Origin of the sequence: Gordonia sihwensis (assembly GCF_029632925.1) — a bacterium.
GTDB classification, from domain to species: Bacteria; Actinomycetota; Actinomycetes; order Mycobacteriales; family Mycobacteriaceae; genus Gordonia; species Gordonia sihwensis.
Genome location: NZ_CP121248.1, coordinates 1,708,188 through 1,765,229, shown reverse-complemented (window position 1 = coordinate 1,765,229; position 57,042 = coordinate 1,708,188). Strand labels below are relative to the sequence as shown.

At 69.4% G+C, this 57,042-nt stretch carries 54 protein-coding genes and 2 pseudogenes (1 of these 56 cut by a window edge); 28 read left to right on the top strand and 28 right to left on the bottom strand.

Annotation, left to right across the window (positions count from 1 at the left end; genetic code table 11):
- Positions 1–3,204: the 3' portion of a DUF499 domain-containing protein gene (locus P5P27_RS08530; protein ID WP_278127257.1), read on the top strand. It extends 171 nt beyond the left edge of the window; the window shows 3,204 of its 3,375 coding nt (coding positions 172–3,375); its start codon lies off the left edge, out of view; its stop codon occupies positions 3,202–3,204.
- Positions 3,205–3,206: 2 nt separating this feature from the next.
- On the opposite strand, the gene P5P27_RS08525 is transcribed toward P5P27_RS08530, so the two are convergent.
- Positions 3,207–4,103 carry a DUF4261 domain-containing protein gene (locus P5P27_RS08525; RefSeq protein ID WP_278127256.1) on the bottom strand — a complete coding sequence of 299 codons (897 nt, stop codon included), beginning with the start codon at positions 4,101–4,103 and terminating at the stop codon, positions 3,207–3,209.
- Positions 4,104–4,220: 117 nt separating this feature from the next.
- On the opposite strand from P5P27_RS08525, the gene P5P27_RS08520 reads away from it, so the two are divergent.
- Positions 4,221–4,844: a GNAT family N-acetyltransferase gene (locus P5P27_RS08520; protein WP_082083906.1), complete on the top strand. Its 624-nt coding sequence runs from the start codon at positions 4,221–4,223 to the stop codon at positions 4,842–4,844.
- A gap of 4 nt (positions 4,845–4,848) precedes the next feature.
- Here the strand turns inward: P5P27_RS08520 and P5P27_RS08515 are convergent, their stop codons facing one another.
- On the bottom strand, positions 4,849–5,511 hold the full coding sequence (locus P5P27_RS08515) for a Type 1 glutamine amidotransferase-like domain-containing protein (protein WP_278127255.1): 663 nt from the start codon (positions 5,509–5,511) through the stop codon (positions 4,849–4,851).
- 7 nt (positions 5,512–5,518) lie between these two features.
- Positions 5,519–6,535 carry a cell division protein ZapE gene (gene zapE / locus P5P27_RS08510; protein ID WP_045537626.1) on the bottom strand — a complete coding sequence of 339 codons (1,017 nt, stop codon included), beginning with the start codon at positions 6,533–6,535 and terminating at the stop codon, positions 5,519–5,521.
- 35 nt (positions 6,536–6,570) lie between these two features.
- On the opposite strand from zapE, the gene P5P27_RS08505 reads away from it, so the two are divergent.
- The 4 genes from P5P27_RS08505 to msrB are packed head-to-tail and all read left to right on the top strand — an operon-like array spanning position 6,571 to position 10,627.
- Positions 6,571–7,323, top strand: coding sequence for a dihydrofolate reductase family protein (locus tag P5P27_RS08505; RefSeq protein ID WP_278127254.1), 753 nt, complete (start codon positions 6,571–6,573; stop codon positions 7,321–7,323).
- A gap of 10 nt (positions 7,324–7,333) precedes the next feature.
- A complete protein-coding gene (locus P5P27_RS08500; protein WP_278127253.1) occupies positions 7,334–8,920 on the top strand; it encodes an alpha/beta fold hydrolase in 1,587 nt (528 codons plus the stop codon).
- 25 nt (positions 8,921–8,945) lie between these two features.
- The gene (locus P5P27_RS08495; protein ID WP_278127252.1) at positions 8,946–10,196 is read left to right on the top strand and encodes a glycosyltransferase family 87 protein; all 1,251 of its coding nucleotides are present in this window, start codon (positions 8,946–8,948) and stop codon (positions 10,194–10,196) included.
- Between the two features lie 17 nt (positions 10,197–10,213).
- Positions 10,214–10,627 carry a peptide-methionine (R)-S-oxide reductase MsrB gene (gene msrB / locus P5P27_RS08490; RefSeq protein WP_006896356.1) on the top strand — a complete coding sequence of 138 codons (414 nt, stop codon included), beginning with the start codon at positions 10,214–10,216 and terminating at the stop codon, positions 10,625–10,627.
- A gap of 24 nt (positions 10,628–10,651) precedes the next feature.
- Here the strand turns inward: msrB and hemQ are convergent, their stop codons facing one another.
- From hemQ to hemE, 3 genes are read right to left on the bottom strand one after another with little or no spacing between them, the layout of a single operon-like run.
- On the bottom strand, positions 10,652–11,347 hold the full coding sequence (hemQ, locus tag P5P27_RS08485; protein WP_006896355.1) for a hydrogen peroxide-dependent heme synthase: 696 nt from the start codon (positions 11,345–11,347) through the stop codon (positions 10,652–10,654).
- 37 nt (positions 11,348–11,384) lie between these two features.
- Complete coding sequence (gene hemG, locus P5P27_RS08480) at positions 11,385–12,788, bottom strand: protoporphyrinogen oxidase (RefSeq protein ID WP_278127251.1); 1,404 nt, start codon at positions 12,786–12,788, stop codon at positions 11,385–11,387.
- Positions 12,785–13,813, bottom strand: coding sequence for a uroporphyrinogen decarboxylase (hemE, locus tag P5P27_RS08475; protein ID WP_039867371.1), 1,029 nt, complete (start codon positions 13,811–13,813; stop codon positions 12,785–12,787). The genes hemG and hemE overlap by 4 nt, the downstream gene beginning before the upstream one ends.
- A gap of 224 nt (positions 13,814–14,037) precedes the next feature.
- Here hemE and P5P27_RS08470 point away from each other — a divergent pair, with 224 nt between their 5' ends.
- On the top strand, positions 14,038–14,679 hold the full coding sequence (locus P5P27_RS08470) for a DUF3000 domain-containing protein (protein WP_081598103.1): 642 nt from the start codon (positions 14,038–14,040) through the stop codon (positions 14,677–14,679).
- The gene (locus P5P27_RS08465) at positions 14,676–15,953 is read left to right on the top strand and encodes a ribonuclease D (protein WP_411815851.1); all 1,278 of its coding nucleotides are present in this window, start codon (positions 14,676–14,678) and stop codon (positions 15,951–15,953) included. The genes P5P27_RS08470 and P5P27_RS08465 overlap by 4 nt, the downstream gene beginning before the upstream one ends.
- A gap of 13 nt (positions 15,954–15,966) precedes the next feature.
- On the opposite strand, the gene dxs is transcribed toward P5P27_RS08465, so the two are convergent.
- From dxs to P5P27_RS08450, 3 genes are all read right to left on the bottom strand, one after another.
- Entirely contained in the window at positions 15,967–17,913 is a 1,947-nt protein-coding gene (gene dxs, locus P5P27_RS08460; RefSeq protein ID WP_062366874.1) for a 1-deoxy-D-xylulose-5-phosphate synthase, read from the bottom strand.
- Positions 17,914–18,025: 112 nt separating this feature from the next.
- Positions 18,026–19,312 carry a class I SAM-dependent RNA methyltransferase gene (locus tag P5P27_RS08455; RefSeq protein WP_278127250.1) on the bottom strand — a complete coding sequence of 429 codons (1,287 nt, stop codon included), beginning with the start codon at positions 19,310–19,312 and terminating at the stop codon, positions 18,026–18,028.
- Positions 19,309–21,363 carry an APC family permease gene (locus tag P5P27_RS08450; protein WP_045540238.1) on the bottom strand — a complete coding sequence of 685 codons (2,055 nt, stop codon included), beginning with the start codon at positions 21,361–21,363 and terminating at the stop codon, positions 19,309–19,311. The genes P5P27_RS08455 and P5P27_RS08450 overlap by 4 nt, the downstream gene beginning before the upstream one ends.
- Positions 21,364–21,441: 78 nt before the next feature.
- Between P5P27_RS08450 and P5P27_RS08445 the strand changes: the two genes are divergently transcribed.
- The 5 genes from P5P27_RS08445 to P5P27_RS08425 all read left to right on the top strand — a co-directional run bounded on the left by P5P27_RS08445 (position 21,442) and on the right by P5P27_RS08425 (position 25,027).
- Complete coding sequence (locus P5P27_RS08445) at positions 21,442–22,104, top strand: potassium channel family protein (protein WP_039867369.1); 663 nt, start codon at positions 21,442–21,444, stop codon at positions 22,102–22,104.
- A 2-nt stretch (positions 22,105–22,106) separates the two neighbouring features.
- On the top strand, positions 22,107–22,769 hold the full coding sequence (locus P5P27_RS08440) for a potassium channel family protein (RefSeq protein ID WP_045540236.1): 663 nt from the start codon (positions 22,107–22,109) through the stop codon (positions 22,767–22,769).
- Positions 22,770–22,901: 132 nt separating this feature from the next.
- Complete coding sequence (locus tag P5P27_RS08435; RefSeq protein ID WP_006896345.1) at positions 22,902–23,405, top strand: RrF2 family transcriptional regulator; 504 nt, start codon at positions 22,902–22,904, stop codon at positions 23,403–23,405.
- A gap of 10 nt (positions 23,406–23,415) precedes the next feature.
- Positions 23,416–24,576: a globin domain-containing protein gene (locus P5P27_RS08430; RefSeq protein WP_006896344.1), complete on the top strand. Its 1,161-nt coding sequence runs from the start codon at positions 23,416–23,418 to the stop codon at positions 24,574–24,576.
- 10 nt (positions 24,577–24,586) lie between these two features.
- Positions 24,587–25,027 (top strand): hypothetical protein, encoded by a 441-nt coding sequence (locus P5P27_RS08425; RefSeq protein WP_006896343.1) that lies wholly within the window; start codon positions 24,587–24,589, stop codon positions 25,025–25,027.
- Positions 25,028–25,109: 82 nt separating this feature from the next.
- On the opposite strand, the gene P5P27_RS08420 is transcribed toward P5P27_RS08425, so the two are convergent.
- Positions 25,110–25,484 carry an OB-fold nucleic acid binding domain-containing protein gene (locus tag P5P27_RS08420; RefSeq protein ID WP_006896342.1) on the bottom strand — a complete coding sequence of 125 codons (375 nt, stop codon included), beginning with the start codon at positions 25,482–25,484 and terminating at the stop codon, positions 25,110–25,112.
- A gap of 71 nt (positions 25,485–25,555) precedes the next feature.
- On the opposite strand from P5P27_RS08420, the gene P5P27_RS08415 reads away from it, so the two are divergent.
- Positions 25,556–26,269, top strand: a complete 714-nt coding sequence (locus P5P27_RS08415; protein WP_278127249.1) for an alpha/beta hydrolase — start codon at positions 25,556–25,558, stop codon at positions 26,267–26,269.
- On the opposite strand, the gene P5P27_RS08410 is transcribed toward P5P27_RS08415, so the two are convergent.
- Positions 26,243–27,133, bottom strand: coding sequence for a DUF3710 domain-containing protein (locus tag P5P27_RS08410; protein ID WP_006896340.1), 891 nt, complete (start codon positions 27,131–27,133; stop codon positions 26,243–26,245). The genes P5P27_RS08415 and P5P27_RS08410 overlap by 27 nt on opposite strands.
- A 2-nt stretch (positions 27,134–27,135) precedes the next feature.
- Positions 27,136–27,618: a dUTP diphosphatase gene (gene dut, locus P5P27_RS08405; RefSeq protein WP_006896339.1), complete on the bottom strand. Its 483-nt coding sequence runs from the start codon at positions 27,616–27,618 to the stop codon at positions 27,136–27,138.
- A 42-nt stretch (positions 27,619–27,660) separates the two neighbouring features.
- Here dut and P5P27_RS08400 point away from each other — a divergent pair, with 42 nt between their 5' ends.
- Positions 27,661–28,239 carry a DUF3093 domain-containing protein gene (locus P5P27_RS08400; RefSeq protein WP_006896338.1) on the top strand — a complete coding sequence of 193 codons (579 nt, stop codon included), beginning with the start codon at positions 27,661–27,663 and terminating at the stop codon, positions 28,237–28,239.
- 86 nt (positions 28,240–28,325) lie between these two features.
- Here P5P27_RS08400 and P5P27_RS08395 read toward each other — a convergent pair whose 3' ends face one another.
- Complete coding sequence (locus tag P5P27_RS08395; RefSeq protein ID WP_006896337.1) at positions 28,326–28,625, bottom strand: DUF4193 domain-containing protein; 300 nt, start codon at positions 28,623–28,625, stop codon at positions 28,326–28,328.
- Between the two features lie 278 nt (positions 28,626–28,903).
- Between P5P27_RS08395 and cei the strand changes: the two genes are divergently transcribed.
- The gene (gene cei, locus P5P27_RS08390) at positions 28,904–29,593 is read left to right on the top strand and encodes an envelope integrity protein Cei (RefSeq protein WP_006896336.1); all 690 of its coding nucleotides are present in this window, start codon (positions 28,904–28,906) and stop codon (positions 29,591–29,593) included.
- 20 nt (positions 29,594–29,613) lie between these two features.
- Here the strand turns inward: cei and P5P27_RS08385 are convergent, their stop codons facing one another.
- Positions 29,614–30,159 carry a LysR substrate-binding domain-containing protein gene (locus P5P27_RS08385; protein WP_039867364.1) on the bottom strand — a complete coding sequence of 182 codons (546 nt, stop codon included), beginning with the start codon at positions 30,157–30,159 and terminating at the stop codon, positions 29,614–29,616.
- 42 nt (positions 30,160–30,201) lie between these two features.
- Between P5P27_RS08385 and P5P27_RS08380 the strand changes: the two genes are divergently transcribed.
- The 10 genes and pseudogenes from P5P27_RS08380 (at position 30,202) to P5P27_RS08335 (ending at position 37,835) form a co-directional block, all read left to right on the top strand.
- A complete protein-coding gene (locus P5P27_RS08380) occupies positions 30,202–30,441 on the top strand; it encodes an aliphatic sulfonate ABC transporter substrate-binding protein (protein ID WP_039867362.1) in 240 nt (79 codons plus the stop codon).
- Positions 30,438–31,304 carry an ABC transporter permease gene (locus P5P27_RS08375; protein ID WP_278127248.1) on the top strand — a complete coding sequence of 289 codons (867 nt, stop codon included), beginning with the start codon at positions 30,438–30,440 and terminating at the stop codon, positions 31,302–31,304. Before P5P27_RS08380 ends, P5P27_RS08375 begins: the two co-directional genes overlap by 4 nt.
- Positions 31,304–32,074 (top strand): ABC transporter permease, encoded by a 771-nt coding sequence (locus tag P5P27_RS08370; protein WP_278127247.1) that lies wholly within the window; start codon positions 31,304–31,306, stop codon positions 32,072–32,074. The genes P5P27_RS08375 and P5P27_RS08370 overlap by 1 nt, the downstream gene beginning before the upstream one ends.
- A gap of 2 nt (positions 32,075–32,076) precedes the next feature.
- Entirely contained in the window at positions 32,077–32,886 is an 810-nt protein-coding gene (locus tag P5P27_RS08365; protein ID WP_006896331.1) for an ABC transporter ATP-binding protein, read from the top strand.
- A 46-nt stretch (positions 32,887–32,932) separates the two neighbouring features.
- Complete coding sequence (locus P5P27_RS08360; RefSeq protein WP_278127245.1) at positions 32,933–34,003, top strand: MBL fold metallo-hydrolase; 1,071 nt, start codon at positions 32,933–32,935, stop codon at positions 34,001–34,003.
- Positions 34,004–34,068: 65 nt separating this feature from the next.
- A pseudogene (locus tag P5P27_RS20865) lies at positions 34,069–34,338 on the top strand (FAD-dependent monooxygenase); the annotation flags it as partial.
- 116 nt (positions 34,339–34,454) lie between these two features.
- Positions 34,455–35,152: pseudogene (locus P5P27_RS20860) on the top strand (FAD-dependent monooxygenase); the annotation flags it as partial.
- Positions 35,153–35,239: 87 nt separating this feature from the next.
- Positions 35,240–35,857, top strand: a complete 618-nt coding sequence (locus P5P27_RS20855; protein ID WP_428832044.1) for an aromatic-ring hydroxylase C-terminal domain-containing protein — start codon at positions 35,240–35,242, stop codon at positions 35,855–35,857.
- A gap of 2 nt (positions 35,858–35,859) precedes the next feature.
- The gene (locus P5P27_RS08340; protein WP_278127243.1) at positions 35,860–36,921 is read left to right on the top strand and encodes a maleylacetate reductase; all 1,062 of its coding nucleotides are present in this window, start codon (positions 35,860–35,862) and stop codon (positions 36,919–36,921) included.
- Positions 36,918–37,835 carry a dioxygenase family protein gene (locus tag P5P27_RS08335; RefSeq protein WP_045538170.1) on the top strand — a complete coding sequence of 306 codons (918 nt, stop codon included), beginning with the start codon at positions 36,918–36,920 and terminating at the stop codon, positions 37,833–37,835. Before P5P27_RS08340 ends, P5P27_RS08335 begins: the two co-directional genes overlap by 4 nt.
- 24 nt (positions 37,836–37,859) lie before the next feature.
- Here P5P27_RS08335 and P5P27_RS08330 read toward each other — a convergent pair whose 3' ends face one another.
- Positions 37,860–38,762: an inositol monophosphatase family protein gene (locus P5P27_RS08330; protein ID WP_045538171.1), complete on the bottom strand. Its 903-nt coding sequence runs from the start codon at positions 38,760–38,762 to the stop codon at positions 37,860–37,862.
- A gap of 117 nt (positions 38,763–38,879) precedes the next feature.
- Here P5P27_RS08330 and ppgK point away from each other — a divergent pair, with 117 nt between their 5' ends.
- Positions 38,880–39,686: a polyphosphate--glucose phosphotransferase gene (gene ppgK, locus P5P27_RS08325; protein WP_006896324.1), complete on the top strand. Its 807-nt coding sequence runs from the start codon at positions 38,880–38,882 to the stop codon at positions 39,684–39,686.
- Between the two features lie 179 nt (positions 39,687–39,865).
- A complete protein-coding gene (locus tag P5P27_RS08320) occupies positions 39,866–41,263 on the top strand; it encodes an RNA polymerase sigma factor (protein WP_006896323.1) in 1,398 nt (465 codons plus the stop codon).
- A 97-nt stretch (positions 41,264–41,360) separates the two neighbouring features.
- On the opposite strand, the gene P5P27_RS08315 is transcribed toward P5P27_RS08320, so the two are convergent.
- From P5P27_RS08315 to P5P27_RS08255, 13 genes are all read right to left on the bottom strand, one after another.
- Complete coding sequence (locus P5P27_RS08315; RefSeq protein ID WP_278127238.1) at positions 41,361–44,513, bottom strand: carboxyl transferase domain-containing protein; 3,153 nt, start codon at positions 44,511–44,513, stop codon at positions 41,361–41,363.
- Entirely contained in the window at positions 44,510–46,237 is a 1,728-nt protein-coding gene (locus P5P27_RS08310; RefSeq protein WP_197462916.1) for an AMP-binding protein, read from the bottom strand. Before P5P27_RS08310 ends, P5P27_RS08315 begins: the two co-directional genes overlap by 4 nt.
- Positions 46,238–46,268: 31 nt before the next feature.
- Positions 46,269–46,898, bottom strand: coding sequence for a TetR/AcrR family transcriptional regulator (locus P5P27_RS08305; protein ID WP_101841579.1), 630 nt, complete (start codon positions 46,896–46,898; stop codon positions 46,269–46,271).
- A gap of 51 nt (positions 46,899–46,949) precedes the next feature.
- The gene (locus tag P5P27_RS08300) at positions 46,950–48,335 is read right to left on the bottom strand and encodes an MFS transporter (RefSeq protein ID WP_006896318.1); all 1,386 of its coding nucleotides are present in this window, start codon (positions 48,333–48,335) and stop codon (positions 46,950–46,952) included.
- A gap of 186 nt (positions 48,336–48,521) precedes the next feature.
- Entirely contained in the window at positions 48,522–49,637 is a 1,116-nt protein-coding gene (locus P5P27_RS08295) for an acyl-CoA dehydrogenase family protein (protein ID WP_278127236.1), read from the bottom strand.
- Entirely contained in the window at positions 49,616–50,803 is a 1,188-nt protein-coding gene (locus P5P27_RS08290; RefSeq protein ID WP_278127234.1) for an acyl-CoA dehydrogenase family protein, read from the bottom strand. Before P5P27_RS08290 ends, P5P27_RS08295 begins: the two co-directional genes overlap by 22 nt.
- Positions 50,803–52,023: an acyl-CoA dehydrogenase family protein gene (locus P5P27_RS08285; protein WP_278127233.1), complete on the bottom strand. Its 1,221-nt coding sequence runs from the start codon at positions 52,021–52,023 to the stop codon at positions 50,803–50,805. Before P5P27_RS08285 ends, P5P27_RS08290 begins: the two co-directional genes overlap by 1 nt.
- A gap of 1 nt (position 52,024) precedes the next feature.
- Positions 52,025–53,050, bottom strand: a complete 1,026-nt coding sequence (locus tag P5P27_RS08280; RefSeq protein WP_062366848.1) for a phosphotransferase family protein — start codon at positions 53,048–53,050, stop codon at positions 52,025–52,027.
- On the bottom strand, positions 53,050–53,502 hold the full coding sequence (locus P5P27_RS08275; RefSeq protein WP_062366846.1) for a MaoC family dehydratase: 453 nt from the start codon (positions 53,500–53,502) through the stop codon (positions 53,050–53,052). The genes P5P27_RS08280 and P5P27_RS08275 overlap by 1 nt, the downstream gene beginning before the upstream one ends.
- A 2-nt stretch (positions 53,503–53,504) precedes the next feature.
- On the bottom strand, positions 53,505–54,260 hold the full coding sequence (gene fabG, locus P5P27_RS08270) for a 3-oxoacyl-ACP reductase FabG (protein WP_006896312.1): 756 nt from the start codon (positions 54,258–54,260) through the stop codon (positions 53,505–53,507).
- Positions 54,257–55,333 (bottom strand): NADPH:quinone oxidoreductase family protein, encoded by a 1,077-nt coding sequence (locus P5P27_RS08265; protein ID WP_278127230.1) that lies wholly within the window; start codon positions 55,331–55,333, stop codon positions 54,257–54,259. Before P5P27_RS08265 ends, fabG begins: the two co-directional genes overlap by 4 nt.
- On the bottom strand, positions 55,330–56,160 hold the full coding sequence (locus P5P27_RS08260; RefSeq protein WP_045538180.1) for an SDR family NAD(P)-dependent oxidoreductase: 831 nt from the start codon (positions 56,158–56,160) through the stop codon (positions 55,330–55,332). Before P5P27_RS08260 ends, P5P27_RS08265 begins: the two co-directional genes overlap by 4 nt.
- Entirely contained in the window at positions 56,160–56,927 is a 768-nt protein-coding gene (locus tag P5P27_RS08255; RefSeq protein WP_062366844.1) for an SDR family oxidoreductase, read from the bottom strand. Before P5P27_RS08255 ends, P5P27_RS08260 begins: the two co-directional genes overlap by 1 nt.
- Between the last annotated feature and the right edge of the window lie 115 nt (positions 56,928–57,042).

Sequence of the window (57,042 nt, the reverse complement as noted above, 5' to 3'; positions counted from 1 at the left end):
AACCCGCTCGACCCGTCGGACAGCCTTCGGATGTTCACCGACAACATTCCGTACAAGTTCCGGCGCGGCTGGGACCCGATCGGCAAGCGGCTCAGCCGCGCGCAGGTATCCCTGGCGACGCCGCTGGTTGACGCCCGGAACCGGCTCGCGCATCACGAGAACTTCACGAACGACGACGCGCAGTTCGACCTCGACATCTGTCACCGATTCCTGCTCGCCATCGACGCTCCGAAGGAGGCCGCCGACGTCGCGAAGCTGCGCGACGACGTCCGCGCCATCGGCACCCGGCAGGCCACCGAACGGGCCGCGCGCAACGTGCCCGCACTGCAGGTGGGCTCCGACAATCTGCCGGCGTGGCGGGACGTCCTGGCACCCCATCCCGACATCCAGAGCGACCAGTTCAACGCCGCGGAGTTCGCCGCCGACCTGTACACCGTCGCGATGCGCAGCGGCGGCCACAAGTCCGAGTACACCGACCCCGCCGAGTTCTTCGGCCGTACCTATCTCACCGAGGGGTTGCGCGATCTGATCACCCGGAACGTCGCGCGACTGACCGGCGATGAGAACGCGTCACCGGTCATCAACCTGCAGACCAACTTCGGCGGCGGCAAGACGCACTCGATGCTCGCGCTCTGGCATCTGGCATCGGGCGCGGAGAGCCACGTCTTCGGTGACGACGTCGCTCCGCTCGCCAAACCGCTCGACGCGGTGCGAGGACGCGTCGGACGCGTCGCTCTGGTCGGCAACCAGATGGTCCCGTCACGGGAGAACACCGACGACGGCCGGCCGAACATCCGCACCATGTGGGGCGAACTGGCCTGGCAGCTGGGCGGGCAGGAAGCCTACGACATCGTCGCCCATGCCGACCGCACCTCGACCAACCCGGGTGCCGACCTCCGCGAGCTCTTCACGCTGTACTCCCCCGCGGTGATCCTGATCGACGAATGGGTGGCGTACGCCAGACAGCTCGTGAACCCCCCGGAACCGCTTCCAGCCGGCGACTTCGACACCCAGTTCACCTTCGCCCAGGCCCTCACCGAAGCCGCCCGTGCGGTCAAGGGCATTCAGGTGGTCATCTCGATCCCCGCGTCGTCCAACGGAGACGGCGGCGACGAGGTGAACGACGAGGAGGTAGGCGGCGAGTACGGTCGCGAAGCGCTCCACGCACTGAAGAACGTGATCGGCCGGACCGCCGACCAGTGGCAGCCGGCCAACGCCGAGGAGAGCTTCGAGATCGTGCGGCGGCGCATCTTCTCCACACCGGACGCCGAGGCGTCGGCGAAGATCGCCAACATCGCCAAGAATGTCGTCGAGTTCTACCGCAAGTACCACGCCGAGTTCCCATCGGAGGTCCGCGACTCCCAGTACGAGGACCGGATCAAGCGCTGCTACCCGATTCATCCGGAACTGTTCGACCGGCTGTACCAGGACTGGTCGACCCTCGACCGGTTCCAGCGGACTCGCGGCGTCCTGCAGATGATGAACCGGGTGGTCGGGACCCTCTGGCGGTCGGACAACTCGTCGGCGCTGATCATGCCGGGAACCGTGCCACTCGACGACGCCGACGTGGTCTCCGAGGTGACCAAGTACCTCGAGGACCAGTTCAAACCGGTGATCCACACCGACGTCGCCGGCCCCGAATCGGTCCCGGCGCTGGTCGACAAGAACAACGAGCACTTCGGCAAGCGCAAGGTGGCACAGCGGCTGGCCCGTTCGGTGTTCATGGCCGCGACTCCGGGTCTGCACTCGGCGCACAAGGGCGCGGAGAAGCACCGCATCTTCCTCGGCACCGCTCTCCCGGGCGACGTACCGGGCAACTTCCACTCGGCGCTCGACGCCCTCACCGGTCAGTCGACGTACCTGTACACCGAGTCGTCGCGCTACTGGTACGACACCCAGGCCAACATCAGCCGCACCGCGCGCGACCACGCGGCCGGGCTGGCGCCCGCGGACGTCTGGGCCGAGGTGGAACGACGGCTCACCGAACTGCGCAAGATCTCCGCAGACAAGTCGTTCGCCGGGATCCACGTGTTCCCCGAATCGTCCGCCGACGTGCCGGACGAGACCGACACGCGTCTGGTCGTGGTGCCCATGCAGCACACCTACGCCGCGCGGTCCTCGGCCCCGACGGCCAAGTCGTGGGCCGCGAACGTCCTCGAACACCGCGGCAACGCGATCCGTTCGTTCAAGAACTCGCTGATCTTCCTCGCCGCCGACACCAACCGGGCCCGCGAACTGGACGAGGCGGTGCGCAACTACCTGGCGTGGAAGCACGTCGCGGAGAACGCCGACGACTACGGGCTCGGCGGTCAGCAGACCAGGCAGGCGACGGAACGGCGCGCGACGAACGACGACATCGTGCGCAACCGGCTCAACGAGACCTTCTGCTGGGCGCTCTGCCCCGAGCAGCAGACGGGCGAGGCGACCTACTCCATCGACGTGGTCAACGTCTCGGGCAGCAAGGACGACGTCTACGCGCGCACCGGCGCCAAGCTCAGCCTGGAACACATCGCGCTGGCCCGATCGTCGTCGCTGATCTATCTGGATCTGACGGGCCGGTTGTCGGCGGCATGGGATTCCGGACACCTCGACGTGGGCACGCTGCACCGGTACTACGCGACCTACCCATACCTGCCGCGGCTGCGCGACCGGGAGGTGCTGATCGACGGGCTGTACTCGGTCCTCGACGACCAGATCAGTTGGCGCCAGCAGGGATTCGCGTTCGCCGACGGATACGACGAGACCCAGAAGCGCTATCTCGGGCTGCATCTGCCCGGCGACGACGCCACCGTGCACATCTCCGACAGCACGCTGATCGTGAAGCCGGGACCGGCGGACGCTCAGCGCGACGAGGAGGTGCGCCAGCAGCGGGAGCGCGACGGCGAGCAGTCCTCGGCGGACGGCGGATCATCGGACGCGTCCACCGCCGGAGCGGGCTCGGCGGAGACGCAGTCCACCACTCAGAGCGCACTCAAGCGCCGCTACTTCGGCTCAGCGCAACTCGACTCGGACTTTCCGGCGCGCGACTTCAGCACCATCCAGCAGGAAGTGCTCAAGCACCTCTCCTCGGCCGCCGGACGGGTGGAGATCCGCATCGAGATCAGCGCCGTCGATCCCGACGGATTCTCCGATTCGGTGCGCCGCACCGTGTCGGAGAACGCGACGACCCTCGGCTTCGAAGCGTCCGGCTTCGAGAACGACTGAGGTCAGCGACGCTTCTTCTTCCGCGCCGCGGCGCGACGCTCGGCACGGTTGGCGGTCGCCGTCGGCGGCACGAGGTGCAGGACGATGTGGTCGGCGTCGTACTTCGACGGGGCGATCCGCGCGGTGAAGTCGCCGCTGTCGGTCCCGAGAACGTCACCGTCACCGATGACCGGACCGTCGTCGTACATCAGCACGGCGGTGTCGACGACGACCTTCACCACCTGCTCGGCCGGCAGTGTGCTGTCGGTGACCTCGATGTCGAGCAACCCCAGCTCCGACATGCCGATCGTCTCCGCCGACACCAGTCCGGCCTCGTCGGCGACCATGAAATCGACCCACAGCATCAGCGGCAGGTCGGGCGAGACCTCCAGCGCCGCGCGCCGGTACGCCGAGGGCTCGGCGATCTGCTCGGAGGTGTGCATGTACACTGCCCGCACCGAGTCGGTGCAGGCCAGCAGTGAGGTCACCACCCGCGAGATCAGCGTCGCCTCCTCGATGAGGTCACGGTCGTCACCGAGAACCGCGTCACCGAGAACCGCGTCGTCGAAGACCGGGCCGGCGAGCACCGCCTCCGAGGACGCCGCGACGACGAGGGAGGGCCCGTCCGGGTCGGGCAGCTCGGCCTCCGCACTCCACAGCGGACTGCTCTGGGCCGCGTCGGCGACGTCGAGTCCGTGCGGCGCGTCGACGCCCGCCACGAGCACCCGGACCTCGTCGAAGGAGATCACGAACACCGGCGCGGACTCCGGTCCCTCGCCTCGTTGGGTCTCGACGACAACCGAGTCGAACTCGGAGTCGAGCAACTCGACCCAGTCGGCACGGATCTGCTCGAGCAGTCTCGCAGCCGTCAGGCCGGGATCGATCCGAGTCTGGCACAGGGTGACGAACAGTGGATCCACGGGCGTCCTCACGGTCGTTGGCGGTACAACCTCCATACAGCTCCATACAGCCTCCATTGCACCAGGACGCGGGGTACCGTGTCGTGCCGCCGCACCGGAACAAGGCACAATCGGTATGTGACGCAATCTGCGACTTCAGCGCAATCGGCCGCCGGCGACGCCGGTCTGTTGATCGAGACGGTCACCGATCCCGGCCTCGCTCCCGCGATCGCCGACGTCGCCGCCGCGACCTTCCCGCTCGCCTGCCCGCCGCACTCGACACCGGAGAACATCGCCGCGCACATCGAGCAGGTGCTCTCCGCCGCACGGTTCGCCGAGTACCTTGCGGACCCGCGCAAGCAGGTACTCGTCGCGCGGACCGGTGCCGGCGGCCCCATCGTCGGCTACGCGCTGCTGGTCCACGATCTCCCGGCCGACCCCGACGTGCGCGCGGCGGTCGACGCGTTCCCGGCCGGTGCCGCCGCCGTCGCGAACGGGACGGTCACCGAGATCTCCAAGATGTACGTGCTGCCCGAGCATCATGCCGTCCACAGCGAGCTCCGGCCGTCTCACGCCCTGATGAACGCGGCTCTCGACGCCGCCCGCGACCGCGGTGCGACCCTGGTGTGGCTCGGCGTGCACTCGGGCAACGAACGCGCGAAGAGGTATTACGCGAAGATGGGCTTCCGCCAGATCGGCACCAAGAGCTTCAACATGAACGGCGCCATCGAGCACGACTTCGTGCTGGCCCGCGAGAGCTGAACCCTCACACGGCGGGTTCGGCCGACGGCACCACGCGCGATCCGGCGGCGTCGACGATCAACGCTTGATCGTCGTACAGCGGCAGCAGTGTGAACCGGTCGCCGTACTCATTCAGCGTCCGGTCGATCAGTTCGGTGGGATACGGCGGCAACTGTCCGTCCGCATGCGGGATCACGACGGTGTCGGTGAGTCCGAGTCCCCGGAAATCGGCCAGGTCGAGACCCAGACCCGGGTCGTCCATCAACGCTGCGGGCTCCACGTCCGGCCCGGCCGCCACCGCTCCCGCACTGAGGCCGACGTAGGGAGTCCCGGCGCGGACTCGTTCGGCGATCACCTTGTCGGCGCCGCTGCGGCGCAGCCCGGACATCAGCGCGAAGGTGTCGCCTCCCGAGACGTAGAAGGCGTCGACACAGGCCAGAGCCTCCTCGAAGCCGCTCTTGCGGAGGTCGACATCGACGACGTCGTACCCGAACCGGACGAGCCGCTCGCGTTCGGGTCCGGTGAACGGCGCGTCGAGCAGATGACGCTGAGCCTCGTCGATGTAGCCGATCCGCAGACGACGCGGTTCGGTGGCGTCGTGCGCCGCGCCGGCGACCGGCGGCAGGTACTCCAACAGAGCGCCCGCCCCGAGGGACAGCAGGATCAGTGGGCCTCGCACGTCAGTCATCGGCGCCTCAGTCATTCGCCTCCGCGAATCGGGAGAGGGCCAGCAGCCGCGAGGTGGCGCGCAGATACTTCTTGCGGTAGCCGCCGGCCAGCATCTCCGGGGTGAACAGTTCGTCGAGCTTGACCCCGGAGATGCTCACCGGGATCTCGGCGTCGTACAACCGGTCGGCCAGCGCCACCAGGCGCAGTGCCACCGCCTGGTCCGGCGCGGGACGCACGTCGGAGATGCATACCAGCGACACGCCGTCGACCAGCGACTTGTACTTCGACGGGTGCAGCTTCGCCAGATGCGCGATCAGGTCGTCGAAGGTGTCGAGGGTGGCCCCGACGGTGTTCTCGGCCTGACGCTCGAGCTCCTCGTCGGACATCGGCTCCGGTGCGGGCGGAAGGTCGCGGTGCCGGTAGTCGGGACCGTCGACGCGGATGGTCTCGAAGATCGACGACAGCTTCTGGATCTCGCGCAGGAAATCGCTCGCGGCGAACCGGCCTTCGCCGAGCTGTCCGGGCAGCGTGTTGGACGTGGCGACGATGGAGACGCCGCGGGCAGTGAGCTCGGTGAGCAGCCGCGAGACCACCATCGTGTCGCCCGGATCGTCGAGCTCGAACTCGTCGATGCAGAGGACGCTGTGCCCCGACAGCCGTTCCAGTGCGTCGATGTAACCGAGGGCGCCGACCACGTTGGTGACCTCGCCGAACGTCGCGAACGCCTTGGGCCCCGGCATCGCGTGGTAGATCGACGCCAGCAGGTGCGTCTTGCCGACGCCGAAGCCGCCGTCGAGATAGAGACCGATCCCCTGGGGTGCGGCGGACTTGCGGAAGAAGCTCTTCTTTCCGCCGCTGCGGACCTTGGATGCGCGGGCGACGAAGTCGCGGGCGGCGTTCACCGCCGCGGTCTGGCTGGGCTCATCGGGGTCGGGGATGTACGAGTCGAAGCTCACCTCGTCGAACATCGTCGGCGGAACCATCTCGCCGATGAGTTGGTCGGGAGCCAGGACCGGATTCCGATCGCTAAGTCGTGCCAGCATTAGGCAAGGGTAACGACCGGCACCATGATGGACTGATGTTCATCCTGCAGAAAGCGACTGATGTCACAGCAGACGGACTGGCGCAGGTCTATTCTTTTCCGCCGTCCGGCGGACCGGTGGTCCGCGCCAACATGATCGCCAGCATCGACGGCGCCGCCACCGCGCAGGGTCGGTCGGGCGCGTTGGGATCCGACGGCGACCACACCGTCTTCCACCTGCAGCGCGCACTGGCCGACGCGATCGTCGTGGGTGCGCAGACCGCGGTCACGGAGGGGTACGGACCACCGGTCGTCGAGCCCCGTCACGCACCGGGCCGCGCCGCCCGCGGCCAGTCGGCCGTGCCGCTGCTGGTCCTCGCGTCGCGATCCCTGAACCTGCCCGCCGACTTCACCACGGCGCGGCACCCCGACGTCCTCATCGCCACGTGCAGCGACGCCCCGCGAGACGCGCGGCGCCGACTGCTCGACGCCGGCGCCACCGTGGTCGACTGCGGTGAGTCGTCGGTGCAGCCGCGGGCGGTGATCGACGAGCTCGCCCGGCGTGGGTTGCGGCATGTGCTGTGCGAGGGCGGTCCCCGGTTCCTCGCCGATCTCGCGGCTGCCGGTCTGCTCGACGAACTGGCGTTGACGGTCAGCCCCGCGCTGGTCGGCGGCGACGCACCCCGCATCGCGCACGGCACCGCGGTCCCCGCTCGGACGGCCGGTTCCCTTCCCGGGCCGATGCGTCTGCGGCACATGCTCGGCGACGCCGAAGGGTATCTGTATCAACTATGGGAGCGCGCCGACTAGGCTCGCGGTCATGCATTCACCCGGACGCCCGCGGACCGCAGGAGCATCGGCGGTCTCCCGGTTCGCCGCGGTCCTGACCGCGCTCGTCCTGGCCGCGTTCGTCGGCGGCTGCGCGGTCGGTCCGGACACCGGTCCCGACATCGTGCGCGGGGACGACGAGGGCGGGCAGGCGACCGGCGCACCGGAGCAGCCCGCCCTGCAGGCGCCGAAGAAGGACTTGAACTGGCGCCAGTGCGCGGGGTCGATCGCACAGAGGTACGGCGTCACCGTTCCCGACGGTGTGAAGCTCGACTGCGCGCGGCTGGACGTCCCGGTGGACCCGGCGCAGCAGTCGGGCACCACGATCAAGGTCGGCGTCGTCCGCGCCCGCACCGACGCCACGCCGGCCGGCGCCGTGCCGCTCGTGTTGACGAGCGGAGAGGACATGCCGAGTTCGCGGACCCTGCTGTCGTTCGCGACGGGCGCCGACCACGGCATCCTGGATCGCCGTCCGGTGATCGCCGTCGACCATCGCGGGATCGGCACGTCCGGTCTGATCGACTGCATGACCACCACGCAGCGCAGCGTCTACGACGACAACGGTGCGGGTGACGGACGCGATGTCGCGGCACGCGCCGAGAAACTGTCGGAGGCGGCGCGCGCGGCCGCCGACCAGTGCAACGACACGCTGACACCGGACCAGCTCGACTACTCGGCCGCGGCGGCGGGCGAAGACCTCGAGCAACTGCGCCAGCGCTGGGACGTCGACCGGCTCGCGATCCTGTCGGTCGGAACCGGATCATCGGTGGCCCTCGCGTTCGCCGCCGCGCACCCGGACCACGTCGGCCGGCTGATCCTCGACTCCCCGGTCGGCTACAACGTGTCCGCGAAGGCCGCCGCCCAGAGCCGCGCCCGCGGCCTGCAGGCCACCCTCACCGCGTTCACGCAGCGCTGCGCCGGGGCGGGCTGTTCGCTCGGCGCGGGCGGGGCGGCGGTCCTCGGACGGCTGATGTCGTCGGGCGCGGGCGGACAGGTGGGCGCGCTGTCGGACACACAGGTCCTCGACGCACTCACCACCGCGCTCGCGGTCGGCGACACCTCCCCGGACGGACTGCGCGAACTGAGTACGGCGCTCACCGCCGCCGACCGCGGCGACACGGGTGCCCTGCGCAAGCTCGCGGACCGGGCTCGCTCGCTCCGCCTGGCCGACGGCCAGATCGTGGCCCGCTGCAACGACATGCGCGGGCGTCCGGGCACCGACGAGATCCCCGCTCTCGCGCGCGATTGGAACGCGCAGAATCCGCTGACCGCCGGCACCACGGCACTCGATCTCGTCCGGTGCGACGGCTGGGGCGTCGCCGACTCGCCCGCCGCGCCGGAGCGCTTCGCGGTCGACCCGCTGGTGCTCGTCGGCCAGAACGATCCGATCAACGGCGCCGCCGCGGCCGACGATCTGACGCCGCTGATGCTGGCGGCCGACACGGCTCAGACCACCGTCTCGTGGGACGGTCTCGGCTACTCGGTGGCCGCCAATTCCACGTGCGCGGGCGACCTGATCGGCGAATATCTCGGCCCGGCTCCGCTGGGCGCGCCGAGCGAGCGCGCCTGTCCGGCCTGACACCGTGGTGTAGTACGGTGCGCGGGTGAACGTTGTAGAGCGCTACCTGTATCCGCGCGTGGAGTCGCAGCGGATCATCTCGCTGATTCTGTGGCCGATCTCGGTGATGATGATCATTCAGCGGTCGCTGATCCTCGGAGTCAACGGACACCGGACCGACGACTTCACGCCCGTCTACAACGCCGCGTTCAACTTCCTCAACCGGCTGCCGGTCTACAACGAGAACTACAGCACGGTCGATCCGCACTACCTGTACCCGCCGTCGGGCACCATGCTGATGGCGCCGCTCGCGGTTCTGAACCCGGAATACTCCCGTTGGCTGTTCATCGCGGCGAGCGTGGTGGTGCTCATTCTCTGCGCCTACCTGTTGACCAGGATGTTCGGCTACTCCTACGACTCCTGGGTGTTCCCGGCGCTCCTGCTCTTCTTCTTCAGCACCGAGACCGTGGCGCACACGCTGATCTTCACCAACTTCAACGGTTTCGTCCTGCTCGGGATGCTGGCGTTCATGATGCTGATGATGCGCAGACACGACCTGTGGGCCGGCGTCGCGATCGGTCTCACGCTCGCCGTCAAGCCGGTACTCGCGCCGCTGCTCCTGCTGGTGCTGCTGAACCGCCAGTGGAAGATCCTGGTCACCGCGATCGGTGTGCCGCTGGTGCTGAACGTGCTGGCGTGGCCGTTGTCGAAGGACCCGATGGACTTCGTCCACCGCACCGTCCCGTACCTCGGCGAGTCGCGCGACTACTACAACAGCTCCATCACCGGCAACGCCGCCTACTTCGGCGTCGACTCCTGGCTGGCGTGGCTGCTGCGGATCGCGTTCGTGGTGATGGCCGTCTTCTCGCTGTGGTTCCTCTACCGCTACTACCGCCGGAGCGACGAGTTGCTCTGGCTCGCGACCTCGTCGGGCGTTCTGCTCGGCACCACGTTCCTCGTGGGATCGCTGGGCCAGGGCTACTACTCGATGCTGCTGTTCCCGCTGCTGATGACCGTCTTCCAGACCGGCTCGACCATGCGGAACTGGCCGGCCTGGCTGGGCGTGTACGGCTGCATGACCTTCGACGTCTTCGACTCGAAGAAATGGGAACCGTTCGGCCGGTACCTCGAATACAACAAGGTTCCGCTCGGCTGGTCGCTGCTGATGATCTCGGTGTTCTGCGTGCTGCTGTTCCGCTACCTCGACCTGCGTGAAGCGGATGCGACCGGCGGCTCCGTCGACGGGGGCTCGAGCGACGGCGGCTCGGTCCACGACGGGCCCGTCCCCGCCGCCTGAGCGCTACCCTGGACGGCATGACCGACCAGCCTGCCGACCTGTCCCAGCTCACCGACGAGCAGTGGCGTGAACGCCTCACTCCGCAGGAGTTCCACGTGCTGCGCGAAGCCGGCACCGAACGGCCCTTCGTCGGTGAGTACACCGACAAGACCGATGTCGGCGTCTACCGTTGCCGCGCCTGCGGCGCCGAACTGTTCCGGAGTACGACGAAGTTCGAGTCGCACTGCGGATGGCCGTCGTTCTTCTCCCCGCTCGCCGGCGACCGGATCATCGAGCGCGTCGACGACTCGCTGGGAATGACGCGGACCGAGGTGCTGTGCGCCAACTGCCACAGCCACCTCGGTCACGTCTTCGCCGGCGAGGGCTACGACACCCCGACCGATCTGCGCTATTGCATCAACTCCATCAGCCTCACCTTCGAGGCCGAGTGAACCCTGCCCGGCGCGCGGGCCCGATCAGGGCAGCGAGCGGGCCAGCTTGGCGGCGTCCACGCGCGGTCCGGTGAAGAACGGGATCTCCACGCGCACGTGGCGGCGCGCCTCGGTGGCGCGCAGGTCGCGCATCAGGTCGACGATCCGATGCAGTTCCGGCGCCTCGAAGGCCAGGATCCACTCGTAGTCGCCGAGCGCGAACGCCGGGACCGTGTTGGCCCGCACGTCCTTGTAGTCGCGCGCCTCCTTGCCGTGATCGGCGAGCATCTTGCGCCGGTCGGCGTCGGGCAGCAGGTACCAGTCGTACGACCGCACGAAGGGGTACACGCAGATGTACGCACCGGGCTCCTCGCCCGCGAGGAACGCCGGGATGTGGCTCTTGTTGAACTCCGCCGGACGGTGCAGCGCCGAGCCGCTCCAGAACGGGTCGGACGCCCGGCCCAGGACGGTGCTCCGGCGGAAGGTCGAGTAGGCGTCCTGCAACTGCTCGATGGTCTCCGCGTGCCACCAGAACATGAAGTCGGCGTCGCCGCGCATACCGGCGATGTCGTAGATGCCGCGCACCACCACGCCCTTGTCGGCGACCTCGGCGAGGAAACGCTCGAGATCGGCGGCGACCTCGTCACGGTCCGCCGGCAGCTCGCCCGCCCGGACTTTGAAGACCGAGAACATCAGGTATCGGATGGTTGCATTCAGTTCGGCGTAATCCAGGCGACTCATGCCTCCATCGTGCCACCGGCCCGACTCGGGCGGAACGTCAGGTCCGCAGGTCGGCGGTGATTTCTCCCACGGCCGCATCCGCGGTGCCGATGCAGGCGGGCACTCCGACTCCGGCGTAACCGGACCCGGCGACCCCGATCCGGGAGGGCAGTCCGGCCACCGCCTCGCGCACTCGGGCGAGATGCCCCGGTGCGTAGTGCGGCAGTCCGTGCGGCCAGCGCTGCACCGCCGCGTCGGCGACCTGGGGCGCGGGCAGTCCGGCAGCGGCGAAGACCGTGCCGAGGTCGGCGACCGCGGCGTCGACGAGTTCGGTGTCGCTCGCCGTCACCGGGTCGCCGAGCCGTCCGAACGAGGTCCGCAGCGTCCGCACGTCACCGTGTCGCAGATGCGGCCACTTCTGGCTGCTCAGCGTGATCGCCTTTAGCCGGAGGCCGGCGTCGGTCGCGACCAGCACGCCGGAATGCTCGGGCAGCGGGGTCGCGGCGGGCACCGCGAGAGCCACGACGGCCGAGCCCGCGGGTGCGACCTCGCCGAACACCGCGGCCGCGGCCGGAGCCGCCTCCGACAGGAGGCGGGCGGCCGTCCAGATCGGAACGGCGACGATCACCGCGTCGTACTCCACCGCCCGGGGCTCACCCGAACCGGCGACCAGCACCGCGGCGCCGTCGGCGATCGGCCGCAGCCCGACCACCTCGGTACCGAGTCTCAGGTCGGCGCCCGCGGCCTCGACGAGCGCGGACACCAGTTCCCGATATCCGCCGGCGAGCGCGCCGAACACCGGGCCCGTTCCCCCAGCGCCGGCGTCGAGCACGGTCCGAACGGCGGCGCTCAGCGACGCAGCGCCCGCGTCGAGGGCGCGAGCCAGTGCGGGCACGGCTTCGCGCAGTCCGAGCTGATCGGCGAGCGCCGAGTACACGCCGCCGAGCATCGGGTCCACCCCGCGCGCCACCACCGACCGTCCGTACCGCTCACCCACCAGCTCCCCCACCGACGGATCGGCTCCGGGAGTCCACTCCAGCGGGGTCCGCTCCTCGGCCGCCATCCTCTCCAGGTCGTCGGCGGCCGCGAGATCCGCGAACGGTGCCGGACCCGCCGGGATGCCCATCAGAGCCGGGGCCGGGAGGTCGTGCAGCGCTCCCCCGGACCAGATCGCCGGCCGCATCGGTCCCGGGGCCACCACGCGGTCGGCCAGACCGAGTTCGGTCACCAGCGCCAGTGCTTCGGGACGGCGCACGATGAACGCCTCGGCGCCGACGTCCACCGCGGTACCGCCGACGGTGCGGGTGCACAGCAGGCCGCCCGGCCGGTCAGCCGCGTCGTAGACGTCGATCCGCGCCTGTGCTCCGAGCTCGCGCCGCAGGCGGTGGGCGGCGGTCAGACCGGATACACCGGCCCCGATCACCGCGACCCGGTTCCGGTCCCCCGACCGCCCGCCGGTCACAGCGAGTGAATGAGCTCGACCGCGCGCGTCACCACGCCGGCGTCGGTGTTCGGCAAGACGCCGTGCCCGAGATTGAAGATGTGTCCCGGGGCGCCCGCGTCGACGGCTCGCCGTCCGGCCGCCACCACTCGATCGATCTCGCGCTCGAGGACCGCGTCGTCGCCGGCCAGCAGAACCGTCGGATCGAGGTTGCCCTGGACCGCGACGCGGTGCCCGACGCGGGCCGCGGCCTCGTCGAGCGGGATGCGCCAGTCGACGCCGATGACGTCGGCGCCCACGTCGGTCATCGAGCCGAGGATCTCTCCGGTGCCGACACCGAAGTGGATGCGCGGCACCCCGTACTCGGCGACCTCCGCCATCACTCGAGACGAGTGCGGCGCTACGAACTCCTCGTACGCTGCCTTCGACAGCGTTCCCGCCCAGGAGTCGAACAGCTGAACGGCGTCGACGCCGGCGTCGAGCTGGGCGCGCAGGAACGCGATGGTGATGTCGGTGAGCCGCCCCATCAGCGAATGCCACAGCTCCGGCTCAGCCAACATCATCGCCTTGGTGTGCTCGTAGGTGCGGCTGGGTCCGCCCTCGATCAGATACGAGGCGAGGGTGAACGGTGCACCCGCGAAGCCGATCAGGGACTTCTCGTCGGCCAGTTCACCGAGGATCATGCCGATGGCCGCGGTCACGGCGCCGACCGAAGCGGGGTCCAGGCGTGGGATCGACGCCACATCACGCGCGGTCCGGATCGGCGAGGCGATGACCGGGCCCGTCCCGGCCACGATGTCCAGGTCGATCCCCGCAGCGCGCAGCGGGACCACGATGTCGGAGAACAGGATCGCCGCGTCGGTGTCGTGCCTGCGCACCGGCTGCATGGTGATCTCGGCCACCAGTTCCGGATCGAAGCAGGATTCGAGCATCCCGCGCCCGGCACGGATCTCGCGATACTCCGGCAGTGAACGGCCCGCCTGGCGCATGAACCACACGGGTCGGCGAGAAGGGGTGCCGCCCGTGGCGGCAGCGATCAACGGCATCCGGCCCGGCGAACGTCGGCCTCGAATCGAAGTCATACGGACAACTCTGCCATCATTGCCCGCGCCCGCCACCATCCGCGCACCGCCCGCGGCCTCCCTGTGCTCCGTCCGGGTGATATGCCGCACCCGTACCGGCGCCGGCGCGTGAGGCCGCTCACTTATCGTCGTTTCAGCTTGCGGCGCGCCTCCGCCAACTGGCAGGAGCGGGGGCCTAACCTGACGCCGTGACCACTTCTGGAGCCCCGAGCGAGCCCGCCGAATTCCGTGATGCGGTGGCTTCGCTCCACGACGCCGCCGTGCGCCGCGAGATCGAGATCGGCTCGATCCGCCCGCCGCAGCGCCTGGCGCCGTACAGCTACGCCCTCGGCGTCGAGGTCAGCCCGCCCGAGTCCGGCGATCCCGCGCTGGTCGCCGACGATTCCTCCGGCAGCGCCTTCGGCAGACTCGTCTTGCTGTACGACCCCGCAGGCCAGGAGGCGTGGAACGGAACCTTCCGGCTCGTCGCCTTCATTCAGGCCGAGGTGGAGGCCGCCCTCGCAGCCGATCCGCTGCTGCCGCAGGTGGCGTGGACGTGGCTGTCGGAGGCGCTCGGCGTCCCCGACGGCGCCACCGAATCCGATCCCCCGCTCGGGTCCGACGTACCGATGGTTCGGGCCCTCGGCGGCACGGTCACCGCCACCACATCTGTGCGATACGGCGACATCGCCGGCCCCCCGCAGGCGCACCAGCTCGAACTCCGCGCGTCGTGGACGGCCACCAGTCCCCGGCTCGCCGCGCATCTCGAGGCGTTCTGCGAGGTCCTCGCCTCGGCTGCGGGGCTGCCGCCGGCCGGGGTGACCGCGCTCGGCCCGGTCCAGTCCTCGTGACCGAAGCCTCAACCGGTTCGACCGGCGAACAGCCGCGGGTGGAACCGCGGGCCCAGCCCGAGCCAGCCGTCGCGCCCGACGTCATGCCACTCACTTCGCCGCGCGAGGGAGTCCCGCCGGTGCTCGCCACCGCGGACGAGTTCGCCGAAGCCGCACGCCGGCTGCGCGACGGCTCGGGCCCCATCGCGGTCGACACCGAGCGCGCCAGCGGCTACCGCTATTCGCAGCGCGCTTATCTGATCCAGCTCAGACGCGCCGGATCGGGCAGCTTTCTGATCGATCCGATCGCGCACCCGGACGCACTGGAGCCGATCATCGACGCCCTCGACGGGCCCGAGTGGATCCTGCACGCCGCCGACCAGGACCTGCCCTGCCTGCGCGAGCTCGGCTTCCGGACCGAGTCGTTGTTCGACACGGAGCTGGCGGGTCGGCTCCTCGACTTCCCGAAGGTCAATCTTGCGGCGATGGTCGCCGAATTCCTGCACCTCGGTCTCGCGAAAGGTCACGGCGCGGCCGACTGGTCGCGCCGACCGCTGCCGGCGGACTGGCTCAATTACGCCGCCCTGGACGTCGAGGTCCTCATCGAACTGCGCAACGCCGTCGCCGGCGCGCTGGACGAACGCGGCCGCGGCGAGTGGGCGGCTCAGGAGTTCGCCCACGTCCTCCGGCGCCCGCCCGCGCCGCCGCGCACCGACCGCTGGCGGCGGACGTCGAACATCCACAACCTGCGCACTCAGCGTCAACTCGCGGTGGTGCGCGAACTCTGGACGGCGCGGGAGGAGATCGCGCAGCGCCGCGACATCGCGCCGGGCCGGGTGCTTCCCGACTCGGCCATCGTCACCGCGGCCACGGCGAATCCGACCGATACCGCGGCCCTGACCAGCCTCCCGGTGTTCGGCGGACCGCGCCAGCGGCGTCAGGCCGACCGCTGGATGCGCGCCATCCGGAAGGCCCAGCAACTGCCCGAGTCGGACCTGCCTGCCAAGAAGACTCCGCAGGTGGGACCGCCTCCCTACAACCGGTGGGAGCAGCGCAATCCGGAGGCCGCGGCCCGCGCCGGCGCCGTGCGTCCGGTGGTCCGGGCGATCGCCGAGGAGGTCGGCGTTCCGCAGGAGAACCTGATCTCCCCCGACCTGCTGCGCAACCTCTGCTGGGAGGGTCTGGGCCCGAGCGCCGGCGCCGACGAGTGGCTCGCCGAGCGCGGTGCCCGACCGTGGCAGCGGGCCCTGGTGGCCGCACCGATCGACGCGGCCCTGGACGCGATCCGGCCCTGAGCCGGCTCTGCGTCTACCCGCTCGCGGTGGTGACGGGCGCGTTCAGTTCCACCGGCTCCTCCGGTCCCACCAGGGACACGTACCCGGATCCGGTCGCGATCGAGTCGGCGATCACCGAGTCGGCGATCCCTGCGGGAGTGAGCCCGCAGTCGGCGAGGATCGCCTCGCGCGAAGCGTGTGCGATGAACTCCTGAGGCACTCCCCGACGATGGACGGGAACGTCGACGCCCGCCTGCTCCAGCGCCGACTCCACCGCACTTCCGACACCGCCGCGCACGCCGCCGTCCTCGATGGTCACCACCGAGGTGTGCGTGCGGGCCAGGTCGGCGATCGATGCGGGGACGGGCAGCGCCCAGCGCGGGTCGACCACGGTGGCGGGAATACCGCGGGCGGCCAGGAGTTCCGCCGCCCCGATGCCGATCTCCGCCATTCCGCCGACGGCGACGATGAGGACCCCGCCCGGCTCGGCGGCCTCCACGAGAACGTCGACGCCGTCGCCGAGCCGCCGTACCGCCGGAATGTCGTCGGGCACGCGGCCCTTGCCGAAGCGCACCGCCGAGGGACCGTCGCCGATATCGAGGGCCTCGGCGAGTTCCTCGCGCAGCCGGACGGCGTCGCGCGGAGCTGCCACGCGCATCCCCGGAACGATCGCCAGCAGCGACAGGTCCCACATCCCGTGGTGGCTCGGTCCGTCCGGACCGGTGATGCCGGACCTGTCGAGCACCACCGTGACCGGCAGATTGAGCAGCGCGACGTCCATCAGCAGTTGATCGAAGGCACGGTTCAGAAAGGTCGAGTAGATGGCGAGGACCGGATGCATGCCGCCGAGCGCCAACCCGGCCGCCGACGTCATGCCGTGCTGTTCGGCGATCCCGACGTCGAACATCCGCTCCGGGTACCGCTCACCGAACGCGGCGAGCCCGGTGGGACCGGGCATCGCGGCGGTGATCGCCACCACCTCGGGTCGGCGGGCGGCCTCGCGCACGAGCGTCTCCGAGAACACCGAGGTCCAGTCGACCGGCGATTCGGCGAGCGCCCGGCCGGTGAGCGGGTCGATCTTTCCGGTGGAGTGCATCTGCTCGGCCTCGTCGTTCTCGGCCGGGGCGTAGCCGTTTCCCTTCCGGGTCACGGCGTGAACGATCACCGGACCGCCGAAGGCCTTGGCCCGCCGCAGCGCGGCCTCCATCTCGGCCAGGTCGTGCCCGTCGACCGGGCCGACGTACTTGATCCCGAGGTCGGCGAACATCGCCTGCGGCGAGACCAGGTCCTTGACCCCGCTCTTCATCCCGTGCAGCACCGCGTACGCGGCGTCGCCGACCATCGGGACGCTCTTGAGGGTGCGCCGGCCCGTCTCCAGGAAGCGCTCGTAACCGGGCTGCAGCCGCAGCGCCGAGAGATTGCGTGCCAATCCGCCGATCGTGGGCGCGTACGACCGCCCGTTGTCGTTGACGACGATCACCACCGAGCGGTCGCTGTCGGCGATGTTGTTCAGCGCCTCCCAGCACATGCCGCCCGTGAGCGCGCCGTCACCGACCACCGCGACCACGGTGCGGTCCTCGCCGCGCAGGGCGAAGGCCTTGCTGAGACCGTCGGCGTTCGACAGCGCCGCCGAGGCGTGCGAGGACTCGATCCAGTCGTGCGGGCTCTCGGTGCGGTCCTGGTACCCGGTGAGCCCGCCCTGCTCCCGCAGGGTGTCGAATCGATCCTTGCGCCCGGTGACGATCTTGTGGACGTAGCACTGGTGCCCGGTGTCGAACAGGATCGGGTCGGTCGGCGAGTCGAAGACCCGGTGGATCGCGAGGGTCAGTTCCACCACGCCGAGGTTGGGGCCCAGGTGTCCCCCGGTGGCCGCGACCTTCTGAATCAGGAACTGCCGGATGTCGTCGGCCAGCTCCGCCAGTTCCTCTGGCGAGCACGCACGTACGTCTGCCGGTGAGTCCACCCGATCCAGCACGCCCATCCGTAGTCCTCCTTCGCAGCCGCGACCGCCCGAGCGGCGTCGCATCAGACCCAGTCTACGGACTCGGGGTCTGAGCCCGGGATCACAGGACGCCGCAGGGTCACCGAGCCCCTCACCGCGTGAGAACGGCGACCGCCTCGATGTGATGGGTCAGCGGGAAGGCGTCGAAGGCCCGCCAGCCGCGCACCCGGTATCCGTGGACCGCGTACCGGCCCAGGTCGCGCGCGAAGGAGGCCGCGTCGCATCCCACGTGCACCACCGCCTCCGGACCCGCGGCGGCGACGCCGTCCACCACCGAGAGTCCGGCCCCGGCACGCGGCGGGTCGCTGACCACCACCTGCGGTGACCGCAGGCCGGCGAGGGTCTCGGCGACGCCGCCTCGATGAGTGGTCACCGGATCGGCGCCGAAGACCGCATCTGCGGCGGCGAGCGCGCTCGGATCGGTGTCGACCAGGTCGACGGATGCGACGTCGAGTCCGCGGCTCGGCCCAGCGTCGATCAGCGCCGCGCTGAAGACGCCCGCCCCGCCGTACAGGTCCCACGCGTGAACTGTCCCCGCGACGCCCGCCTCGGCGAGCAGATCGACCACGGCGGCCGAGTACACCTCGGGAGCGTTGCGATGTGCCTGCCAGAAGCCGGTCACCGGTATCCGCCAACTCCGGTCGCCGACGCGGTGGGTCACCGAACCGTCACCGACCAGCATGCGCAGCTCTCGGGGCGCACTGCGGGCCCCGCGCGATCGCTGGGCCCGGCGTCGGGCGGCGTCGCCGCGACGGCGTCCGCGCACATCGCCTTCCCGGGGCGCGGCGAGCTCACCCGCATGCCGCACGCCGTCGGTGCCCGCCATCAGCACGATCTCGGTCCCCGGCCGGGCACCGAGGCCGTCCACCTGCTCGAGCAGTCCCGCGACGGGTGCGACGCACGGCTCGGTGACGATCTCGGCCGACCGGCGTCCACGCAGGCCCGCCCGCCCGTCTCGGCCCACCGCGAGCCGCGTCCGGATCCGCCAGCCGGTGGACGCTCCGCCGAGCGGCTCCACGTCCGGGGGCGGCAGTTCGTCGAGGTCGAATCGGCCGATCCGGCGAAGGACGTCGGCGAGGGCGTCCGCGCCCAGCCTCCTCGCGTACGCCGGCTCGACGAAGGCGAGATCGCAGCAGCCGGCGCCGGCCACCGCGGCCGGACAGCGAGGGGCCACGCGATGCTCGGACGGGGTGAGGACTTCCTCCACCGCCGCCTTGGCGTAGCTGCTGCGCGAGTCGTCGGTGATGCGGGCGCGTACCCGCTCGCCGGGCAGGGCGCCGTCGACGAAGACCACGCGACCGTCCGACCGCGCGATACCGGCACCGCCGTTGGCGTACGCGGTGACCTCGAGGGTGAGCGGGCCGCCGGGGCGGCTCATCGGGTTCCGCCGTCCGAGGGGGAACCGGATCCGGGCCGCGGTTGCTCGTTGGCCGAGAACCCCCGGCGGGCGTCGCCCGGTGCGTGGTAATTGTGCTCCGCCCGCCGGGCCCGGTTCTCCGAGGAGTTCAGCTGCCACGGAACGGAGGTCACCATCACCCCGGGCTCGAACAGCAGGCGGCTCTTGAGGCGCAGTGCGGACTGGTTGTGCAGGATCTGCTCCCACCAGTGGCCGACCACGTATTCGGGGATGAAGACGGTGATGACGTCGCGCGGCGACTCGCGTCGCACGCGCCGCACGTAGTTGATGATCGGACGCGTGATCTCGCGGTAGGGCGACGCCAGCACCTTGAGCGGCACCGTGATGTCGCTCTCCTCCCACTCGCTGACGAGAGTGCGAGTGTCACGGTCGTCGACGTTGACGGTCACCGCCTCGATGGTGTCGGGGCGCGTCGCCCGGGCGTAGCGCAGCGCGCGCCGCGTCGGCAGGTGCAGCGTGGACACCAGGATCACGGCGTGGCTGCGGCTCGGCAGCACCTCGTCGGACTGGTCGGTGGCCTCGAGCTCGTCGACGATCCCCGAGTAGTGGCGATGGATCAGCTTCATCAGGCAGAACAGCACCACCATCGCCAGAATCGCCATCCACGCGCCGGCGGTGAACTTGGTCAGCAGCACCACCACCAGCACCGTCCCGGTCATCACCATGCCGATCGCGTTGATGACGCGCGAGCGCCGCATCCGCGAGCGCGCATCGGGATCGCTCTCGGTCTTGAGGTGGCGGGTCCAGTGCCGGACCATGCCGGTCTGACTGAGGGTGAAGGAGACGAAGACGCCGACGATGTACAGCTGGATCAGCGACGTGACCTCGGCCCCGAAGGCGACGACGAAGGCGATCGCGGCCAGTGCCAGGAAGACGATGCCGTTCGAGAACGCCAGGCGGTCGCCGCGGGTGTGCAGCTGACGCGGGAGGTACCGGTCCTGCGCGAGCACCGAGCCGAGCACCGGGAAACCGTTGAACGCGGTGTTGGCCGCGAGCAACAGGATCAGGGCGGTGACGACGGCGATGAAGTAGAAGCCCGGCGGGAAACCACGGAAGACGGCCTCGGCGAGCTGCGCGAGGATCGACTTCTGCTGGTAGCCGTCGGGCAGACCGCTCAGATCCTTCGCCGGATCGAGGACGTACTTCGCGCCGATCTTCTGAGCGAGCATCACGATGCCCAGCAGCAGTGCGATCGAGAAGGAGCCGAGCAGCAGCAGGGTGGTCGCGGCGTTCCTCGACTTCGGCTTCCGGAACGCGGGCACACCGTTGCTGATCGCCTCCACACCGGTCAGCGCGGCGCAGCCGGACGAGAACGACCGCGCGACGAGGAAGGCCATCGCCAGCCCCATCAGGTGCGGTTGTTCGGCGACGATCCCGAATCCCGAGGTCTCGGCCTCGACGGTGTCGCCGAGGACGAAGATCTTCACCGCTCCCCACCCGAGCATCAACAGCACGCCGACGATGAACGCATACGTCGGAATCGCGAGGACCGCACCGGATTCCTTGATACCGCGCAGGTTCACCGCGGCCAGCAGCGCGATGCCGAGGACGCAGAACCACACCTTGTGCTCGTGCACCAGCGGTACCGCCGAACCGATGTTCTCCGCGGCCGAAGTCACCGACACGGCGACGGTCAGCACATAGTCCACCAGGAGGGCGGACGCGACCGTCAGACCGGCGTTGGAGCCCAGGTTGACGGTGGCCACCTCGTAGTCGCCGCCGCCCGAAGGATAGGCGTGGACATTCTGCCGGTAGCTGGCGACCACCACCACCATGACGGCCGCCACGGCCACCGCCACCCACGGAGCGAGGGTGTACGCGCTGATACCGGCGATCGACAGGACCAGGAAGATCTCCTGCGGGGCGTAGGCCACCGACGACATCGCGTCAGAGGCGAACACCGGCAGCGCGATCCGTTTCGGCAGCAGCGTGTGACCGAGCCGATCACTGCGAAACGGACGCCCGAGGACCAGCCTCTTGGTGGCTACCGACACCTTTGACATCGTGGACACTCCGCAACATTAAGGCCCGAGGTCGCCCTCGCAACACCAGGGTGCGAATTCAATCGCGGCACAGTAACCTCGATCACCGTGCGCGTAATCATCATGGGTTGCGGCCGAGTGGGATCCGCCCTGGCAGGGGCGATGTCCGGACTCGGCCACGACGTCGTCGTCATCGACCGAGACGAGACGGCCTTCCGTCGTCTCGGCGAGGACTTCCGGGGCCGGAGAGTCTGCGGCGTCGGATTCGACCGGGACGTCCTCAAGGACGCAGGCATCGAGGACTGCGACGCCTTCGCCGCGGTGTCCTCGGGCGACAACTCCAACATCATCGCCGCGCGGGTCGCGCGGGAGACCTTCGACGTCGACCGCGTCGTCGCCCGCATCTACGATGCGAAGCGCGCGGCGGTGTACGAGCGTCTCGGCATCCCGACGGTCGCGACCGTCCCGTGGACCACCCAGCGATTCGTCGCCGCCCTCGGCGAGACCTCCAGCACGCCGGTCTGGACCGATCCGTCGGGCTCGGTGGTGATGGCCGTTCTGGACTTCCACGAATCGTGGGTCGGCACCGACGCGGGCAAGTTCCAGGAACTGACCGGTGCGCGGGTCGCGTTCCTGTCGCGGATGGGCAACACCGTGCTGCCCGATCCGCGGACCGTGATTCAGGACGACGACGTGCTCTACGTCGCGACCCTCGCCTCCAATGTCGACAACGCGCGCGCCGTCGCCGGCGCCGAGATGCCCCGGGAGTAACTGTGAAAGTCGCCATCGCCGGAGCCGGGGCCGTCGGCCGGGCCATCGCCCGCGAACTGCTCGTGAACGATCACGACGTGACGCTGTTCGAACGGAACCGCACGCACATCGATCCGGTCGCGGTACCCGGGGCCGACTGGGTGCACGCCGACGCGTGCGAACTGTCGGACCTGGAGCTGGCGCAGCTGCAGACGTACGACGTGATGATCGCGGCCACGGGAGATGACAAGGCGAATCTGGTGGTGAGCCTGCTCGCGACGACGGAGTTCGCCGTGAACCGGGTGGTCGCCCGCGTCAACGATCCGCGCAATGAGTGGCTCTTCAATGAGGACTGGGGCGTCGACGTCGCCGTCTCCACACCGCGGATGCTGGCCTCGCTGGTCGAAGAGGCGGTGACCGTCGGCGATCTGGTGCGAGTGATGACCTTCCGCCAGGGCCAGGCCAACCTCGTCGAGCTGACCCTGCCGAACGACACCCCGCTCGCGGGGAAGGCGGTGCGCCGCCTGCAGCTCCCGCACGACGTCGCGCTGGTGGCGATCATCCGCGGCCGGCGAGTGATCGTGCCCGAGTCGGACGACTCTCTCGAGGGCGGCGACGAGCTGGTGTTCATCGCACCGGAGGAAGCCGAAGAAGAGCTCCACCGGACGATCAAGTCACCCATTTAACTCCTACACGCTGTAGTAGCGGTAGGGACTTTCGTCCCCGGCTCGAAGGCCGAAAATACCTGTTTCCGCAGGTCATGAGAGGTCCGACACATTAATTGGAGTCCCGGGTTCCAATTATGTTCTGATCGATTCATGCAGCTGACACGGTTCACCGACATCGGCCTGCGGGTCGTCATGGCGCTGACCGCCGACCCGGATGCCAGCCACACCTCCAAGCAGATCGCGGCCGATCTGCAGCTGAGCTACACGCACGTGGCCAAGGTGGTCAGTCGACTGGCCGAACTCGGCGTGGTGCACTCGCGCCGCGGCCGCTCCGGCGGCCTGGGCATCACCGAGCTCGGCAGGCGAGCAGGCGTCGGCTGGCTCGCCCGTCATCTCGAGGGCGATGCCGAAGTCGTCGACTGCGAAGGCCCCGCACCGTGTCCCCTGCGCAACGCCTGCCGTCTGCGCCGCGCACTCGCGACCGCCCAGGAGGCGTTCTACACCAGCCTCGATCGGCTCAGCGTCGAAGACCTGATCGCCGATCCGACCGGAGCCCAGCTGCTGACGCTGCTGCCGACTCTCCGGTCCACCGATACCCCGCCGACCACGACCACCGTGGATGCGGCGGCTCCCGATTCAATCGCAGCGAAGTGAGGATAAATCGATGATCTCGTCGGATACGAAACTGGTGCTCGAAGCCACTGTCCCCGTCGTCGAAGCCGCGTTGCCGGAGATCACGCCGCGGTTCTACGACCGGATGTTCACCGCGCGGCCCGAACTGCTCCGCGATCTGTTCAATCGGACCAACCAGGCCACCGGCGGTCAGCCGCAGGTGCTGGCGGGTGCGGTCGCGGCCTTCGCCCGACTGCAGCTCGAGCCCGATGCCGGCCGGATGCGCTTCATCATCGACCGGATCGCCCATAAGCACGCCTCCCTCGGCATCGTCGCCGACCAGTACCCGATCGTCCACGAGCACCTGTTCGCCGCGATCGTCGACGTCCTCGGTGAGGCCGTCACCCCGGAGGTCGCGGCCGCATGGGACGAGCTGTACTGGGAGATGGCACACGTCCTGATCGGCCGGGAGACCGAGCTGTACCGGGCTGCCGGCGTCGAACCCGGCGATGTGTGGAAGTCGGCGCGCGTCGTCGAACGCGAGCAGGTGGCCCCCGACGCCGTGGCCTTCACGCTCGAGAGCCTCGACGGCGAGCCGCTCGGCGCATTCGTCCCCGGTCAGTACATCTCGGTCCAGGCGACGATGGACGACGGCGCGCGGCAGATCCGGCAGTACAGCCTCACCGGGTCGACCTCCGATCCCGCGTGGCACATCAGCGTCAAGCTCGACGGCGAGGTGTCCAGCCATCTGCACGAGCACGTCTTCGAGGGCGATCTCATGACCGTGAGCACGCCCTTCGGCGACCTCACCCTCCCCGAGGGAGACGATCCGCTGCTGCTGGCCTCGGCGGGGATCGGCTGCACCCCGGTGATCGGTCTGCTGAACCACCTGGTCTCCACCGGCGACACCCGTCCGGTCACGGTCCTGCACGCCGACCGCTCGCGCAGCAGGCAGCCGCACCGAGGCGACCTCGCACAGCTCGTCGATCGCCTCCCCCAGGCCGAACTGCTGCAGTGGTACGAGCACGGACTGGCGACCGACGAGGCGACGCGGATCGGGTATATGGATCTCGAGGGCGTCGACATCGCACCCGACACCACCGCGCTCCTGTGCGGACCGTCCGGCTTCCTCGGCGCGATCCGCGACGCCCTGCTGGAGCGGGACGTGCCCGAGGACCGCATCCACTACGAGTCCTTCAGCGTGATGAAGTGAGCGTGATCCGATGACCGTGACCCAGGCCCTGGCGACAGCCGGCTCCTTCATCTGGCTCGGCATGGTGTTCGGCATCTCGTTCATCGAGGCGCCGCTCAAGTTCCAGGCCCCCGGGATCACCATCCCGCTCGGCCTGGGTATCGGCCGCCTCGTGTTCCGCGCGCTGAACGCGGTCGAGGCGCTCTGGGCGATCGCACTGATCGTCGCGGTCGCCGTCGGCGACGACTGGTCGACGGGTACGTTGATCGGACTCGGTGTGGCGGCCGCGGCGCTGATCGTTCAGGTGGCGGCGATCAGGCCGGTGCTCTCCAAGCGCACCGATCTGGTCCTGGCCCACCCGGAGTCGGTTCCCGAACACCGCAGCACGGCGCACTACTGGTATGTCGGATTCGATCTGATCAAGGTCGCGGCGCTGATCACGCTCGGGACCTCGCTGCTGCTGAGCATCTGAAGTACTGCACGACGCGACGCCGGTCTCCACGGAGGCCGGCGTCGTCATGCTCACTCGGTCATGCGCTCACTCGGTCAGGCGCTCACTCGTCGGTGGCGTGCAGTTCGTAATAGGGGTTGTAGATCACCTTCATGCCGTCCGAGTTCGCCACCCGGCCGCGGATCGTCACCCGTCGACCGGGTTCGATGCCCGGGATCCGGTTCCGGCCCATCCACTTGAGGATCACCGTGTCGGTGCCGTCGAAGAACTCCGCGACCACACCGGTCTTGGTGTTGCGCGAACACGTCTCGACCGCGCGGAGCTCGCCGACCATCGTCGCCTCGTCGCCGCGGGCGCAGTCGACCGCGCGCTGCGCACCATGTGCCTGGCACTCGCGCTGGATGCGACCCTCTTCGATCTCGTCGAGATCTTCGGTCAGCATCCGTCCGAGCCGCTTGAGCAGACCCGAATTAGCCATCCCATCCTCCGCGGGGTGTCGCAATCGAACTCACTTGCAAACTCACCATACTACCCGTGCATGATTGAAGTATGACCACGCTGATCGTGATGCCGGGCACCGGGTCGGACGCCGATTACGCCGCACGGGTCTTCGGCCCCGCCGCCGCCTCGATCGGCGCTCGACTGGTGTCACTCGAACCAGAATCTGACCTGGTCAACAGCTATTCTACGCGCCTGGACCAGGTCGCCGCCGAAGGCGATGACCTACTCGTCGGCGGCATCTCGATAGGTGCGGCGATCGCCGTCGAATGGGCACTGCGATCACCGCTCGCGCAGCACTGCCGCGGAGTGCTTGCCGCCCTGCCGCCGTGGTCGGGCCCGGCCGCGGACTCACTCGCCGCGCTGTCGGCGCGGCTGACCGCCGACGCGATCGAACGCGACGGTCTGGCGGCCGCGGTGGCGCAGATGGTCCGGACCAGCCCCGCATGGCTCGGGGCGGAGCTGTCACGGTCGTGGCGCTCGCTCGCCGACCACGGACTGGTCGAGCAGTTGCGTGCCGCGGCCGCGCACGCCGCGCCCGCCGAGAGCGAACTGTCCGCACTGACGGTGCCGCTGGGCGTCGCCGCCGCCCCCGACGACCCGCTGCATCCCGTCGAGGTGGGACGGGCCTGGGCCGCGTATGCACCGCGGGCGGCGGTGCGCGCCGTGCCGCTCACCGAGTTCGGGCCGGCACCGCATCGGCTCGGCGACGCCTGTGCCGCCGCCTGGAGGGACGCGTCAGCGGCGGCGCCGGCGGAAGCGTGACATCGCCGAACCGCGCGACGGCGGCGCGGTGGGTGCCTCCTCCGGCTCCACTGCGGGCGGAGCCGACGTCTCCTCCGCTGTCGCCGACGGCGCATCCGCGTCCGGTTGATCGGAGTAGACGGTGGCCGAGGCGCTCTGCTCCACGGCGCCGCCGGGAATCACCTCCGGCACTCCGGAGTCGTCACCGGACGGCTGTGCGGGCAGCGGCTGCGAGGGGAAGGCTCCGGTCTCGGCGTCCACCCCGGCCTGCTCGGCCGCCTGCTCGGCCAGTTGCTGCTGGGCGGCCGCGACCTGTTCGGCGAGGACCGGCGGCAACACGATCGGCAGCAACTCCCGCGGCGGGCACGGTTCACTGCCTCGACGCACCACCGTCTCGGCGAGGACGGCGCGGGCGAGCTGGGCCAGCTGCACCTCGGACTCCTCGGGGCCGCTCGCGACGCAGCGCACCATCCAGCGAGGACCGTCGACACCGATGAACCGGTGACTGCCGCCGGGCACCCGGGCCACCACTTCGCGGCCCCAGTGACCGTCCTCGATCGAGGTCTGCGCTCCGTCGCTGCGGAGCGACTCGGCCAGTTCGCGCACCACTTCGCGCCACAGTCCCCCGCTGCGCGGGGCGGCGAAGGCGTGCAGTCCGATGCGGCCGACCGGCGTCACGAGGTAGACGGCCTCGGGCTCATGCGTCGCGGACATCTCGACGGTCACCTGCCCGCCCTCCACCACCGGCATCAGCAGGGAGCCCAGATCCAGATGGGAGTTCGCGAGTTCGGCGAGGGGCGTCGCCAGATCCGCGATGTCGTAGGGTCCCGCGGTGTCGCCGATCGAGTACTTGTCGCCCGCGGCGCCGGTCGCACGCTGTGCCATCGTCATCCCTCCGTCAGAATCGCGTGGCCGCCACTGGAGCCGTAGCCTCCGGCGCCGCGCTCGGTGTCGTCGAGTTCATCGACTTCGACCACGTCTGGCAACTCGACACGCTGCACGATCAGCTGGGCGATCCGGTCGCCGCGCGTGATGGTGATCGGAGCCTCCGGATCCAGGTTGATCAGGCACACCTTGATCTCGCCGCGGTAGCCCGCGTCGATCGTTCCCGGCGCGTTGACGATCGACAGTCCCGCGCGCGCCGCCAGACCGGAGCGCGGATGGATCAGTCCGACGGTGCCGTACGGCAGCCCGATCGCGATACCGGTCCCGACGAGCTGACGACGTCCCGGCGCCAGCACGAGGTCGGTGGCGGCGTACAGATCGATGCCCGCATCGCCCGGATGGGCGCGCACGGGAAGCGGGAGGTCGGGATCGAGTCGGCGGATTCGCAACGGCGGATACGTATCGGGCGTCACTGGCGTGGTCACCCCCGCAGACTACTAGGGCGCTACCGCATTAGGCTTGTCCGCGTGACGCAAGCAGCCTCGACACCCGCCCCGCAGCAGGACCGCTACAGCGAGCGCCTCATCGTCCCGTGGTGGTGGTGGCTCGCCGGCCTCGCCATCACCGCGATCTTCGGCTACGAGGTCCAACTCGCCGCCTACCGGGAGCCGTGGAGCGTCGTCGCCTATCCCGTCATCGCGGCCCTCATCGGCTGGGGACTGTATTCGATGGGGCGGACGCCTGTTCGCGTGGACGCGAACGGCTCGCTGCACGCGGGGAAGGCCATGCTGCCCAGCGAGGTGATCGCCCGCGGCGCCACGGTCTCGGCGGCACAGCGCAGCGCGGCCATGGGCAGGCAGCTCGATCCGGCAGCGTTCGTACTCCATCGCACCTGGGTCAAGACGATGGTGCTCGTGGTGTTGGACGACCCCGACGACCCGACGCCCTACTGGCTCATCTCGACCCGCCATCCCGATCGGGTGCTGGCCGCCCTGGGCATGGGTGACGCGGGCCGCGTCCCCGGTCAGGAACCCGCAGACCGGGAGTCCGGAGATGAGGAGTCCGGAGATGAGGGTCACGGAAAGGACGACGCCGCGCAGGGCTGAGCCCTACGCGGCGCACGGGGGTCGCGATTCACCGACCGCGGTCCGGGATCACCGGAGCCGCGGTCGGTTCGCGGCACAGGGGTGCATCAGGCGCAGTCGACGCAGATCATCTCGTTGCCGTGCTGTTCGGCGAGACGGTTGCGGTGGTACACGAGGAAGCAGCTCGAGCATGTGAACTCGTCGTCCTGCTTCGGGACCACGCGCACCGACAACTCCTCGCCCGACAGGTCCGCGCCCGGCAGTTCGAACGATTCGGCGGTGTCGCCCTCGTCGACATCGACGTCGGCGGACTTCGCTTCATTGCGGCGAGCCTTCAGCTCCTCCAGCGAGTCCTCCGCGATGTCGTCGTCGTTGCTGCGGCGCGGAGCGTCGTAATCGGTTGCCATAGTGTGCCTAACCTGGGTTCTGTAGGTGTGGATGCGGATTGCTGTGGGAGAACACACTTGTGGCCTCGTTCCCCCGGCCCCCACATCGTCGCGCGATGATGTTGGGCGCCCGAATTCTAGGTGCACCCACCCCGGAAGTCAACCACTCGTCGAATGCGCCGGTCAGAGGCACCGAACTCGACTTATGAGGGCGCGCCGGACACCTTCCCGCACCGTCGTCGCGGAGCCCTCTACAGTGGTCGGCGACCCCTGATTCCGGAAGAAGGTGCTAGAGCGTCTTGGTCTCGAAGATCGCCACCGGCTACACCACCGATGTGAAGGGCCGTCCGTTCCGGCGCCGCCACCTGATGCCCGCCCTCATCGTCGTCGCGGTCCTCGCCGTGGCGGCCATCACCGCCTGGTCGGTCGCGCTGACCGGCGGCGGTGACGAGGCGCGCCCCACGGACTGCAACATGCCCGAGGCCGCGTCGCCGTCGGACCGCTCCGGGGCACCGGCGACGCCCCCGCCGAATCTGAAGCCGGTCAGCTCCACCGAGATGCTCAGCGTCGCGCCGGCGGGTCTGTCGACGTTCAAGGTGCGCGTCTTCAACTCCGCCGCGCCCCGCGGTTCGGCGCGTTCGGTGAGCGACGATCTCGTGGCCGAGGGGTTCACCCCCGGCGATCCCGCGTACGCCGACGACACCGTCTACCCCGACCAGAATCTGCATTGCGTCGCTCAGATCCGATTCGGTCAGGCCGGTCAGGCGGGCGCGGCGGCGGTGTGGCTCGCCGCGCCGTGCGCTCAGTTGGTCGACGACGGCCGCACCGGTACCGACGTCGACCTCGCACTGGGCGAGTACTACACGCAGGGACGTCCGACTCAGGATTCGCAGGCCGCACTCGAGGCCCTGCGGTCGGTGGACCCGAAGAACCCGAAGACGGCGATCGATCGATCACTCATCGAAGCGGTGCACAACCAGGCCTGCTAGCGGTCACGGCGCCGCCGCGGTCAGATGGCGGCGTCGGCGACCGCCTGATCGATCACCTGGAACAACAGATCGAGACTGGGTGCGGGCTGCATCTCGGCGGACCAGACCATCGCGGCGCGCAACGGCGGGATGTCGAGGGCCAGATCGATCGCCGCGACCTGCCCGCCGACCACCTCGAATCCGTCACGCGGCAGCAGCCCCACGGCCATGTCCGCGGCGATGAGCGGCAGCGCCGTCTGGAGAGTCGACACCTGCTGGATACGGGCGGGGGTCACGTCGTTCCGTCGCCAGAACTGATCGGTCAGCTCGTCGAGCCCGGGGAATCCCTGAATCGCCGCGGGCACGATCCACGTCTCCGACTCCAGATCACGCAGGCCGGCGACATGCCGACCGCTTGAGACCACCAGGACCAGGGGCAGATCCACCAGGAATCGGACGTGGAGTCCGGGGAATGCGGAGGCCAGGCGGGAGACGTCCGCGGTGGCGACGAATCCGACGTCCGCCCGACCCTCCGCCACGATGCCGAGGACTCCGGCCGGGTCGGGATCGGAGAGTTCGACCGACACGTCCGGAGCGCGGGCCCGTTCGCCGAAACCAACCCGGAGCTGGTGAAAGCGTTCGTCCGGGCGGTCAACCGCGCCGATCTCGTCGCAGCGAAGGATCCCGCAGCGGTGGGCGCCGTGCTGGAGAAGTACGGAAAGCTGCCGCCACAGGTCTTCGCCAAGATGCGTCTCCCCGTCTACACGGACCAGATCAGCGCCGACGCTCTCCAGGGCACCGCGGACCTCATGAACCACCTCGGCTTCACCTCGAAGCCCGTCGATACGAAGGAGATGATCTGGCCGTGAGTCAGCTCGTCACCGTGACCGACTCCACCTCGGCCACGACCATGCACCGGCCGATCCGGCGATGGGTGCGGACGATCAACGCATCTGCCGAGTCCCGTCTCGGACGATTCCTCTACGGTGCCGGCGCCGTCGCCCTCGTCTTCGCCGTGTGGCAGGTGCTCTGGTCACTCGGCGTCCTGCCGGCCACCGCACTGCCCTCCGCAGGCCAGATGCTCGGCGCCTTCCTCGACCTGCTCGGATCGGGAGCCTTCTGGGCGTCCGTCTGTTCGACGGTGTCGATCGTGATCCTCGGTCTCGTGGTCATCATCGTCATCGCCGCGCCGCTGTCCATCCTCCTCGGCCTGTCGCGATTCGCCGAGGAATCGACCTGGCTCGTCGTGGAGTTCCTCAAACCCATCCCGCCGGTGGCCCTGATCCCGCTCGGTCTGCTGCTGTGGGGCCCGACGCCGGGAATGAAGATGGTCCTGATCGTGTTCGGCGCGATCTGGCCGCTGCTGACCCAGCTGGTCTACGGCGTCCGTGAGGTGAACGCCACCAGTCTCGACATGGCGCGCAGCTACCACCTCGGTTGGTGGCTCACCACGAGCCGAATCGTCATTCCGTCGATGACGCCGTTCGCGATGACCGGCTTGCGGATCGCGGCCGCCATCGCACTCATCATCTCCATCGTCACCGAGATGATCGGCGGCGCCGCAGGTCTGGGCCAGGACATCGTGGTCGCTCAGTCGGCAGGCGCGATCAAGGAGATGTACGCCCTGATCTTCGCCGCGGGCCTGCTCGGGCTCCTGGTCAACACCGTGTTCAAGGCAGCCGAGAAGCCGCTGCTGTTCTGGCACCCGAGTCACCGAGAGGAGGCGAAGTGATGAAGACCGGTCGTCTCTGGCGGGCGATCCTCCTTCGCGCCTGGCTGCCCGCCGCATTGGTTCTGACCTGGTGGTTCGCCTCGGCGACGAGTGAATCGCTGTACTTTCCCTCCCTGAAGACCATCCTCACCACGATGTGGGACGACCTGATCGTCCACGGCATGCGGACCGACGTGGTCCCCAGCGTGGAGAAGTTCCTCATCGCCGGCGCACTGGGGATAGTCTTCGGACTGCTGATCGGGCTGTCGCCGGTCCTGCGTGCCGCGTGCGAGCCGATCATCCAGTTCCTGCGCTCGCTGCCGCCTCCCGTTCTGCTGCCGATCGGCCTGCTGGTCTTCGGCATCGGTCCGGCGATGAACATCTCGATCATCGTCGTGGGTGCGGTCTGGCCGACCCTGCTCAACACCATCGACGGAGTTCGATCCCTCGACCCGCTCGTCAAGGACATGTCGCGGTCGTACCGACTGACGCTCCCGCAATACATCCGGTACGTTCTGCTCCCGCATGCCGGCCCCGCCATCTTCGCCGGCCTGCGCACCACTCTGCAGATCTCGATCATCCTGATCGTCGTCTCCGAGATGGTGGCGTCGACCAACGGCATCGGCTTCTACCTCCTGAACTCCCAGCAGACCTTCGCGGTCCCGGAGACCTGGGCGGGCACCGTTCTGCTCGGCCTGCTCGGATACCTCGCCAATCTCGTCTTCGTCCGCATCGAGAAGTACGTGCTGCGCTGGCAGTACGGCATGCGGGCCCTGAACGCAAAAGGATGATCATGTCTGTCGACGCCACCGAAACCGATGTCACCGCACCGACGACGCTCATGGAACTGCGCGACCTGCGCAAATCCTACGGCGATGTCCAGATCCTGGCCGGAATCGACTTCACCGTGCGCCGCGGCGAGTTCGTCTGCGTGGTCGGCCCCTCGGGCTCGGGCAAGACCACCCTGCTGCGGTGCATGGCCGGCCTGCTCGCACCCACCGACGGCGCCTGCCTGTTCGAGGGTGACACGGTGACCGGACCGCCCGCGAAGCTGGCCGTCGTCTTCCAGGACTACAGTCGCTCCCTGTTCCCGTGGCTGAGCGTCGCCGACAACATCGAACTTCCGCTGCGCCGCACGGTCCGCAAGGCCGAGCGCGCGGTCCGGATCGATTCGGTTCTCACAGCGGTGGGCCTGGCGGGCAAGCACGACCTGTACCCCTGGCAGATGTCGGGCGGCATGCAGCAGCGCGCGGCGATCGCCCGGGGTCTCGCATATCAGCCGGATGTGCTGCTGATGGACGAGCCGTTCGCCGCCGTCGACGCGCAGACCCGCATCGAACTCGAGGACCTGGTGCTGCGTGTGCGGAAGGACTTCGACACCACCATCGTCTTCGTCACCCACGACATCGACGAGGCCGTGTACCTCGGTGATCGAGTCATCGTCCTCTCCGGTGCTCCGACCCGAGTGACGCGGAACATCGACGTCGATCTACCGCAGCCACGGGACCAACTCGAGACCAAGACGCTGCCCGCGTACGCGAAGTACCGCACCGAGGTCTTCGAGCTCATCCAGGCCGCGCAGTCGCACGCGAGCATCGCCTGACCACCCGAAACGCCAGCAGGAGAAAGCCCTCTAGGAGAACGCCGCCATGACAACTCATCAGCCTCTCGACAACGCCCAGGCCACCGCCTATCGCACCCGGGTCACCCTGCTCGGCACCTCCGGCGGACCGCCGTGGTGGGACGGATCGGACCGCGCCGGCATTTCGACCGCGATCACGGTGAACGACTCGGTGTACCTGATCGACTGCGGTGAGGGGTGGGGTCCCCGGTACCGCAAGGCCGGTCTCGGCCCGGCCGGATTCCAGAAGGGTCTCGACGACCTCCGCGGCGTGTTCATCACCCATCACCACTCCGACCACATGGTCGACTATCCGAACCTGTTGCTCCTCGCCTGGCACAACGGTTCCGACGGTCTCCGGCAGCCGGTGCAGGTCTACGGCCCCGGCGATCGTCGCGTCCTGCCGCCGATCTTCGACGAGACCAATCGGGATCCGATCCCCGAGGTCTTCAATCCGGAGTCGCCGACACCCGGTCTCGAGGAGTCGACGGCCAGGCTGCTCCAGGCGTACGCCCTCGACATCAACGACCGGATGCGCGACAACGCCAAGCAGGATCTGCGCGAGATCTTCGAGTTCCACGACATCGTGCTCCCGGGAACGACCGGCGACGACCCCAACGGCGACCCGAGTCCGGCGATGGAACCGTTCGAGGTCTATGCGGACGAGAACGTCCGGGTGACCGCCATCCTCGTCGACCACCGGCCGATCTTCCCGGCCTTCGCCTTCCGCTTCGACACCCCGGACGACTCGATCGTCGTCTCGGGCGACACCGGCGTGTGCAGCAATCTGGTGACGATCGCGGACGGCGCGGACATCCTCCTCCACGAGTGCATCGACATGGACTGGGTGGACTCCCTGCTCGGGCCGAACTCCGCCAGACCCGACCCCAACCTCATGCAGCACATGCTCGCTGCGCACACCGCGATCGAGGAGGTCGGCGCTCAAGCCGAGGCCGCGGGCGTCGACACCCTGGTCCTCACACACCTGGTGCCGGGCAATACGCCGGTCGAGAAGTGGCAGCAGGCGCAGCAGGGGTTCTCCGGCCACCTGGTGGTGGGAGAAGACCTCATGCATTTCGGTCTCGGCGAGCCCCGCTGAACCGCCCGCCGGCGCACGACCGCAGCACATCGCACAGGCATCAAATCTCACAGGAAGGCCAGATCATGGCTGTTTTCAACGACGGCATCGCCGCAACCGAGGTGCCCGAGGGGGACATCGTCGAGACCGATGTCCTGATCGTCGGTTCCGGACCCGGAGGCGCGTCGGCAGCGCTGTTCCTGTCGACGCTGGGCATCCCGAACATCGTGATCACCAAGTACCGCTGGACCGCGAACACGCCCCGAGCGCACATCACCAACCAACGCTCGATGGAGGTCTTCCGGGACATGGGCATCGAGGATCAGGTCCTCGCCGAGGCCACTCCCCACGAGTTGATCGGCGACACCGTCTTCTGCACGTCGATCGCAGGCGAGGAGATCGGCCGGATCCGAACCTGGGGCACCCGCCCCGACCGCGAGGCGACTACCGGCTCGCCTCGCCGTGCCTCACGGTGGACATCCCGCAGACCTACCTCGAGCCCATCCTGGTCCGCAACGCGACCGTCCGCGGAACGCAGACCCGCTTCTCCACCGAGTATCTCGGCCACTCGCAGGACGAGAACGGCGTCACCGTCGACGTGCGGGACCGTCTCACCGGCCAGGAGTACCGGATCCGCGCGAAGTACCTGATCGGGGCCGACGGCGCCCGCTCACGCGTGGCCGAGGACATCGGTCTGACGTTCGAAGGCGCGATGGACATCGCCGGATCGATGAACATCTCAAAGCCGACATCGCCTCCCTGGTTGACCATCGACCGAGTGTTCTCTACTGGGTGATCCAGCCCGGATCGAATGTCGGCGGCATCGGAACCGGACTGGTGCGCATGGTGCGCCCGTGGGACGAGTGGCTCATCGTATGGGGCTACGACATCAACCAGCCGCCGCCGGATCTGGACGACGAGATGGCCACCGGCATCATTCGCGACCTGCTGGGGGTGCCGGATCTCGAGCCGGAGATCACCGGCTACAGCCTGTGGGGCGTGAACGAGATGTACGCCACCGACCTGCAGAAGGGCCGGGTGTTCTGCGTCGGCGACGCCATTCATCGGCACCCGCCGTCGAACGGTCTGGGGTCCAACACCTCGGTGCAGGACTCGTACAATCTGGCCTGGAAGATCGCCGCGGTTCTGCGCGGGCAGGCGGCACCGTCGCTGCTCGATTCCTACACCGCCGAACGCGCCCCCGTCGCCGAACAGATCGTCACCCGGGCGAACAAGTCGGCGCGAGAGTTCTCCGACATGTTCACCGCACTCGGCGTCGTCGGTCTGGAGGGCGACGAGATGGCCGCCGCGATCGCCGAGCGGAAAGCCGACTCGCCGGCCGGTGAGGCGAAACGGGCTGCCCTCGTCAAAGCCATGAACACCAAGAACTACGAGTTCAACGCGCACGGGGTGGAACTCGGCCAGTTCTACCGTTCGGCTGCGATCGTCTCCGACGGCACCGAGCCGCAGCCGCCGGCCGGGCGTGAGGATCGCGATCTGTACTACGTCCCGTCCACGTCGCCGGGTGCACATCTGCCCCACGCCTGGGTCGGCGACAACGTCTCGCGCAAAGCGATGCTCGACCTGGCGCCGTACGATCGCTGGACCCTCGTCACCGGCGTCGCGGGCAGTCCGTGGACGCAGGCGGCCGACGCCGTCGCCCGCGAGCTCGGAGTACCTCTGGAAGCAGTCGTGATCGGTCCCGGCCGCGACGTGACCGATCTGTACTACGACTGGGCGAAGCTCCGCGAGGTCTCGGAGTCCGGGGCGCTCCTCGTGCGGCCCGACAAGCACATCGCCTGGCGCTCGAACCAGCTGCCCGACGACCCGACCCGCGAACTGTCGACGGCGATGCGAACGGTCTTGGGGCGCTGACGATGAGCTTCGACTTCATTCACGAGACGCTGCCGCAGCGCGTGGTGTTCGCGCGGGGCGACGCGCCGGGAGCCGTGGCCGCGGAGGTCGCGGCGGTCGGCGGCACTCGGGCCATGCTGATCCACTCCGGTCCGAGCGCCGAACAGGTGGAGGCCGTCGCCGCGCGGCTCCCGCTCGCGGTGCGGCACGACGACGTCGCCATGCACGTGCCGATCGAGGTCGCCGAGCGCGCCCGGGCCGCTGCCCGCACCGGTGACGTCGACGTCCTCGTCAGCGTGGGCGGCGGCTCGGCCACCGGCCTGGCCAAAGCCGTGGCCCTGCGCAGCGGTGTGCCGATCGTCGCCGTGCCGACGACCTACGCGGGCAGCGAAGCCACGAACGTCTGGGGGATGACCGAGAACGGAGTCAAGACCACTGGAACCGACCGGCGCGTCCTGCCCACGTCGATCGTGTACGACGCGACCCTCCTGCAGTCCCTGCCCGCCGATCTCTCCGTCGCCAGCGGGCTCAACGCGCTCGCCCACTGCGTCGACTCGATGTGGGGCCCGCGCGCGGATCCGATCGACCGAGCGCTGGCCGAGGAGGGGATCCGCGGACTGCGAGCCGGGATGATCGGGCTGGTCGACGGCGCCGGAGGCCTCGACGCCATCGAGCAGACGCTCTACGGTGCGTACCTCGCGGCGGTGTCGTTCGCCTCGGCGGGTTCGGGCATGCATCACAAGATCTGTCATGTCCTGGGCGGGATGTACGACCTGCCCCACGCGCAGACGCACGCGGTGGTCCTGCCTCACGTGCTGGCCTTCAACGCGCCCGGCGCACCGGAGGCCGCCGCACGCATCTCTCGCGCGTTCGGCAGCCAGACCGCGGTCGCCGGTCTGGCCGCCCTGCGCCGCGCCGTGTCGGCGCCCCGCGCGCTCAAGGACTACGGCATGCCCGAAGAAGGTATCGCCGCAGCGGTCCCGCCCATTCTGGCAGCCATCCCGACGAACAACCCGAAACCCGTCAGCACCGACGACCTCACCGCGTTGCTCCGCGCGGCGTGGGAAGGAGACGAACCCCGATGACCACCATCCCCGACCACTCGAACCACCCGATCTCCGAACGCCAACGGGCGGTCGAAGAGGACGTCGTACAGCGCGTCGTCCACTCCTTCGACGACTGCGCCGATCCGCGTCTGCGACGGGTGATGGTCTCGCTCGTCGAACATCTGCACGCCCTTCTCCGCGATGTGCGGCTGACCGAGGACGAGTGGCAGGTCGCCATCGACTTCCTCACCGACGCCGGTCACATCACCGATGACAAGCGACAGGAGTTCGTGCTGCTCTCGGACACGCTGGGCGCGTCGATGCAGACCATCGCCATCAACAACGAGGCCTACGGAGATGCGACCGAGGCGACCGTCTTCGGCCCGTTCTTCGTCGACGGAGCCCCCCGCATCGAACTCGGCGGCGACATGGCGTTCGGCGCTGCGGGACAGCCGTGCTGGGTGGAGGGCACCGTCCGCGACGTCGACGGCGATCCGGTCCGCAACGCCAGGATCGAGGTGTGGGAGGCCGACGATGAGGGTCTCTACGACGTTCAGCACGACGACGGGCGCGTCGCGGCGCGCGCCCACCTGTTCACCGACGACGACGGCGGGTACCGGTTCTGGGGGATCAAGCCGACGCCGTATCCGATCCCCTACGACGGCCCGGTAGGCAAGATGCTGCAGGCCGTGGGCCGATCGCCCTACCGCGCCTCGCACCTGCACTTCATGGTCACCGCGCCGGGCTGCCGGCGCCTGGTGACGCACATCTTCGTCCGCGGCGACGAGCTGCTGGACCGCGACAGCGTGTTCGGAGTCAAGGATTCGCTGGTCAAGGATTTCATCGAGCAGCCGGCGGGCACACCGACTCCGGACGGCCGAGTGATCGACGGACCGTGGTCACGAGTGCGGTTCGACGTGGTGCTGGCGCCCGGAGCCGCAACCGACGAATGACGGGCCGGCCGGCGGTACGCGGGCTCAGTCGGGCAACGCGCGCAGCGCTCCGATCCGCTCGAGGACGTCGACGAACTCGTCGGCGATGCCGCCGGCTGCGGCGACCGTCACGTGGCCGTCGCTCGATCGCGAGTCCGCGGGCGGCAGGAGGACCGTCGCCCCGGCCTCCGCTGCGATCAGTCCGCCCGCCGCCCAGTCCCACGGGCTCAGTCCGTGCTCGATGTGGGCATCGGCAGCACCCGATGCCACCATGCACAGGTCCAGCGCCGCGGCGCCGACTCGCCGGATGTCGCGCACTTCGGGCAGCAGTTGCGCGATCAGCGCGCCCTGGCGCACGCGACGCTCGCGCGAGTACCCGAATCCGGTGGCCACGAGAGCCAGCCCGACGTCGGTGATCGGGTTGCACGACAGTCGGATCGCTTCCGGCCCGAGTCCCGTCGCCCACGCTCCCCCGCCGGCGCTCGCCCAATACGTCACCCCGCGGGCGACGTCGACCACCGCGCCGGCCACCGAGCGTCCGTCGATCTGTGCCGCCACCGACACGGCGAACGCCGGTATCCCGTACAGGAAGTTCACCGTGCCGTCGATCGGGTCGACCACCCAGCGGACCCCGGTGGGGACATCGACAGACCCGCCGTCCTCTTCGCCGAGGACCTCGTCGTCGGGCCGCTCGGCGCGCAGCAGGTTCCGGATCAGTGCCTCGGACTCCCGGTCGGCGACCGTGACCGGATCCGTCGGGGTCGACTTCGACTCGACCGAGCCGTCGGCGACCCTCGTGCCCGTCGGCGCGAACAGTTCCACCCGCCGCGTCCGGACGTGCTCGGCGGCCCGTTCGGCCACCCGCCGGGCGATCTCGGCGAGTTCGGCCGGCGCGGCCGTGGGCGTATCGATGGGATCGGACGGGGTGGAGAAGCCGGGAGACGTCACACCTAGAGTCTAGAGTTGCGAGTCTAGAGTGTCCGACGGGAGCACGGCGCAGGCCGTCTCCCGCCGCCATCGTCCACCGATCGAGCCTCGACCTGCCAAGAAGGGCGGACCGTACCGATGACCGACGCGCGATTCACCGTGCTTGCCTCCGACCGTTCGCCGAGTCCGTCATCCGACCTCGGCTTCGGCATCGACATCGGCGGCTCGGGAGTCAAGGGGGCGATCGTCGACCTGCGAACCGGACAGTTCGTGGGAGAACGCCACCGCATCGCCACCCCGCAGCCCGCCACCCCGGCCGCGGTCGCCGACACGGTCGCCGAGATCGTCGAGCACTTCGGCTGGACCGGCCCGGTCGGGCTGACCGTCCCCGGCGTGGTCCGGCAGCAGATCATGCGCAGCGCCGCCAACATCGACGAGTCGTGGAAGGGCACCGACCTGTATGCGTTGTTCAGCGACCGGCTGGGCGGGCGCCGCGTCACGGTGCTCAACGACGCCGACGCCGCCGGAATCGCCGAGTACCGGTTCGGCAGCGGTGTCGGCGACGCCGAGGGCACGGTGATCCTCCTGACCTTCGGCACCGGCATCGGTTCGGCGCTCCTGTACAACGGAACGCTCGTACCGAACACCGAGCTCGGCCATCTCGAGATCGACGGCAAGGAGGCCGAGCACCGCGCGTCGGCGAAGGTGCGCGAGGACCACGGGTGGTCGCTGGAGAAGTGGAGCAAGAAGGTCTCCAAAGTGCTGCGGCACTACGAGGCGATCTTCTCCCCCACCCTGTTCATCGCGGGCGGCGGGATCAGCCGCAAAGCCGATCAGTGGATTCCGCTGCTGACCAACCAGACCCCCGTCGTCGCTGCTGAGCTGCGCAACACCGCGGGAATCGTCGGCGCTGCGATCGCCGTCGACGAAGGTCTTTCGTTCTGATCGTCGGCCGCTTGTCGGGGGCGTGAGACCGGCATGCGCATGTGCTCGTCACTGCGATGTCGTTACAATGGAACACGTCGGTCTCGCACCGAGCCCTCAAGCCCCTTCGCCCACGGCGTCACGTCCTGTTCGGGACGCGCGCAGCCGTGCCGCCCGTGAGTTATGTCGAAAGGTTGTACGTGGCAACCACCAAGTCCACCGACGCAGCAGCCGAAGCCACCGGAGCAGAAGACGCCCCGGTAGCCAAGAAGGCGCCCGCCAAGAAGGCACCGGCCAAGAAGGCCGCCGCGAAGAAGGCGCCCGCCAAGAAGGCCGCCGCGAAGAAGACTGCAGCCAAGAAGACTGCGAAGAAGACCGCCGCCAAGAAGACGGCGAAGAAGACCGCGGGCAGCAAAGCCGCCGATCCCACCGTCGAGGTGGACGAGACCGAACTCGACGGCGGCGAGGGCCTCGACGACGTCGACGACTCGCAGATCGATCTCGCCGATGCCGAACTGATCGTCGACGATGACGACGAGGCCGACGACGCGAAGCCGGCCAAGGCCGCGAAGGGCCGCGGCCGCGCGAAGAAGGACGACGAGCCCAAGCCGGACTTCGTCTGGGACGAGGACGAGTCCGAGGCGCTGCGGCAGGCTCGCAAGGACGCCGAACTCACCGCCTCGGCCGACTCGGTTCGCGCCTACCTCAAGCAGATCGGCAAAGTCGCCCTGCTGAACGCGGAGGAAGAGGTCGAGCTCGCCAAGCGCATCGAGGCGGGACTGTTCGCCACCGAGCGGCTGCGCCGGGTGATGGAGTCGGGCGAGAAGCTGTCGGTGGCGCAGCGGCGCGACCTGTCGTGGATCTCGCGTGACGGAAACCGTGCCAAGAACCACCTCCTCGAGGCCAACCTGCGGCTCGTGGTCTCCCTCGCCAAGCGGTACACCGGTCGCGGGATGGCCTTCCTCGATCTGATCCAGGAGGGCAACCTCGGCCTGATCCGCGCCGTCGAGAAGTTCGACTACACCAAGGGCTACAAGTTCTCCACGTACGCCACCTGGTGGATCCGGCAGGCCATCACCCGCGCCATGGCCGACCAGGCCCGCACCATCCGCATCCCGGTGCACATGGTCGAGGTCATCAACAAGCTGGGCCGCATCCAGCGCGAACTCCTTCAGGATCTCGGCCGTGAGCCGACGCCGGAGGAACTCGCCAAGGAAATGGACATCACGCCGGAGAAGGTGCTGGAGATCCAGCAGTACGCGCGTGAACCGATCTCGCTGGACCAGACCATCGGCGACGAGGGCGACAGCCAACTCGGTGACTTCATCGAGGACTCCGAAGCGGTGGTCGCGGTCGACGCGGTCAGCTTCACCCTTCTGCAGGACCAGTTGCAGGACGTGCTCGACACCTTGTCCGAGCGTGAAGCGGGCGTCGTCCGGCTGCGCTTCGGTCTCACCGACGGTCAGCCCCGCACCCTCGACGAGATCGGCCAGGTGTACGGAGTCACCCGCGAGCGCATCCGCCAGATCGAGTCGAAGACGATGAGCAAGCTCCGGCATCCGAGCCGCTCCCAGGTGCTCCGCGACTACCTGGACTGAGCAGCAGGCCCCGCCCGGCAGATCGACGAACGCCGGCGAGTCGACCCCCACCCGTCCCGGGCGGCGTCGACTCGCCGGCGTTCTGCGTCGGGCTCCCCTACAGCGTGCGGATCCACGATCTGGTGTCGGCCGGGTCGATCACGTCGTCGAGTTCGAAGGTCGCCGCCGCGCTCAGGGCGCGTCCGCGCGCGTACATCGTCGCGACCAGTCGGTCGTACAGTTCGGTCCGCGCCCCGTCGTCCGGGGCCGCGGCGAGTTCCTTCGAGAAGCCGAGCCGCACGGCGCCCTCCAGACCCATGCCGCCGATCTCACCGGTCGGCCAGGCCACTGTGAACTGCGGCGCCCGGAAGCTCCCGCCCACCATCGCCATCGCGCCGAGTCCGTAGCCCTTGCGCAGGATCACCGCACCGAACGGCACGGTCAGTCGGGCGCCGACCGAGAAGAGGCGGGAGAAGCGGCGCACGGTGGCCTGCTCCTCCGATTCCGGCCCGACCATGAAACCCGGGGTGTCGCAGAACGAGACCACGGGGAGTCCGCGCAGCTGACACAGTTCCAGGAACTCGGCGAGTTTGTCGGCTCCGGCGGCGTCGATCGCGCCGCCGAGATGAAGGCTGCTGTTGGCGACGAATCCGAACGGCCGGCCCTCCACGCGCAGGAAACCGGTGACGATTCCGGGTGCGTGATCCGGGCGCAGTTCCAGAACCGAATCGACGTCCGCGACCGCCCTCACCGCGGCGTGCACGTCGTATGCCCGCAGCCGGTTCTCCGGTACCGCGTGGCGCGCCTGACGCCCGTCGGGGGCGGTCCACTCGTCCACCGCGCCCCGGAAGTACCCCAGCACCTGCCGAGCGAGCCGGACGGCGTGCGCCTCGTCGTCGGCGACGAGGTCGACCACGCCGTTGCGGCGCTGCACGTCGATCGGGCCGATCGCCTCGGGCGGGTACTCGCCGAGCCCGCCGCCGGAGATCATCGCCGGACCGCCCATGCCGATGTTCGCGTCGGGGGTGGCGATGAGGATGTCGCAGGCGCCCGCCAGAGCCGCGTTGCCCGCGAAACACCGGCCGGACACCACGGCGATCGACGGTGCGCGATCGCGCACGCGGGCCATCGACCGGAAGGTCGACACATCCAGGCCCGCGACGATGTCGAGGTCGGTGTCGCCCGGACGGCCGCCGCCGCCCTCGGTGAAGAAGACGACGGGGATCTCCCGCTTGAGCGCGATGTCGAGCATGCGATCGGTCTTGGCGTGGTTGCGCCAACCCTGGGTGCCCGCGAGGACGGTGTAGTCGTAGGACATGACCACCGCGGCGGCACGGTCGGCACCGAAGGCGTCGGCGGCGATGGTCGCGATTCCGCCCACCAACCCGTCGGCCGGGGTGTTGGCGATCAGATCGTCCTCCGACCGCCGCGCCTTCTGCGCGGCGATGACGAGCCCGCCGTACTCGACGAAGCTGCCGGGATCGACCAGGTCGGCGATGTTCTCCCGTGCGGAGCGCCTGCCGATCCGATGGCGACGGGCGATCGCATCGGGGCGGGCCTCGTCCCGGGTGAGACGATGCCGTGCGTTCACCTCGTCGAGGTCGGCGCGGTTCCGGTCGAGGTCGTCGGCCGCGGTGTCGGCTGCGACGCTCGCCGCAGCGTCCGGGCGGTAGACCACCAGAGGGGTGCCCGCGAGCACCGTCGCGCCTTCGGCCGCGAGCACCCGCATCACCCGCACCGAGGTCTCGGCGATCACCTCGTGCTGCATCTTCATCGCTTCGAGTACCGCGAGGGGCTCGCCGGCGGCGACCACGCGGCCCGGTTCCGCGACGTGGATGACGGTGGCGGTCAGCGGCGCGGCCACCGCCTGTTCGTCCTCGTCGAGGTCGGCGTCGACGGTCTGCCGCGCGCCGTCGTCGTCGCACGCGGGCAGCAGGTCGGCGAGCCTGCGGTCGAGGAAGCCGGTGTCGACCGGCCCCTGAGCGAACTCGGCGTCCGCGAGGATCGCCCGCAGCAGCCCGATGTTGGTCTGCGGCCCGTCGATGACGAACTCCGACAGCGCGCGGTCGGCTTTCGCGTAGGCCGACGAGAGAGTCGGCGCGCGGACGACGACCTTGGCGAGCAGGGAGTCGTACCGCAACGAGGTCTCCAGTCCGGGCGCGCCGAAGGTGTCGACGCGGACGCCGGGTCCGGTCGGCGGCGTGAAGGCGTCGAGCCTGCCCGCTGTCGGCATCGCCGAACCGTCGGCGCTCATCGTCTCGAGGTTGACGCGCGTCTGCACCGCGCAGGCAGTCGTGGGCGGGATCGTGGCCAGACCGCAATCGGCGAGCCGGCCCCCGCCGGCCAGGGTCAGTCCGATCGCCACCAGATCCAGACCGGTGACCTCCTCGGTGACCGTGTGTTCCACCTGGATGCGGGGATTCACTTCGAGGAACACCGCGCGCGACCCCTGCACCAGGAACTCGACCGTCGCGAGCCCGCGGTACCCGGCCGCCGCGACCAGTCGCGCGGCGTCGTCGTGCAACCGAGTGCGCAAGCCGTCGCCCAGTCCCGGTGCGGGCGCCACCTCGATGAGTTTCTGTCGACGGCGCTGGACGCTGCAGTCGCGGTCGCCGACCGCCACCGCCTCCGCGCCGTCGCCGACCACCTGCACCTCGATGTGCCGACCGCCGGTGAGGAGTTCCTCGGCGAACACCCGCCCGTCGCCGAATCCGAGTTCGGCCTCGGCGACCGCGGACCGGAACGCGGCGTCCAGATCTGCGTCGCCGGTAACGGGACGCATCCCGCGCCCTCCGCCGCCGGCGAGCGCCTTGAGCATCACACCGCCGGGGCATCGTCCCGCGAACTCCCTGATCCGCGCGAGATCGGCGGCGCCGTCGGTCGCGGCGAGCACATCGAGCCCGCATTCGACGGCGGCCGCGCGCGCGGCTTGCTTGTCGCCGAAACGCCGCAGTACCTCGGGTGCCGGGCCCGCGAACGTGATGCCCGCGTCCGCGCACGCCTGCGCGAAGTCGGCGTTCTCCGACAGGAAGCCGTAACCCGGATGCACGGTGTCGGCACCCGTCCGGATCGCGGCGCTGCACACCGCGTCGATGTCGAGATACGCGGCCGGGCCCTCACCGGGCAGTCCGACGGCCTCGTCGGCGGCGGCGACGTGCGGTGTGGCGGCGTCGTCCGGTGCGTACACCGCGACGGTGTACACGCCCATCTCGCGGGCGGTGCGGATGATGCGCAGGGCGATCTCGCCCCGATTGGCGATCAGCAGCTTCATGCCGCGCCCCCGGTCGTCGCCGCGGCGCGCTCGAGGAGTTCGCCCTTGCGGACCTTGCCGGTGGCCGTCATCGGCAGCGCGTCGACGACGATCACCTCCGGCACCTTGTAGGTCGCGAGGTTCTCCCTCGCCCAGGCCACCAACGACCGCTCGTCCGGGCCTTTCTCGGTGACCACGACGAAGGCGACCGGGACCTGCCCCCTGTCGGGGTCCGGCCGAGGAACCACCGAGATCGCCTCGATCCCCTCGTGGCGGCGCATCAGTGCCTCGACCTCCGACGGGAACACACTCATGCCGTTGATCTTGATCATCTCCTTGGTCCGCGCCAGGTAATGCAGCGCACCCCACTCGTCGAAGCGGCCGAGGTCGCCCGTGTACAGCCACCCGTCGCGGAGCGCGTCGGCGGTGGCCCGGGGATTGTCGAGGTAACCGCTCAGGATCGACGGACTCCGGACGATGATCTGGCCGACCTCGCCGACCGGCAGCGGACGGCCGTCGTCGTCGACGACCAGGATGTCGGTTCCGGGAACCGGCAGACCGCAGAACACCGGATCGGCGAGCAGATCGCGGTCGCCGTCCTGGAAGCCGAGGGTGAACGTGTCGGCGGTGTGCGTCTCGGTCATGCCGTAAGAGGCCTCGCGCAGGACCGATCCGACCGCGGCCCGCCATCGGGCCCGGATCGGCGGATCGAGCCGGGTCACGAACGACACGGCGAGAGTGGACCTCAATGAGCGCAGCGCAGCCGGGTCCAGGCCGGGCAGGTCGAGGATCTCCAGGTAACTGTCGACGGTGGCCACGAGGTCGGTGACACCGTAGGCGGCCACCTGGTCGACGACCGTTGCGGCGTCCCACCGGGTCAGCAGCACCACCCTTTGGCCGTTGATCAGCGGCTTGATGATGCCGAAGTCCTCGCCGGCGATCCAGAAGACGGGCAGGAAGTTCATCGAGACCGCGTCCGCATCGCCCAGGCCGGTTCCGCCGGCGAGGGTGGCCGTGGCGGCCGTGTACGCCATGTGCCGCTGCGTGTGTTCGCACCCCTTCGGCATACCGGTGGTGCCGCCCGTGTAGTTCAACGCCGCGAGCACGTCCGGATCGGCCGGGCGCACCTGCGCGCGCGGGGCGCGCATGATCTCGGCCCAGTCCGACGCGGTCGACGACGGATGTGCGCGCATGTCGTCCAGTGCCGTCGTCGCGACCAGTCGCACCGGGGTGCGGGCACGCACCGACTCGACGAGGTCGCGCTGCTCGGGTGAGGTGAGCAGCACCGTCACGTTCGCATCCGTGAGCTCGTGCTCGAGTTCGAAGCCTTTGAACAGCGGGTTCACCGGAACATGGACAGCGCCGAGCTTGAGCACGCCGAGCATCGCGATGTGGAACTGCGGGCAGTTGGCGAGGTGGATTCCGACCCGGTCCCCCGCCCGAACGCCCACCGACTCGAGCCAACCCGCGAACCGGTCCGAGAACTCGTCGTACTCCGCATAGGAGACGTCGCGGTCGTAGAAGGTGATCGCCGGCGCGTCGGGACGGAGTGCGGCCCAATGCCGCAGGTGGTCGACCATCGTCGGACGTCCGGCCGGGTACTCGAATTCTCGGGGCACAGCGGCAGGCCAATTCGCCAGCTGCCGGGCCGCGAGCTCCGCGGCCGCCGCCTCGAGAACCGCTGCCGGTGGCGTCTGTGTGCTGTCGGTGGCCCGGACGTCAGCCGGCGTGCTCTGTGGGGACATGGGTGGAACTGCTCCTGTTCGGGGTGGCCCGCTACGGGGCCGGGTGGTCGTCGGTCAGTCCGAGCAGACGCTCGGTGACCGCGATGATGTCGAGGACGAACCGCTCCTTGGCCTCCTCATCCGCCCCGGCGAGCCGCTTGGCGCCGTGGTGGATGGCGTCGCCGATGATCTGCACCAGTCGTTCCGGCTCGATCGCCGGATCGAGGGTTCCGCCGGGAAGGTTCCGGAGGAATCGCGCGTAACCGCGGATCCGGCGGTCGGCTCCCGAGGTCCAGATCTCGGCGACCTCCGGCCGCACCGACGCGGTGACGTCGATCAGCCCGACGATGCCGCCCATCGAGAAGATGGCGTCCAGGTACGCGCGAGTAGTCGCGGCGAGGATCTCGCGTGCACCGGCGTCCTCCAGCCCGGTGAGGCTCTGCGTCACGTTCAGCTCGTCTGCCAGCTTCTCCACCAGGGCCAGGAAGACCTCGTCCTTCGATCGGAAGTAGGCGTAGAACGTGGGGCGCGAGGTGTGCGCGCGGTTCGCGATCATCTCGACGGTGACCGCGGAGTAGCCGAACTCGTCGAAGCACTCGGCGGCGGCGGCGAGGAGTTGGTTGCGGCGGGCTGCTCCGGCGTCCTTGCGGCTGGCACGGGCACGCTCTTGAGTGGTGCTCACTGTGACAGTCTGCTGTGACACGGTCGGCCTTTCAAGGACGCCGGAGCGCCGTCAAGCGGCGGCCGGCACGCCCGGCACCGCCTCCGGATCGGTGCGGACGGCCGCACCGTTGGTCTCCGGCAGCCGCCAGGCGCAGACCACGGTGACCAGTGCCATCGCCGCCAGATAGATCGACACTCCGGTGGTCGACGCCGTCTCGGCGATGATCCAGGTCATGACGAGCGGGGCGACGCCGGAGACGGCGACGGCGGCGATCTGGTAGCCGAGTGAGGCGCCGGAGTAGCGCAGCCGGGGCTCGAACAGTTCGGCCATGAAGGCGGCGAGCGGTCCGTACGTCAACGCCTGCCCGATGCTGCTGATCATCATCGCGAAGAAGAGGAGAACGCCCGATGCGGAGTTCGCGAGCCAGAAGAACGGGAACGCCCACAGGAGCAGCACGCCGCCGCCGAGCAGGATCAACGGTCGGCGGCCGATCGAATCGGACGCCTTACCCGCCCACGCGATCACCACGGGCATCAGGACGGAGACCACCATGATGGCGGCGAGGACGGTGGTCCGGTCCATGCCGAGGCCGTTGTCCGCCGCGGACTTGGTGCCGTAGGCCAGGAATCCGGCGATCGCCACATAGAAGGCCGAGTTGGTCGCGGCCAGCAGACCCGCGCCGAGCAGGATCTTGCGCCAGTGGAAGCGGATGGCCTCCGACAGTGGCGCCTGGGCGATCTGCTCGGTATCACGCCTGGCCGCGGCGGTCTCCTGCAGTCGACGGAACTCCGGTGAGTCCTCGACCTTGAAGTGGATGTACAGCACCAGCGGGATGAGGGCGGCACTGGCCCAGAACGGGATCCGCCAGCCCCAGCTCAGGAAGGCCGCATCCGACGTCGAGGCGTTGACGATGATCATCGCCAGGTTGCCCATCACCAGACCCAGCGGCACTCCCATCTGACCGAACGTCCCGGCGAATCCGCGGCGCTTGGGGCCTGCCGATTCGGTGAGCAGCAGGACGATGCCGCCCCACTGGCCGCCGCACGCGAGCCCCTGGATGAATCGCAGGGTCACGAGGAGGATCGGCGCGGCCGAGCCGATCGCGGCCGCCGACGGCAGGCATCCGATCAGGAAGGTCGCCAGTCCCATCGAGATCAGGCAGGCCAGGACCATCGGCTTGCGGCCGATCCTGTCGCCGAAGTGGCCGGCGAGGATGCCGCCCAGCGGGCGGGCGATGAATCCGACCGCGAAGGTGCTGAACGCGAGCAGGGTGCCGACCAGCGCCGAGGCGTCCGGGAAGAAGATCTTCGGAAAGACGAGCGCCGCTGCGGTGCCGTAGACGAAGAAGTCGTACCACTCGATGGAGCTTCCGAACAGACCGGCGGCCAGCAGTTTGCGGTGCGCGGACAGTTCCTCGGTCCCCTGCGCTGCCACCGCACCAGTTGGATTTCTCATGACCCTCCTCGGTCTCGAAGTGTGATGCGTGACACTCATCATGCTTTACATTGACGTCAACGTCAATGACTGAAGGCCCAGCGGGAGCGTCCGAGGAGACGACCGTCGTGCACAGCTAAAACGCGCCGTCGGCGGACGTGGTCACGTCCGCCGACGGCGCGTCTCGTCGCCTCCGGTTCGCCGAGGTCAGGCGGGCAGATCGGCGAGGATCGCCAGCGCCGCCCGATGCCGTCCGGGAGTACCGAGAGCGATCTGATCGGCCTTCGCCCGCTTGAGGTAGAGGTGCGCGGGATGCTCCCAGGTCATTCCGATGCCGCCGTGCAACTGGACGGCTTCCTCGGCGGCCCGGACGGCGTGGTCGCCGCAGTAGGCCGCCGCGACCGCCGTCGTCAGCGCCGACTCGTCAGAGTCCACTCCGAGATCGGTCGAGACGACCGCAGCCGCGCGCGCCGCCGCCGAGGCCTGTTCGGTGTCCGCGTACAGGTCCGCCAGCCGGTGCTTGATCGCCTGGAAGCCACCGACGACGCGCCCGAACTGGCGTCGCTGCCGCAGGTAAGCCACGGTTTCGGTGACACACCACCGCGCGATGCCCGCTTGTTCGGACGCCAGCAGGGCCGCGCCCATCGCGAGACCGGAGCGGATCGCCGCCGCGCCGTCGTCCGACACACGCCTCCCCTCGGCCCCGTCGAACTCGAGGTCGCTGACCGGTCGGGTCATGTCGAGCGACTTGACCGGCGTGACCACGACCGACTCCGACGGCACCGCGTACAGGGCGCCGTCCGAACCGGGAACCAGGAAGACATGGGCGTCCTCGGCGCCGGCCACGCTCTGCACCCGCCCGGACAGGCGCGCGTCGGCCGCCGCCACCGTCGCGATGACCGAATACGGATCGGCGGAGAACGGGACGGCGAGCGCGGCGACGACGGATCCGTCGGCCAGCCCCGGGAGCAGTTCGGTGTCGCCCGCCTCCTCGAGCACGGTGGTCGCGATCACGGCGCTGGTGAGCATCGGGGTGTGCGCCGGTATCGCACCGAGTTCCTCGAGGACCACCGCCGCCACCGCCGGGGTGGCTCCGGCACCGCCGTGCTGCTCACCGATCAACAGGCCCGCGAGCCCCAGTCCGGCCATCTCCCGCCAGAGGTCGGGCGGCGCGGCGCCGTCGTAGGCGGCGATGAGGGCGTCCGTGCTGACTCGCCGGGACAGCAGATCGCGCACGGCGGCCCGCAGATCCTCCTCCGCCTCGTCGGTCACCAGGTGCGGCACGTAGTCCGCCGCGACGCTCATCTCGGCACGTCCTTCCATGGAATGTCCTTGTCGACTCGGTGTTCGGGCGGCAGTCCGAGGATGCGTTCGGCCACGATGTTGCGCAGGATCTCCGATGTCCCGCCCTCGATCGAGTTGCCCTTGGCTCGCAGGTACCGGTAGCCCGCGTCGCGGCCGAAGAAGTCGACGCGCTGCGGCCGGACCATCGTCCAATCCGAGTAGCGCAGTCCCTCGGCGCCGAGGATCTCCAGTTCCAGCCCGGACAGTTCCTGGTTGATGCGTGCGAACGAGAGTTTCATCGCCGCTCCCTCCGGACCGGGCTGCCCGGAGGCGAGCTTCTGGCCGAGCCGGACGCCGGTGAGACGAGCCACCTCGGAATCGACCCAGAGCTTCAGCAGTTCGCCGTGCAGTTCCGGGGTACGCAGGTCGGGGCGGTCGCGCCAGGTCCGCGCGACCACGCCGATCATCCCGTCCTCACGCCGGGCGGCCCGGCCCCCGATCGCCACCCGTTCGTTGTTCAGGGTCGCATTGGCGACTTCCCAGCCCTGACCGATGTCCCCCAGCCGCTGGCTGTCCGGGATGCGCACGTCGGTGAGGAAGACCTCGTTGAACTCCGCCTCGCCGGTGATCTGGCGCAGCGGCCGGACGTCGACGCCGGGGTCGGTCATATCGCACAGGAAGTACGTCAGTCCGCGGTGCTTGGGCACATCGCCGTCGGTGCGGGCGACGAGGATCGCCATTCGGGCGTTGTGCGCGCCCGAGGTCCACACCTTCTGCCCGTTCACCACCCACTCGTCGCCGTCGCGGACGGCTCGGGTGGCCACGGCCGCCAGGTCGGAGCCGGCCCCGGGTTCGCTGAACAGCTGGCACCACACCTCCTCGCCGGTCCAGAGCGGGCGCAGGTAGCGGTCGAGCTGCTCGGGCGTGCCGTAGCGCAGGATCGTCGGCGCGGCCATGCCCAGGCCGATGCCGTTGACCTCGCTCCGGTTTCCGGGTGCGCCGGCCTCCGCGAAGAGTCGGTCCACCTCGGGCTGAAGCGACCGCGACAGCCCCAGTCCGCCGCGGCCCACCGGGTACGCCACCCAGGCCAGACCCGCGTCGTACCGGGCTCGGAGGAACTCCAGCGGATCGGTGGTCGCGGGATCGTGCGCGGCCAGGAAGTCCGCCACCGTCCGCGCGAGATCGGCCGCGGTCGCCTCCGTCATCAGCGAGTCCCTTGCCTGCGGAGTTCGGCGCGCGCGAGGGAATTCTTGTGCACCTCGTCCGGACCGTCGGCGAACCGCAGCGTCCGGATGCCCGCGATGTAGTTGGCGAGCGGGAAGTCCTGGGAGAGTCCGCCGGCGCCGTGCGTCTGAATCGCCTTGTCCAGGATCCACTCGACCGTCGACGGGGTGGCGATCTTGATGGCCTGGATCTCGGTGTGGGCGCCGCGGTTGCCGACGGTGTCCATCAGCCACGCGGTCTTCAGGACCAACAGCCGCAACTGCTCGATCTTGACCCGCGATTCGGCGATCCAGTTGCGGATCACACCTTGTTCGGCGAGCGGTTTGCCGAAGGCGACGCGGCTCGCGGCTCGCCGGCACATCATCTCCAGCGCACGCTCGGCCATGCCGATCGACCGCATGCAGTGGTGGATGCGGCCCGGTCCGAGCCGGCCCTGAGCGATGGCGAATCCGTCGCCCTCCGCCCCGATCAGGTTCGCCGCCGGGACGCGCACGTCGGTGAACCGCAGTTCGGCGTGGCCGCCGTGATCGTGGTCGTCGTAGCCGAGCACGTGCATCCCGCGCACCACCTCGAAGCCCGGGGTGTCGCGCTCGACGAGGATCATCGACTGCTGCGCGTGCCGCTCCGCGGACGGATCGGTCTTCCCCATCACGATGAAGATCTTCGCGTTGGGGCTCATGGCACCGGTGATCCACCATTTGCGCCCGTTGATGACGTACTCGTCACCGTCGCGGACGATCGACAGTTCGATGTTGGTCGCGTCCGAGCTGGCGACATCCGGCTCGGTCATCGCGAACGCCGAGCGGATCTCGCCGTTGAGCAGCGGGGTCAGCCATTTGCGCTGCTGCTCGGCGTTCGCGTACTGGGCCAGGACCTCCATGTTGCCGGTGTCGGGCGCGGCACAGTTGAGTGCGGCGGGGGCCAGCCCGGGGCTGCGGCCGGTGATCTCCGCCAGCGGCGCGTACTGCAGATTGGTCAGTCCCGCCCCGTGTTCGCCCGGCAGGAACAGATTCCACAGTCCGCGCCTGCGGGCCTCGGCCCGCAGTTCGGCGAGGACCGGCACGCCGTCCCAATCCCACGGGTCCTCGAGCGCGGCCAGCTGCTCGGCGAACACCGGCTCGGCCGGGTACACGAACTGATCCATGAACTCCAGGAGGTTCTCCCGCAGTTCCTCGGTCTTCGCGTCGAACTCGAAATCCATCTCAGCTCTCCTTCAGAGCGTCCAGGCCCGCGTTCAGCAGCGGACCCACGGCCTGTCCGGCGTCGGCGAATCCTTCGCCGACCGTCTGACCGTTGACGTAGCGGTAGTGAATGCCCTCGACGATCCCGGCCAGCTTGAAGCAGCCGAACGCGAGGTAGAACCCGAAGTCCGAGAGGTCACGGCCGGACTCGGCGGAATAGCGCGCGAGGACCTCGTCCTCGGTGAGGAAGCCGGGCGCCAGCGAGACGTCGGTGACGCCGCCGCCCGCAGCACCGAGACGGTGGTAGACGCACATCAGCGCCAGATCGGTGAGCGAGTCCCCGATCGTCGACAGTTCCCAGTCGAGCACCGCCCGGGCCTGATCGGCGTCGTCGACGAGCACGTTGTCGAGGCGGTAGTCGCCGTGGACGATGCCCGGGGCGGCGTCGGCGGGTACCCGCTCGGCCAGCAGCCCGTGCAGTCGCTGCATGTCCGGGAGGTCGCGGGTGTGCGCGGCGTCGAACTGTTTGCGCCACCGCGCGACCTGCCGGGCCAGAAACCCTTCGGGACGGCCGAAGTCGCCCAGTCCCACCTCGGCCGGATCCACGCGGTGCAGAGCGGCCAGCGTGTCGACGAGCCGCTCGGAGATCGCACGGGTGCGGCTGCTGCCCAGCTCGGCCAGTTCGGCGGCCTTACGGTAAGGAGTCCCGTCGACGGCCTCCATGACATAGAACCGCGCGCCGAGCAGGTCGGTGTCGTCGCAGATCGCGTACATCCGCGGCACGGGCACCTCCGTCGGCGCCAGCGCCGACATCATCGTATACTCGCGTCCCATGTCGTGCGCCGTCGCCAGCAGCTTGCCGACGGGCGGGCGGCGCAGTATCCAGCGGTTGTCTCCGTCCGTGAGGCGGTAGGTGAGGTTCGACTTGCCGCCGGCGATCAGCTCCGCGTCGAGCGCGCCGTCGATCGGGCCGACGTTCTCGATGAACCACGGAGTCAGCCGGGCCAGATCGAGACCGGGCAATTCGCGTGAACCGGTGGCCGCCATCAGAACACCAGCACCGAGACGGTCTCGGCGATGCACACCGGCTTCTCGCCGCCGTCGATCTCGATGGTGACCTTCTCGACCACCTGCTGACCGGCCGAACTCGCCTTCACCTCGACGAGTTCGAAGCCGGCCCGTACCTTCGATCCGACCGGGACGGGCGCGGGGAACCGCACCTTGTCGGTGCCGTAGTTGACGCCCATCGTGGTTCCGACCGCACGCCAGGCGCTCTGGCGCAGCACCGGAATCAACGACAGGGTCAGATAGCCGTGTGCGATGGTGGTGCCGAAGGGTCCCTTCGCGGCCCTCTCCTGGTCGACGTGGATCCACTGGTGGTCACCGGTGGCGTCGGCGAACAGGTTCACCTTCTCCTGAGTCACCTCGTACCAGTCGGAGTAGCCCAGATGCGTTCCGACGGCGGCGACGAGGTCTTCGGCACTGTTGATCTCGATCATCGTCAGGCCTTCGGTCCGCCGGCGACGTAGATGACCTGACCGGAGACGAAGCCGGCGCCTTCGCTCGCGAAGAAGCTCACGGTGTGCGCGATGTCGGCGGGCTCGCCCACGCGCTGGACCGGGATCTCCTTGGCCGCGGCGGTCTTGAAGTCGTCGAAGGAGACGCCGATGCGCTCGGCGGTCGCTGCGGTCATATCGGTCGCGATGAATCCCGGAGCGATCGCGTTGGCGGTGACGCCGAAGCGGCCCAGCTCCAGCGCCAGGGTCTTGGTGAAGCCCTGCATCCCCGCCTTGGCCGCCGAGTAGTTGGCCTGGCCGCGGTTGCCGAGCGCCGAGGTGCTCGACAGGTTCACGATGCGCCCCCAGCCCTCCTTGGTCTGGTACTGCTGCACCTCGCGCGACATCAGGAAGGCACCGCGCAGGTGCACCGCCATCACCGAGTCCCAGTCGGAGACGCTCATCTTGAACAGCAGGTTGTCGCGGATGATGCCCGCATTGTTGACCAGGATCGTCGGCGGCCCGAGTTCGGCCGCGACCCGGCTGACGCCGGCCTCCACCTTGACTTCGTCCGAGACGTCGACGCCCACACCGATCGCTCTGCCGCCGGCGGCGGTGATCTCGTCGGCGACGCTCTGGCAGGCCGCTTCGTCGAGATCGAAAACGGCCACGGCGTGACCGTCGTCGGCCAGACGGCGCGCCACCTGGGCACCGATGCCTCGAGCGGCGCCGGTCACGATCGCAATGCGCTGGGTGGTCATAGAGTTCTCTCCTTCGAGGACGTACTTGATTCGGATGTGCGGGATTCGGGTGTGCGGGATCGGGCGGAGCGGCCGGTGAGTCCGCTCGGCGTGGCCTGATACGCCACGCGTCCGACGGTATTGCCGTCGGCGAGCCGTTGCAGGCCGTCGGGGATTTCCTCCAGTGGCAGCCGCTCACTGACGAGGGGCGCGATGGCTCCGGAGTCGGCGAGCGCGGTGAGCTCGGCGTGGCATTCGCGGACGAGGTCGGGCGCGTACCTGTTGTACAGACCCCAGTGCAGACCGACCACCGAGTAGTTCTTGATGAGCGCGTGGTTCAGCGCCGTCTCGGTGATGGTGCCGCCGGCGAAGCCGATCACCAGGATCCGCCCCTCGAATGCGATGCACTTGGTGGACCGCAGGTAGGTGTCGCCGCCGACGGGATCGTAGATCACGTCGGCGCCGCGACCGCCGGTTTCGGACTTGACGACCTCGACGAAGTCTTCCGCGTGCCGGTCCACCACGACATCGGCGCCGAGCGCGCGAGCGACCCCGGCCTTGGCCGATCCGCCGACCACGCCGATCACCTTCGCGCCGGCGGCCTTGCCCAGTTGAATCGCGGCACTGCCGACCCCGCCGGCCGCGGCGTGCACCAGCAGGGTCTCCCCCGGTTGGAGCCGGGCTCGACGGTGCAGTCCGAACCAGCCGGTCTGGTACCCGATGAACAGCGACGAGGCCTGCGCATCGTCCAGGGACTCCGGCGCCGGGAAGGTCTCGGCGGCGGCCATCACCGCGTACTCGCCGAAACCGCCGTACGGCAGCACCGCGCCGCCGAGCACCCGGTCGCCGACCGACAGCCCGGCGACGCCCTCACCGAGCGCGGTCACCTCGCCGCACAGTTCCACTCCCGGGGTGAACGGCAGTTCCGGCCGCACCTGATAGAGCCCGCGGCACATGAGGACGTCCGGGAAGTTCGCCGCGGAGGCGAGCACCCGCACCACCAGCTGCCCAGGTCCCGGCTCCGGGAGGTCGACGTCGGCGAGGTGCAGCACCTCAGAGGGCTCGCCGAGCCGTTGCACCCGCCACGCCTTCATCGCGGCTCTCCCTCGGACCGGGCCGAGTCGAGCCTGCGCTGCAGTTTGTTCATGCCCGCGAGCCAGCGGTCGGTGTCGCCGGCCCTCGCCCGGTAGTAGCCGGACACCTCGGGGTGCGGCAGGATCAGGAAGTCGTCGCCGTCGAGGGCCGCCTCGACCGCCGCCGCCACGTCGTCCACGGAGAGTGCGACGTCATGGCTGAGCAGTTCTTCGAGGGGCCCGGACTGATCGAGCATCCGGGTGCGCACGCCCTGCGGACAGATCGCCTGCACCACGACGCCTCGATGCCGATAGGTCGCCGACAGCCATTCGGCGAAGGCGACGGCGCCGTGTTTGGTCACCGAATACGCGGGAGCGCCGAGCATGGTCAGCAGCCCGGCCGCCGAAGCGGTGACGACGAACCGTCCGCCGCCGCGCTCGATCCACTCCGGGACGAGCCGGCGCGCCGCGTGCACGTGCGCGAGCACGTTGACATTCCACGAGAGCTCCCAGTCGGCGTCGTCGGCCTCGAGCCCGCGCCCTCGGTCGACTCCCGCGTTGGCGAACCACGCGTCGATCGGACCGTAGGCTTCGCGGGCCGTCGCGATCAGGGCGTCCACGCCGTCCTGCGACGCGGCGTCGCCCGGTGCGGCCACCGCGGTTCCGCCCGCGCCCGCGATCGACGCCACCGTGCGTTCGGCGCCCTGCGCATCGAGATCGGCCACCACCACCCGAGCGCCCCGCGCACCCATTGCGACGGCGAGCCCGGCGCCGATGCCGTTGCCCGCTCCGGTGACGACGACCGTCTTACCGGCCGGATCGAAGGCCGCCGGGTCCGCGCCGCTCATCAGGCGCCGCCGCCGAGGAGCACGCCGCCGTCCACGACGAGCGTCTGTCCGGTCATCCAGCCCGCGTCGGCCGACAGCAGGAAGGCCACCACCGAACCGATGTCGTCCGGCTCCCCCAATCGCTTGAGCGGGTACGCCGAGGCGACCTGCTCCTCGCGACCCTCGTAGAGGGCGGTGGCGAACCGCGTCTTCACCACCGCCGGAGCCACCGCGTTGACCCTGATGTTCGGTCCGAGCTCCCACGCGAGCTCTTCGGTGAGATGGATGACCGCGGCCTTCGACACCCCGTAGAAGGCGATGCCCGGTGCGGGGCGCAGACCCGCGATGGAGGCGACGTTGACGATCGCACCGCCGTGCTCGCCCTGCCAGGCCCGGTTGACCGCCTGCGCCCAGCGCAGCGCCGAGATGACGTTGACGTCCATGATCTTGCGTGCGGCCTCGGGATCGATGTCCATCAGCGGTCCGTAGACCGGGTTGATACCGGTGTTGTTGACGAGCAGATCCGCACTGCCGAAGCGCTCGACGGTCTTCGCCACCGCATCGGCCTGATGGTCGGGGTCGTCGCCGCGACCGGGTACCGCGAGTGCCACGTCCGCACCGCCGAGCCGTTCGGCGGCGTCGTCGAGGGCCTCCTTCTTGCGAGCGGTGATCGTGACCTTGGCGCCTTCGGCGATCAGCCGCTCGGCGATCGCGAACCCGATGCCGCGGCTGGCGCCCGTCACGATGGCCGTCTGGCCCTTGAAGCGCTGAGGATCGATCTGTGCCACGGAGTCTCCTTGTCATGAACTGCGGTGAACTCTGACTAAGCGCTTGCTTAGCTGTTACGATCCACCTTGCACCACGGTGAGACATCCGTCAACCGGTCTCGCCGGATGCGGCCCG

What these genes read in the sequence shown, in the direction of transcription:
- P5P27_RS08515 (WP_278127255.1), bottom strand. Translation starts at nt 5,511, where the DNA reads ATGACTGACGTGCGAGGCCCACTGATCCTGCTGTCCCTCGGGGCGGGC.
- zapE (WP_045537626.1), bottom strand. Translation starts at nt 6,535, where the DNA reads ATGCTGGCACGACTTAGCGATCGGAATCCGGTCCTGGCTCCCGACCAA.
- P5P27_RS08505 (WP_278127254.1), top strand. Translation starts at nt 6,571, where the DNA reads ATGTTCATCCTGCAGAAAGCGACTGATGTCACAGCAGACGGACTGGCG.
- P5P27_RS08500 (WP_278127253.1), top strand. Translation starts at nt 7,334, where the DNA reads ATGCATTCACCCGGACGCCCGCGGACCGCAGGAGCATCGGCGGTCTCC.
- msrB (WP_006896356.1), top strand. Translation starts at nt 10,214, where the DNA reads ATGACCGACCAGCCTGCCGACCTGTCCCAGCTCACCGACGAGCAGTGG.
- hemQ (WP_006896355.1), bottom strand. Translation starts at nt 11,347, where the DNA reads ATGAGTCGCCTGGATTACGCCGAACTGAATGCAACCATCCGATACCTG.
- hemE (WP_039867371.1), bottom strand. Translation starts at nt 13,813, where the DNA reads ATGCCGTTGATCGCTGCCGCCACGGGCGGCACCCCTTCTCGCCGACCC.
- dxs (WP_062366874.1), bottom strand. Translation starts at nt 17,913, where the DNA reads ATGGGCGTGCTGGATCGGGTGGACTCACCGGCAGACGTACGTGCGTGC.
- P5P27_RS08455 (WP_278127250.1), bottom strand. Translation starts at nt 19,312, where the DNA reads ATGAGCCGCCCCGGCGGCCCGCTCACCCTCGAGGTCACCGCGTACGCC.
- P5P27_RS08435 (WP_006896345.1), top strand. Translation starts at nt 22,902, where the DNA reads ATGCAGCTGACACGGTTCACCGACATCGGCCTGCGGGTCGTCATGGCG.
- P5P27_RS08430 (WP_006896344.1), top strand. Translation starts at nt 23,416, where the DNA reads ATGATCTCGTCGGATACGAAACTGGTGCTCGAAGCCACTGTCCCCGTC.
- P5P27_RS08425 (WP_006896343.1), top strand. Translation starts at nt 24,587, where the DNA reads ATGACCGTGACCCAGGCCCTGGCGACAGCCGGCTCCTTCATCTGGCTC.
- P5P27_RS08420 (WP_006896342.1), bottom strand. Translation starts at nt 25,484, where the DNA reads ATGGCTAATTCGGGTCTGCTCAAGCGGCTCGGACGGATGCTGACCGAA.
- P5P27_RS08415 (WP_278127249.1), top strand. Translation starts at nt 25,556, where the DNA reads ATGACCACGCTGATCGTGATGCCGGGCACCGGGTCGGACGCCGATTAC.
- P5P27_RS08410 (WP_006896340.1), bottom strand. Translation starts at nt 27,133, where the DNA reads ATGGCACAGCGTGCGACCGGCGCCGCGGGCGACAAGTACTCGATCGGC.
- P5P27_RS08395 (WP_006896337.1), bottom strand. Translation starts at nt 28,625, where the DNA reads ATGGCAACCGATTACGACGCTCCGCGCCGCAGCAACGACGACGACATC.
- P5P27_RS08370 (WP_278127247.1), top strand. Translation starts at nt 31,304, where the DNA reads ATGAAGACCGGTCGTCTCTGGCGGGCGATCCTCCTTCGCGCCTGGCTG.
- P5P27_RS08365 (WP_006896331.1), top strand. Translation starts at nt 32,077, where the DNA reads ATGTCTGTCGACGCCACCGAAACCGATGTCACCGCACCGACGACGCTC.
- P5P27_RS08360 (WP_278127245.1), top strand. Translation starts at nt 32,933, where the DNA reads ATGACAACTCATCAGCCTCTCGACAACGCCCAGGCCACCGCCTATCGC.
- P5P27_RS20855 (WP_428832044.1), top strand. Translation starts at nt 35,240, where the DNA reads ATGTTCACCGCACTCGGCGTCGTCGGTCTGGAGGGCGACGAGATGGCC.
- P5P27_RS08340 (WP_278127243.1), top strand. Translation starts at nt 35,860, where the DNA reads ATGAGCTTCGACTTCATTCACGAGACGCTGCCGCAGCGCGTGGTGTTC.
- P5P27_RS08335 (WP_045538170.1), top strand. Translation starts at nt 36,918, where the DNA reads ATGACCACCATCCCCGACCACTCGAACCACCCGATCTCCGAACGCCAA.
- ppgK (WP_006896324.1), top strand. Translation starts at nt 38,880, where the DNA reads ATGACCGACGCGCGATTCACCGTGCTTGCCTCCGACCGTTCGCCGAGT.
- P5P27_RS08315 (WP_278127238.1), bottom strand. Translation starts at nt 44,513, where the DNA reads ATGAAGCTGCTGATCGCCAATCGGGGCGAGATCGCCCTGCGCATCATC.
- P5P27_RS08310 (WP_197462916.1), bottom strand. Translation starts at nt 46,237, where the DNA reads ATGTCCCCACAGAGCACGCCGGCTGACGTCCGGGCCACCGACAGCACA.
- P5P27_RS08300 (WP_006896318.1), bottom strand. Translation starts at nt 48,335, where the DNA reads ATGAGAAATCCAACTGGTGCGGTGGCAGCGCAGGGGACCGAGGAACTG.
- P5P27_RS08295 (WP_278127236.1), bottom strand. Translation starts at nt 49,637, where the DNA reads ATGGAAGGACGTGCCGAGATGAGCGTCGCGGCGGACTACGTGCCGCAC.
- P5P27_RS08290 (WP_278127234.1), bottom strand. Translation starts at nt 50,803, where the DNA reads ATGACGGAGGCGACCGCGGCCGATCTCGCGCGGACGGTGGCGGACTTC.
- P5P27_RS08285 (WP_278127233.1), bottom strand. Translation starts at nt 52,023, where the DNA reads ATGGATTTCGAGTTCGACGCGAAGACCGAGGAACTGCGGGAGAACCTC.
- P5P27_RS08280 (WP_062366848.1), bottom strand. Translation starts at nt 53,050, where the DNA reads ATGGCGGCCACCGGTTCACGCGAATTGCCCGGTCTCGATCTGGCCCGG.
- P5P27_RS08275 (WP_062366846.1), bottom strand. Translation starts at nt 53,502, where the DNA reads ATGATCGAGATCAACAGTGCCGAAGACCTCGTCGCCGCCGTCGGAACG.
- fabG (WP_006896312.1), bottom strand. Translation starts at nt 54,260, where the DNA reads ATGACCACCCAGCGCATTGCGATCGTGACCGGCGCCGCTCGAGGCATC.
- P5P27_RS08265 (WP_278127230.1), bottom strand. Translation starts at nt 55,333, where the DNA reads ATGAAGGCGTGGCGGGTGCAACGGCTCGGCGAGCCCTCTGAGGTGCTG.
- P5P27_RS08260 (WP_045538180.1), bottom strand. Translation starts at nt 56,160, where the DNA reads ATGAGCGGCGCGGACCCGGCGGCCTTCGATCCGGCCGGTAAGACGGTC.